Source organism: Catenuloplanes japonicus (assembly GCF_000717135.1).
In the GTDB taxonomy this organism is placed as follows: Bacteria; Actinomycetota; Actinomycetes; order Mycobacteriales; family Micromonosporaceae; genus Catenuloplanes; species Catenuloplanes japonicus.
The window spans coordinates 111,420-168,471 of record NZ_JNXY01000029.1 but is presented as its reverse complement, the minus strand read 5'-3'; the positions used below and the strand labels follow the sequence as shown (position 1 = coordinate 168,471).

The following is a 57,052-nucleotide window of genomic DNA, read 5'->3' as shown; positions in this document are numbered from 1 at the left end:
CCGAAAGCTCGGTGCCGGCCTTCGGTGTTGGTGCCGGGCCGCCACCGGCACCAGGTGCCCGATCGATCGAAGCGGGCACCGCGCCCCAACGCCGGGGCTCGCCAAAGGTGCGCGACCTGCCTGCCACGGCTTCGACCGTTCTTGCGCATCCGGATAGCGCGATTGCAATTTCCGGGTTCCAAGATCCTTGCATACGTCACTGCTGCTACTCGGCCGAGTAGCAGCAGTGACGTATGCAAGGATCTTGAGTCACTTCCGGGCTGGTCCTTTTGTTCTCTATTGACCTTTGGCGTCAGGGTGAGGGGGTGGCTCGGCTCGGCGTATCCCCTCGATGATCTCTGTGCGGCCGTGTGAAGACGTCGTCGGTGGTGAACCGCAGGGGCGTCTGGTCGGCATCCTGTAGTTGGTTGAACTGGATCTCTGGGCGCGACCGGCGTGAGCGGCCGGTGCCGGCCGTGTCCTGGTGCAGGAGGGGTCCGCACTGCTGCTGCCGGGTGGTCGGTCCGTTCACATGCGATAGGCCCGCCGCATCCCCGTCTGTGGATCATTGACGTCGACGAAATGGCGGTCAGCGAGCAGTCTTGACCGCCGTTTCGTCGACGTCAATGATCCACACGCGTGTGCGGGCAGTCTGTCCGGAGTGCTCGAGCCCACGCCGACCGCCTTCCCGCGGGCAAACCTCGGGGCGGGCAAAGACTTCGCTGGCGCTTCGCTTTGCCCGCCCCGTCGGAGCCGGTTCGCGCGGGTCGGCCCAAGGCCGCGATTCCCGTCGTTGCTCCCGTGTGGCGGCGCGGCTCACGTGCGGAACGCCGCGGCCTGCCTGACGGATGCACAGGTCTCCGTGCTTGAGCCGGAACCGACGCCCGCCGAGAAGCCGGCAGAGATCGTTGATCTTCGGCTGCGGCGTGGACACCTCCAGCGCCAGCGCGAGCAGCCGGGAGCCGGGACACTCCGCGCGCTCCCTGCTCTTTCCGGTGGTCTGAAAGAGCAGTGAGCGCAACAACGATCACCTCGATGACGTCTGCTGGTCCAGCCGGCGCCGCGCAGGGAAACGGCTACCGCCACAGGCTGGGGCCGGACGTTCAATGTCGCGGTGAGCTTTGGATGATCATCACGTCGTGAGCGGCAAGATGGATCGTCGCACCACGCGTGACCGGCGCGCCCGACAGCAGATCAGTGCCGTCCCGGTCCGCGATGATCTCCGCCGCGGAGTCGTGGTGGTTGAGGAGGAACAGCAGGGGTGTGCCGTCCGTGCCGAGCCGCACGGCCGTCTCCACGCCGGGAAGGTCCGCGTAGGGGCCGACCAGATCGTGCCGGCCCAGCGCCTGCCGCACCACCCACGAGACGCCGGCCGCGTCCAGGCCGGCGCCCACGTACCAGACCTCGCCGTCGCCGAAGGCGTTGCGGGTCACGGCTGCGGTTCCGGCGTAGAAGTCGGCACCATAGACACCCACCACGACCGCGGACAGCGGCGTGATCAGGTCGAAGTGCAGGCGTGCGTCCACTACGGGGCCGTCGGCGAGCGCTACCGGATTGGAGACGGACGGGTCGCGGGAGTCCCACTCGGACACCCGGATGCCGAGCAGCGCGGTCAGCGGCGGATCGCCGAGGAAAGCCTGGGCGTGCGTGTCGACCAGACCGGACAGGAAGGTCGTCACCACCGTGCCGCCGCGCGCGGCGAACGAGGACAGACGCGCGGCCAGGTCGTCCTTGAGCATGTGCAGGGCGGGGGCCAGCACGACGTCGTAACCGTCCAGGGAGGCGGTGACCGGTACGGCGTCGACATCGGCGCCGGATTCCCAGACGGCGCGGTGGTAGGCGAGGACGATGTCCTGGTAGCGGAGGTGGCGGTTGAGGCCGTCGGTCATCTCCAGCGTCCACCAGCTGTCCCAGTCGAACAGGACGGCTACCCGGGCGGGGGTGCGTGCGCCGACCGTCGCCGGGCCGAGCGCGGACAACTCCGCGCCGAGCGCGGCCACCTCGCGGAAGACCCGGGTGTCGTCGCGGCCGGAGTGGCCGATGACGGCGCCGTGGTACTTCTCGCAGGCGCCCCGGCCGGCGCGCATCTGGAAGAACAGCACCGCGTCGGCGCCGTGCGCGACGGCCTGCCAGGACCACAGGCGCATGACGCCGGGGCGTTTGAGCGGGTTGACCTGGCGGGAGGCGGTGATCGACGGGGTCTGTTCCATGAGCCAGAACGGGGTGCCGCCCTTGAGACCGCGCATCAGGTCGTGGGTGAACGCCATCCGGGCCTGCGAGGTGTCGTCGGGCGGGTAGTTGTCCCAGGAGACGAAGTCCAGGTGCGGCGCCCACCGGTGATAGTCGATCGGCTTATACATGCCCATGAGGTTCGTGGTGACCGGCGCGGGGGAGTGACGGCGCAGCGCGTCCTTCTCGGCGCGATAGCCGGCCAGCATCGCGTCGGACATGAAGCGCAGGTAGTCGAGCGTGATGCCCTGGAAGGCGGTGTGGTCGGGCCCGCGCCAGTGCTCGGTCAGCGCGTTGGGCGGCTCGATCTCGTCCCAGTCGCCGAACGTGTGCGACCAGAAACGGGTGTACCAGGCGTCGTTGAGTGCATCGAGGCTGTCGTAACGGTCACGGAGCCACGCGCGGAACCCGGCGGCGCACAGCGTGCAGTAGCACGCGCCGCCGTACTCGTTGCCGACGTGCCACGCGGTGACGGCGGAGGCATATCGGGCGGCAAGCTGATCGGCGACGGCGACAGAGAAGCGACGGAACGCGGGCGAGGACGGGCACGAGTTGTGGCGCTGGCCGAAGCGGTGCCGGCGGCCCTCGAAGTCCACGCGGGTGACCTCGGGGTAGGCGCGGGCCATCCACGCGGGGTGTGCGCCGGTGCCGGTGGCCAGGCAGATCGTGCGGCCTTCCGCGACGGCGCGTGCGACCACGGCGTCCAGCACGGTGAAGTCGTAGACGTCCTCGGCGGGCTGGGTCAGGCCCCAGGTGAAGACGCCCAGTGTGACCGTGTCGATCGAGGCCGTGTCGAAGAGCCGGTAGTCCTCCTTCCATGTTGATTCCGGCCACTGCTCCGGGTTGTAGTCGCCACCGAAGTGGATCTTCACGCGGTTTCCCCCAGGAAAGAGACGGACCGGAGCAGCGCCAGCAGCAGCACCGGCGACGCGATCAGCAGCGCGGCCTCGGACCAGGCGAGCGTGAGACCGGCCGCCACGATCAACAGCACGGCGGTGACGAGCGACAGACCAGGGCGACACATCAGCTGGTACGCCGCCCGCCGCGCCACCACCGAGGCCGGCGCGTCCGGCGACAGCGCGGTCAGCGTGAGCGCGACCGCCGCCCACAGGCACGCGGCCACCGCGATCAGTGTCAGCGGCACCGCCCACCAGCCGGGCACCCCGGCCACGTCCAGGTGCGTCAGGTTGATCGCCAGCACCGTGAGCAGCGCCAGGAACGGCGCCCACAGCCGCAGGGACACCGACGCGAGCGCACGCCATGCGCGCAGATAGTCCGCGGACGGGTGCAGGTCGGCCAGGTCCGGCCGGTGCGCGTGGAGGCAGGACAGCGCGGCCGCGACGCCCGGCCCGACCGGGAGCGCGGCCACGGCGAGCAGCGGCAGGTTGGACACGTCGCCGCCGAGCGCGAGCCCGGCGGCGACCGTGGGGGAGCAGGCCGTCAGCGTCCACAGCCCGGTGGTCAGGAGGCGGTGCAGCATCGCGGCGGCGCGGGCCACCCGGCTGTCGAGGATGCGCGGCTCCGGCCGTACCCCCATGTGCTTATTTGTTCTTGTCCGCGAAGCGGGTTCTTGCCTTGTTGACCAGCTCGATGTAGGCGGGTCCGTTCTTGGCGTTCAGCTCCGCGACGTAGGCGTCCCATTCGGCGAGGTCGCGCTGGCCGAGGATGAAGCGCAGCGACTGCTGGGTGACGTAGTCCTTGAGCGGCGTCTCCCAGAGCGTGGCCTGCTCGCGTTCTTCGTCGGTCAGCGGTGCGGGCGGCGGGACCGGGATCGACGTCTTCGTGGACATGCCCTGCTGGAACGCCTGTTCCTCGGTGGAGAACGTGGAGTTGAGCAGCTCGGTGGTGCCGCCGTAGGCGAAGTTGCCGCCGGAGAAGCCGAAGTCCTTCTGCAGGTGCTTGGTGCCGCTCGGGTTGAGGCCGACGAAGTCGACGTCCGGGTTGAGGATGCGTGTGCCGGTGGCGTCCTTGCTGTAGGTGACGCCCTCGACGCCCCACTTCGCGAACTCCTGGCCCGCGTCGGAGTAGAACAGCCAGTCGACGAACTGCATGAGCGCCACGAAGTTCTTGGACTCGCGGGCCTTGGCGGAGATCATGATGCCGCTCTCCAGCCGGGTGTAACCCTTGACCTCACCGGCGGGGCCCGCGAGGAACGGGATCTTCGCGATGGTGGCGCCGTCCTTGAGCAGCGGGCGGTAGTCGTTGACCAGGTTCTGCGCGTTCGTGCTGATCACCAGCGTCTTGCCGGCGGCGAGCTTGGCCTTGGCCTGATCATCGGTCTGGGTGAAGCTCTCCGGGTCGAGCAGGCCCTCCGCGACCAGCGTGTGCAGGAAGGTGAGCATGGCCTTGTACTGCGGCATCGCGCCGGTGAGCACGAAGTTCTGCCCGTCCCAGGTCTCGTTGTGGTAGCCCCAGCCGCCGGTGGTGCCGTAGGCCAGCGCGATCATGTTGAGCAGGTTGCCGCCCGGGTCCGGGATCGCGAACCGGTCGGAGAACGGGTACGAGTCCGGATATTTCGCCTTCATCGCCTTCAGCGTGGTGTGCAGCTCGTCCCAGGTGCGCGGCGCGGCCAGGCCCAGCTCCTGCAGCACGTCCGTGCGGACGGCCAGCGAATAGTCCTGCCAGACCTCCTCGTGCAGGCCGGGCAGCACGTAGAACTTGCCGTCCTCCTGGCGCAGGGTGTCGATCTGCGCCCCCAGCTTCCACTTCTCGATCTTGTCCTTGAAGTGCGGCATCAGGTCCAGGTAGTCGCTGACCGGCAGCACCGCGCCGGACGCCACGAACGGCGTCTCCTGCGGCGGGTAGACCTTCGGGATGATGAACGGCGCGTCCCCGGCGCTGACCACGAGGCTGCGCTTCTGGTTGTAGTCGCTGGCCGGCACCACGGACGGTGTGATCGTGATGTTGGTGCGCTTGGTCAGCTCCTGCCAGAACAGCCAGTCGTTCTTGATCGCGTAGTTCGGGTGGTCGCTGTAGAGCATGTCGAACGTGATCGGTGCGGTGGCCTTGAACTGCGCGCCGATCGTGTAGGACTCCATCGCGCCGGCGCGGTTCTCCTCCAGGTCCGTGCTCTCCGGCGACGACCCGCAGGCGGTGAGCAGGGATAATGCGACTATCGAAGCGGCGATACGTTTCATGACGTGACCTTTCAGCCCTTGACGGCGCCGAGCATGACCCCGGAGACGAAGTAGCGCTGGACGAAGGGGTAGACCGTCAGGATCGGCACGACCGTCAGCACCATGGTCACGGCCTTGATGTTGGCCGCGACCTGGGCGACGTCCGTGTCGGCGCTGCCGGTGGAGGTGGCGTCCGTCGCGCCCGCGATCAGGTTCCGCAGGTAGACGGTGACCGGGAACAGCTCGGCCCGGTCCAGGTAGAGGAACGCGGTGAACCACGAGTTCCAGTAGGCGACCGCGTAGAACAGCACCATGGTGGCGACGACGGCCTTGGACAGCGGCAGCACGATCCGCAGCAGCGTGCCGTACGTGCCGAGCCCGTCGACCGCGGCCTGCTCCTCCAGCTCGGCCGGCAGGCTCTCGAAGAACGCCTTCATCACCAGCAGGTTGAACACGTTGATCGCGTTCGGCAGGACCACGGCCCAGATCGTGTTCCGCAGGCCCAGTCCGGAGACGAGCACGTAGTTCGGGATGAGGCCGCCGGAGAAGAACATGGTGAAGACCGCGATGCCGATCAGCAGGCCGCGCCCGCGCAGGTGCTTCTTGGACAGCACATACGCGTAGCAGGTGGTCAGCACGATCGAGATGATCGTGGCGGTGACCGTGTAGACGACCGTGTTCCGGTAGTTGGTCCAGAACAGATCATCGGACATGACCAGGCGGTACGTGGTGAGGTCGAAACCGCGCGGGACGATGTTCACCCGCCCGGCCAGGATCTCCTCCTCCGTGGAGAAGGACCGCGCCACGATGTTGAGGAACGGGTACAGCGTGACCACTACGACCGCGGTCAAGATGACCCCGTTGACGACGTGAAAAATGCGTCGGCTCACCACAGGCTCGTCCCGACCGTGCGGCGGCTGATCGCGTTGGCGCTGAACACCAGGATCAGCCCGATCAACGCCTCGAACAGCCCGATCGCGGCGCCGTAGCTGAAGTTCCCGCTGACCACGCCGAGCCGGTAGAGGTAGGTGGGGATCACGTCCGCGGTCGGGTAGGTGAGCGGGTTGTAGAGCAGCAGCACCTTCTCGAACCCGACCGCCATGAACGTGCCGATGTTCAGGATCAGCAGCGTCACCATGGTCGGCCGGATGCCGGGCAGCGTGACGTGCCAGGTCTGCCGCCACCGCCCGGCGCCGTCGATCTTCGCGGCGTCGTAGAGCTCCTCGTCCAGCGTGGTCAGCGCCGCCAGGTAGAGGATCGTGCCCCAGCCGACGGTCTGCCAGACCTCGGAGCTTACGTAAATTGTCCGGAACCACTCCGGTCGCTGCAGGAACGGGATCTCCGTGCCGGCCAGCGCGTTGACCACGCCGTCCACGGACAGCAGTTGACCGATCATGCCCGCCACGATCACGACGGACAGGAAATGCGGCAGGTAGGACACGGACTGCACGAAGCGCTTGAGGCTCCTGATGCGCACCTCGTTGAGCAGCAGCGCCAGCACGATCGGCAGCGGGAAGCAGATCACCAGCGTGAGCGCGCCGATGATCAGCGTGTTCGTGAAGACCTGCCAGAAGCCCGGGTCGGCCAGGAACATCGTGACGTAGCGCAGGCCCACCCAATATTCGCCGAACACGCTGCCGCCGGGCCGGAACCGGCGGAACGCGATCACGTTGCCGAGCATCGGCGCGTAGCGGAAGACCAGGAAGAACAGCAGCGGGAGCACGGCGAGCGAGTAGAGCTGCCAGTCCCGGCGCCAGGGCCGTCGCGTGGTGGTCACGGGTGCCCCCTTCCGAAACTTTCGGTCCGACAACCGGTATATCTGCCGGGAACTTAAGCTGCATATTTACACATGTCAAGGTCTCGATATAGAAAGAGCGAGGGTGTAGACAGGCTTTACCCGTACCCTCGACGGATCTTGGGGTTGATCATGGTTGTTGATCGTGACCGAAACTTCCGATGACGCAGCCCACCATCGCGCTCATCGCGTCGGAGGTCGGCGTGTCCGTCACCACCGTCTCCAAGGTCCTCAACGGTCACGCCGACGTCGCCGCGGCCACGCGTGAGCGCGTCGAGGCCAGCCTGCGACGGCACCAGTACCAGCGGCGCACCACCCGCCGCGCGGCGGGCCACATCGACCTGGTCTTCCACGAACTCGACTCGGTGTGGGCCATGGAGATCCTGCGCGGCGTCAGCGCGGTCGCGGAGCCGGACGGCACGCCGGTCGTCGTCTCACACCTCGACGGCAGCCACCGACCGGACCGCGCCCGCATCGACCGCCTGATGTCCCGCCGCCCGCTCGGCGTGCTCATGGTGCTCTGCGCGCTCGCCGAGGCCCAGCGCATCCAGCTCGACCGGCGTGGCATCCCGCTGGTCATCGTGGACACGGACAGCGCCACGTCCGCGCGCGTGCCCACGGTCGGCGCCAACAACTGGAACGGCGGCCTGCTCGCCACCCGCCACCTGCTCGACCTCGGCCACCGACGGATCGCGGTCGTCTCCGGCCCGCGTGACGTGCTGTGCAGCCAGGCACGGGTGGCCGGCTACCGGTTCGCGCACGAGTCCGCGGACCTCCCGGTCGACCCGGACCTGGTGCGATACGGCGACTTCACGGCCGAGGCCGGCCTGTCGTTCGGACTGGCGTTACTGGACCGCCCCGACCGGCCCACCGCCATCTTCGCCGGATCGGACATGCAGGCCATGGGCGTGCTCCGCGCCGCCGCCCGCCTCGGCCTGTCCGTGCCACGGGACCTGTCCGTGATCGGCTACGACGACCTGCCCACCGCGGCCTGGATCGGGCCCGCGCTCACCACCGTCAACCAGCCGCTGCGCGAGATGGCCGGCGCCGCCACCCGCATGCTGCTCGACCTGGCCAGGGGCGTGCCGGTGCAGGCCAGCCGCATCGACTTCGTCACCTCGCTGGTGGTGCGGGAGACGACGGCGCCGCCGTCATGATCAAAGACCTCGAGGGGTACGCCCCGGACGTGCTCGTCCCGCCCGACTTCGACGCGTTCTGGGCCTCCACGCTGCACCGCCCCGGCCCGGTCCTGCTCTCCGCCACCCGCGTCCCGACCCGGCTGCGCCTCATCTCCACCTGGGACGTCGCGTTCGCCGGCTTCGGCGGCCACCCGATCCGCGCCTGGTACTCCCGCCCGTCGTTCATCGAGGACGTGACGATCCCGGCGATCGTCGAATTCCCCGGCTACGGCCGCGGGCGCGGCTTCCCGCACGAGCGGCTGGCCTGGGTGACGGCCGGGTACGCACACCTGCTGATGGACGTGCGCGGGCAGGGCGGCCGCTACGGCAACGGCGGTGACACGCCCGACCCGGGCGCGGCGCCGGACGCGCCCTGGCCGGTCACCTGGGGGATCGGCTCGCCGGACACCTACTACTACCGGCGGCTGATCACGGACGCGGTACGGGCCGTGCTCGCGGTGCGGGCGCTGCCCGGCGTCGACCCGTCGCGGGTCGCCGCGCTCGGGAACAGCCAGGGCGGGGGAGTGGCGCTGGCCGTCGCCGGGCTGGTGCCGGACCTGGCCGCGCTGCTGGTCACGTCGCCGTTCCTGTGCGACATCCACAACGCCTTGTCACACGTCGACACGTCGCCGTACGGGGAGATCGCGTCGTACCTGGCGGTGCGGCGGGACCTGACCCCGGCCGCGTTCGACACGCTGTCGTACGTGGAAGGGGTCACGTTCGCGGGGCGGTCGTCCGCGCCGGCCTGCTTCGGCACCGGACTGCGGGACACGGTGTGCCCGCCGACCGGGGCGTACGCGGCGTTCAACGCGTACGGCGGGCCCCGGACCGACAAGGAGATCCACGCGTACCCGTTCAACGGCCACGAGGCAGGCGACGCGTTCCACGTCGCCCACCAACTGGAATGGCTGGCGGCCCACCTGCCGCCGGACCCGCGGTGACGGCACGATCTTTGCGAAAGATGTCGATCGTGTCGTTGTGGCCGCCCGGGTGATCCGCGAGGCTTGGAGGCATGAACACCACGATGCGTGCGGTCAGCCAGGACTCCTTCGGCGGGCCGGAGGTGCTGCAGGTCGTCGCGCTGCCTAAGCCGGTCGCCGGGATCAGCGAGATCGTCGTCCGGGTCCACGCGGCCGGCGTGAACCCGACCGACTGGAAGCACCGCGCCGGGCCGCTGCGTCTCCGCGAACCGGCGCGCATCCTCGGCTGGGACGTGTCCGGCGTGGTCGAGGAGGTCGGCGTCGGGGTGACGCTGTTCACGCCCGGCGACGAGGTCTTCGGCATGCTGCCGTACCCGTACGGCGTGGGCGCCTACGCCGAGTACGCCAAGGCCACGGCCCGGTCGTTCGCGCACAAGCCGGCCTCGGTGGGCCACGTGGAGGCCGCCGCGCTGCCGCTGGCCGGGCTCACCGCCTACCAGATGCTGGTCGACACCGCGCAGGTGCAGCCCGGACAGCGCGTGCTCGTCCACGCCGCGGCCGGCGGCGTCGGGCACCTGGCCGTGCAGATCGCGAAGGCGCGCGGTGCCTATGTGATCGGCACCGCCAGCGCGCCCAAGCACGACCTGCTGCGCTCGCTCGGCGCGGACGAGCTGATCGACTACCGCACCACGGACTTCACCGAGGCGGCCAAGGACATCGACGTGGTCGTGGACACGCTCGGCGACGACGTGCGCACCCGCTCGCTCGACGTGCTGCGCCCCGGCGGCACGCTGGTCTCGATCGTGCTGAACGGCGACTGGGCGGGCGACGTGGCGACGGGCGCGGCGCGGGGCGTGCGCGTGGCGGGCCTGATCGTCGAGGCGGACCATGCGGGCATGCGCGCGATCGCCGCGCTCGCGTCCTCGGGCGCACTGCGGCCGCAGGTCGAGGCCACGTTCCCGCTGGCTGAGGCCGCCGCCGCGCATACGCTCGGTGAGCGTGGCCGGACGACCGGCAAGCTCGTCCTGGTGGTGTAATGGCCTGATGCCGGTGGTGGAGGCGAGCGCGACCGTACCCGTACCCCCTGATGTGGCCTTTGCGGTGTCACAGACGGTGGCCCCGGTGCGGTACCGCTGGGATCCGTTCGTCCGCAGCCAGCACCTCCTCGACGGGGCGGCGCGGCCGGGGAAGGGCGTGCGCACGTTCACCCGGTCGCGCCACGGCCTCGCGATGATCAGCGAATACGTGTCCTACGCGCCGCCGACGAACGTCGGCATGAAGATGGTGCGCGGCCCGTGGTTCTTCGAGATGTTCGCCGGCGGCTGGCGCTTCGCTCCCGCCGCCGTCCCCGGCCACACGGTCGCGACCTGGCGCTACAGCTTCCGATGCCGCCCCGCCTGGCTGCGGCCGCTCGCCGACCCGATCGGCGTCTGGCTGCTGACCAGAGACATCCACAAACGCATCCAGGGGTACGCCCGGGGCTGCGTCGATCCGGTGGTGCTGGACTCGCTGTGAGGTCGCGGTGCGGGCGCGGGGGCGCCTGAAATTTCGTGTTATCGGTGGTGTTGGGGTTCTGGGTCGCGTTCGAGCCCCGACGGGCCGCCCGCCATGTCATGAAATTTCGGGCGTGGGGCGTCGGCTGCCGAGGGTGCTCGCTCGCGGCGGGACGCGGGTGGTGGCGGCTCTCGCTGAGGCGGGGGTCAGGAAGGGCTGAGGGGCGGGGGGAGTTCGCCGGAGCCGCGGGGGATGGTGGTGGTGGGGAGGACGGTACGGCGTGGGGGGCCGATGAAGCCGTCGAGGCGGGTGAAGAGGAGGTCGGCGGCGACGCGGCCCATGCGGGGCGGGTCCTGGGCGATGACGGTGACGGCCGGGCGGAGCAGGTCGGCGGTGGGGATGTCGTCGAAGCCGACCAGCGCGATGGTGGACTGCAGGCCGAGTCGCTGGAGGGCGGTGATCGCGCCGAGCGTGACCAGGTTCTGGCTGGTGAACAGCGCGGTCGGCGGGTCGGCGGAGCGAAGCAGGCGGACCGTGGCGTCGTCGGCCGCCGCGGCGGTGTGCAGGTCGTGGATGTGATGGGCGGGGGTCCAGGGGAGGGTGAGTTCGAGGCTGGCGCGCTGGAAGCCGGCGAAACGCTCGCGGGCGGTGGGGATGGCGCGCAGGTCTCCGAGGTAGGCGATGCGGCGGTGGCCGACGGCGGCCAGGTGGTGGATGGCGTCGGCCGCGCCGGACTCGTTGCCGGAGAGGACGCAGTCGGCGAGCAGGCCCTGGGGCTCGCGGTCGACGAAGACCAGGGGGGTGCCGGCCTCGGTCTCGGCGCGGAGGTGGCTCTGGTCCTCGCCGACGGGCGCGATGATCAGTCCGTCGACGCGGCGTTCACTGAACGCGCGGACCAGGGTGCGTTCGCGGTCCTGCCGTTCGTCGGCGCTGCCGGCGATGATCAGGACCTGGCGGCGGTTTGCCTCGTCCTCGACGGCGCGTAGCAGGGCGCCGGAGAACGGGTTGGCCAGATCTTCCAGGACCATGCCGATCGCGGCGGTACGGCCGCCGTTGCGGCGCAGCGTGGAGGCGGACAGGTTGGGGCGGTAGTCGAGCTGCCGGACGGCCCGCAGCACGGCCTCGGTCTTGAGCGGACGGACGCCGTCCTCGCCGTTGACCACGCGGGAGGCGGTCTTGATGCTGACGCCCGCCATGGCGGCGACGTCGCGCAGCGTCGCCCGGGGGCGGTGCTCCAACGGGTCCTCCCGGAAGCCGGTGGCCTGACAAGCATGTCAGCCTAGCATCGGAAATATCGAGGAAATCAAGTATTGACATGCGTTTAATTAATGCCGAGACTGCCTGACAAGGTTGTCAAAACGAGCACACGCACCGGCGCCGACGACGAGAGCTGGGATGACGTATGCACAAAATGCTTGTGGTCATGGCCGCGCTGCTGATGCTCGGCGGGTCGGCGACGACAGCGGCGGAGGCCGCACAAGGGACCCCGCAGGACTACCCCGAGTTCCCCTACCCGGCCACCAACTACCAGGAGGACAACCGCGGGCAGTTCCACTTCAGCTCGCGCGGCGGGTGGCTCAACGACACGAACGCCCCGCTGTTCCACAACGGCGTCTACCACGTCTACTACCAGCACAACCCGCACGGCCTGCAGTGGGACACCATGCACTGGGGCCACGCGACCAGCACCGACCTCGTGCACTGGAAGCAGCAGCCGATCGCGCTGGAGCCGGGCGTGCACCCGGGCGACCTGTGGTCCGGCGGCGGCGTGGTCGACACCCGCAACGCCAGTGGCCTCGGCGCGGGCACGATCGTGGTCTACTCCGGCACGAACGGCGTCACGGCGTTCTACTCCACCGACGGCGGCTACACGTTCCGCACCTACGACAACGGGCGCAAGCTCGTCACGCCGGCCGGCACCAGCCGCGACCCCAAGGTCTTCTGGGATCCCGCGACCCAGCGCTGGGGCATGGTCGTCTGGTCGGACAACGGCGGCAACGGCGTCGACTTCTACACCTCCACCAACCTGCTGAGCTGGACGTTCGCGTCCCGGTACCGGGCCGGTTGGCTGTTCGAGTGCCCGGACATGGTGCGCATGCCGCTGGACGGCGACACCGGGAGACAGCGCTGGGTGCTCAGTGACGGCAGCGGCGAGCACGTGGTCGGCGCGTTCGACGGCACCACGTTCAGCACGGACCGGCCGCAGCCGCAGCGGATCAACCACGGCGAGGGCGGCGCGGGCGGGCACTGGTACGCCGGCCTCACGTTCGCGAACATGCCGGACAACCGGGTCGTCTCCATGGCCTGGCAGGGGCGCAACGCGGGCACGGTGTGGACGGGCAACCTCTCGTTCCCGGTCGAGATGCGACTGCAGACCGTGGACGGCACACCGCGCATCGTCAGCACCCCGGTCGCGGAGATCGCCCGCCTGCGCACCGGCACCCAGACCTGGAACGCCCGCACCCTCGACGCCCGCTCCGCGGCCGCACTGCTCCAGGGGGTACGGGCGGACACCTACGAGGTCGAGGCCGAGTTCAGCCCGGCGGACGCGAAACGGTTCGGGTTCCGCCTCGGCCTCGGCCCGGACGGCTGGACAGACCGCGAGGTCGTCTACGACCCGGCCACCCGCACGCTCGACGGCGTGCCGATGGCCCCGATCGGGGACCGGGTGACGATCCGGCTGCTGGTCGACCGCGGCCAGCTGGAGATCTTCGGTAACAACGGCCGCGTCTACAAGAGCCTGAACGTCAACTTCGACAGCCTTCCCGGCGACGACACGCTGGCCCTGTTCACCGACGGCCGGGTCCGGCTGGAGCGGCTCGCGGTCCACCAGCTCGGCGCGATCTGGGGCGGCGAGTCCACACTGAAGGACAACCTGGGCGGGAAGTGGTACGCGGACTCCGGCGCCTGGTCCGACGTCAGCGGCGGCAAACTCGGAAAGAGCAACGGCGACGCGTTCTACCTGAACACGCGCTCCGGCACCGACTTCACCTACGAGGCGGACGTCCGGCTGGAGTCCGGCGTCGCGGCCGCGCTCACGTTCCGCGCCGACCGGGAGGCGGACCGGCACTACACCGCGAACATCGACGCCCACGCCAAGGTCGTCAAGCTGTGGCGGCCGGGCCGGGACATCGCCACGTACCCCCTCGATGTGGTTCTGGGTCGCACCTATCACCTCAAGGTGGTCACGGCCGGCGCGCGGATCCAGGTCTATCTCGACGGCGGCGCCACGCCGGTGATCGACGCGGCCGACGACACCATTCCCGGCGGCCAGTTCGGCCTGAACGTCTTCAACGGCACCGGAATCTTCCAGAACGTGGAGGTAAAGCCATGAAACGCCTGGCGATCGCGCTGATCGCGGCCACCCTGCTGGCCGGATGCGGAGAGAGTGGCGGGGACGGCGACACGGTCGCGGTCACGCTGATCACCAAGGACTCCAGCAACCCGTTCTTCGTCACCATGCAGAACGGCGCGAAGGAGGCCGCCACCAAGGAGAACGTGGACCTGACCGTCGCGGCCGGACGGCAGGACGGCGACGAGGACGGCCAGATCCAGGCGATCGAGAACGCGATCGCGGCCGGCCAGGACGGCATCCTGATCACACCGAACGGCCCCGGCGTGAACCCCGCGATCGAGCGCGCCCGCGAGGCCGGCCTCTACGTGATCGCGCTGGACACGCCGCCGGACCCGGCGAGCACGGTGGACATCACGTTCGCCACGGACAACTTCGAGGCCGGCAAGCTCATCGGCGCCTGGACCGCGAAGTCGCTTGGCGGAAAGCCCGCGGTGATCGCGATGCTGGACCTGTTCAACGACAAGATCGTGTCCGTGGACTACAACCGGGACCAGGGCTTCCTGACCGGCCTGGGCATCGCGGTGGGCGACCCCAAACGCAACGGCGACGAGGCTCCGACCGGCTCGTACAGCGGCGGGACGTACACCATCGTCTGCAACGAGCCGACGAACGGCGCGGAGGACGGCGGGCGTACCGCGATGGAGAACTGCCTGACCAAGAACCCGGCCGTCAACGTGGTCTACACGATCAACGAGCCGGCCGCGGCCGGTGCCCACGGCGCGCTGCAGGCGGCCGGCAACACGGACGCGCTCATCCTCTCCATCGACGGCGGCTGCGACGGTGTGAACGCGGTCAAGGAGGGCCGGATCGACGCCACCTCCCAGCAATATCCGCTGGTCATGGCCGCGGACGGGCTGAAGGCGATCGCGGCCATCGCGCGCGGCGGCGAGAAGCCGAAGCCGAGCGACGGCCTGGACTTCTTCAACACGGGCGTCGCGCTGGTCACGGACACGCCGGCCGACGGCGTGCAGAGCATCGACACGACCCAGGGCGCGGCCAAGTGCTGGGGGTGAGACGCGTCCACGACCTGCTGCACCGGCATCCGTCGATCAGCCCGGCCGTCATCCTGCTGCTCACCTGCGTGGTCTTCACGGTGCTGAACCAGCGGTTCGCGGCGCCGGCCGCGCTGTCGCTGCTGGTCCAGCAGACCGCGATCGTGGCGGCGCTCGCGATCGGCCAGACGCTGATCATCCTGACCGCCGGGATCGACCTCTCCGTGGGCGCGATCGCGGTGCTCTCGTCGATGCTGGCCGCGATGCTCTCCGTACCCCCATCTGTGGCGTTGCTTGTGGGGATCATGGCCGGGTTCGCTGCCGGATGCCTGAACGGCCTGCTGGTGACCAGGATCGGGTTGCCGCCGTTCATCGTCACGCTCGGCACGCTGAGCATCGTCACCGCGGCCGTGCTGATCTACACGGGCGGGCGCAGCGTCCCCGGCGCACGCCTTCCCGACCTGCTCACCTGGACCGGGGAAGTGATCAACATCGGTGGTTTCCGGATCACCACCGGCGTGCTGATGGTCGCCGCGATGTACCTGGTGGTGGGCTTCGCGCTCGGCCAGACCGCCTGGGGCCGGCACGTCTACGCGGTCGGCGACGACCCGGACGCGGCCCGGCTGGCCGGCATCAGGGTCAACCGCGTGCTCTTCAGCGTGTACGCCGTCGCCGGCCTCCTCTACGGCCTGGCCGCGTGGGTGCTGATCGGGCGTGCGGGCGCCGCCAGCCCGAACGCGATCGCGAACGCGAACCTGGAGTCGATCACCGCGGTCGTCATCGGCGGCACCAGCCTGTTCGGCGGCCGCGGCGGCCTGACCGGCACGCTGCTCGGCTCGCTGATCGTCCAGTCGTTCGCGGTCGGCCTGTCGCTGGCCGGCGTCGACAACCAGTACCGGCTGCTCGCGGTCGGCGTCCTGGTCATCGGCGCGGTCTCGGTCGACCAGTGGATCAGGAGGGTGAGGTCGTGAGCGTCGCTTTGGAAGGCCGTGACCTGGTCAAACGCTTCGGCCGGGTGGTCGGGCTGGACGGCGTCGACATCGACGTCCGGGCCGGCGAGGTGCTCGCCGTGATCGGCGACAACGGCGCCGGCAAGTCCACCCTGATCAAGTGCCTGACCGGCGCGCTGGTCCCGGACTCCGGCACGATCGCGGTCGCCGGCAAACCGGTGACCTTCCGCCGCCCCTCGGACGCGCAGGCCGCCGGCATCGAGACCGTCTACCAGACGCTCGCGGTCGCACCCGCGCTGGACATCGCCGCCAACCTCTACCTGGGCCGCGAGCAGCGACGCCCCGGCCTCCTCGGCTCCGCACTGCGCATGCTGGACAAGCGTGGCATGCGCGCCCGCGCCGAGGAGGCCGTCCGCAACCTGGGCATCGACACGATCCAGAACCTCGGCCAGGCCGTCGAGTCGCTGTCCGGCGGCCAGCGGCAGGCGGTCGCGGTCGCGCGGGCCGCCGCGTTCGGCAGCCGCGTCGTGGTGCTGGACGAGCCGACCGCCGCGCTCGGCGTGAAGGAGTCCAACCAGGTGCTCGCGCTGGTCGAACGGCTCCGCGAGCGCGGCCTGGCCGTCATCCTGATCAGCCACAACATGCCGCACGTCTGGCAGGTCGCCGACCGCATCCACATCCAGCGCCTGGCCCGCCGCGCCGCCGTCATCACCCCCGCCACCCACACCATGTCCGACGGCGTCGCCATCATGACGGGAGCGGCCGCTGCCTAACGCCTCATGTCGATCACGAAGCGGTACTTCACGTCGTTCGCCTCGAGGCGCTTCAGCGCGGTGTTGATCTCACCGCTGCCGAGCACCTCGATGTCCGCCGTGATGCCGTGCGCGGCGGCGAACTCCAGCATCGCCCGGGTGTCCCGCGTGCCGCCCGCTCCCGCGCCCGCGATCGACCGCCGCCCGACCGCGAGCGCGAACGGCGCCACGTCGAACGTGGGCGGCAACCCGACGCTGACCAGCGTCCCGTCCGTGGCCAGCGCCTGGGCCAGCGGCGTCATCGGGTGCACGGCCGGCACGGTGTCGACGATCAGATCGAGCCGCCGGACCGGCATCTCCCCGGACCCGGTGACCACCACCTCGTGCGCGCCCAGCGCCGGCGCGTCCTCCGCCTTCGACGCGGACGTGGTGAACGCGACCACGTGCGCGCCCATCGCCCGCGCGAACTTGACGCCCAGGTGCCCGAGACCCCCGAGGCCCACGATCCCGACGGTACGGCCCGGCCCCGCGTTCCAGTGCCGCAACGGCGCGAACACGGTGCTGCCCGCGCAGAGCAGCGGCGCCGTGCAGGCCGGGTCGAGCCCGTCCGGGACCGCGTAGACGAACCGCTCGTCCACGATGACCTGCTCGGCCCAGCTGCCGCGGGTGAGGCCGTCGCCGTGCCGGTCCGGCGCGCCGTACGCGGCGGTCGCCATGGTCACGCACAGCGTCTCGTCGCCGGCCAGGCAGGCCGCGCACTCGCGGCAGGAGTCGACGATCGGGCCGACCGCGACCAGGTCGCCGACCGCGTGCGTGGTGACCGCGCCGCCGGCCTCGACGACCCGGCCGACCGTCTCGTGCCCCGGCACGACCGGATATTCGCGTCCCCACGGCCCGACGTAGTGCAGGTCCGTGTGGCAGACGCCGCAGAACTGCACCTCGATGCGCACGTCGTGCGGCCGCGCGTCGCGCTGCTCGTAGGTCCAGGGCCGGATCGGGCCGCCGCGCTCGAGGGCGGCGAAGGCGTTGATGGTGCGTGGCATGTCAGCATCTCCCTCAGGTAACCAACTGGTTGGCTACCCTAGGGCGAAGGTGGCCACGTAGGCAACCAACTAGTTACCTACTACACTCGTGATCATGCCCGGAGACGCCGCCGCCACCCGCCGCCGCATCCTCGACGCCGCCATCGCCGAGTTCGCCGCCTTCGGCATCGCGGGCGCACGCGTCGACCGCATCGCCGCCGCCTCCGGCGCGAACAAGGCCATGATCTACAAGTACTTCGGCAACAAGGACCAGCTCTTCGACGCCGTCTTCGACACCATCGTGGTCCAGACCACCAACGACGTCCCGGTCGACGCGGACGACCTCCCCGGCTACATCGCCCGCCTCTGGGACGAGTTCCGCGCCCACCCCGAACTGCTGCGCCTCCAGCGCTGGGACGCGCTCGAACGCGACGGCCACGGCATGTCCGCCGACGTCGTCCGCAAGGCCGACGCCGAGAAGACCGAGGCCATCGCGGACGCCCAGCGCCGCGGCCTCGTCGACGCCACGCTCCCGCCCCGGACCCTGCTCACCCTGATCCTCGACCTCAGCCGCAGCGCCCTCGACACCCCCGACCCCGCGGCCCACCGCCGCGCGATCAAAACCGCGGTACAGAGAATCATCAACCCCGATTGACCTTCCTGTGTCGAGGTCCGGATCCTTGCGGTCAACCGGGCGCTCCGCGCCCGAAATTTCGGGAAATAGCGGCCCGAGGATCCGGCACAGCCTCACCCTGACGGCCACCGGACGCGACGGCGTCTACCACGGCGGGAGGCGAACCCGCGCCTGCGGCTGCTGCGAAAGCAGTAAAAGCGGATTTCCCGCTCCCGGCGTGATCACCTTCCGCGCGCTCCCGCGGCCGGCGGATCCGTGGCCGGTCACCGAAAACCCGCGGCGCTGCCACCTGCCCTATCTGCTCCGACCCGTTCTGGGCGTCGGGGGCGCGGAGAGTGGTGGCTGCTGATCCTGCGGAGTGGTGTGGCTGTGCGGCTCGGCTGCTGATCCAGCGGAGTTGTCTGGCTGTGCGGCTCGGCTGCTGATCTTGCCGAGTGGTGTGGCTGCGTGGCTCGGCTGCTGATCCAGCCGAGTTGTCTGGCTGTGCGGCCCGGCTACATTCGCCCGCCCGGTTCCTGCGGGCGACGGCCCGGCGCTGCTCGATTACCGTGTCGGCATGATCAGCGGTGAGCGGTGGGGCACGGTCGAGGAGATCGGGGTGGCGCGGCGGCGCTTCGAGGACGCGATCCCCGGTTATGAGCCCCCGATCGCGCACGCGATCCTGCTGCCCGGCGGCGACTTCGCCCGGATCAACGTCGGCGACGGCCTGCTCCCCGCCGTCATCCTGGCGACCGTGACCGGCCACGTGCGCGGCAACGCGTCCTACCCGCTCTCCGCCGCCGACCTGGACCGCGCGATCGCGCTGCTGGAGCCCGCCGAGGCCTGCACCGACGTGCCGCACCCGAACCTGGGCGTGTGGCGCTGGCTGAGCGGCACGGAAGGCATCGTCGCGGTCTTCGTCTCGTCGCTGGCGAAGCCGGTCGGCGCTTCACCTGACGCTGACCCGGCGGTCGATTTGTCGCCCGACGCTGACTCGCTGCTCAGCTCTTCACCCGATGCTGGCTCGGCGGTCGGTTCCTCGCCCGACGCTGACTCGCTGCTCGATTCCCCGCCCGACGCTGACTCGGCGGTCGGTTCCTCGCCCGATGCTCACTCGCTGCTCGATTTCCCGCCCGATGCTGACTCGGCGCGCAGTCAGTCGACTGATCCCTCACTCCGTGCGGCGACCGACGCCACGACTGACCGGGCGGTCGGCGCGCTGATCACCCGCCTTCTGGACGGCCGCACGGAGAACACGGACGGCACCACCACGCTCTGGCGTCCGGTCGGCCCGGCCGAGCTCGAACTGATCGCTCAGTCGGGCTTCGCCGCGTTCCCGCCGCGGCTGCCGGACCAGCCGATCTTCTATCCGGTGCTGAACGAGGCCTACGCGGCCCGGATCGCCGCGGAGTGGAACGTGCCGAAGTCCGGGGCCGGGCACGTCACCAGGTTTGCGGTCGCCACCGAGGCCGCCCGTCGCTATCCGAGCCGGCAGGCCGGGGGAGCGGGCATCGTCGAGCTGTGGGTCCCGGCGGAGGAGTTGGCCGAGTTCAACGCGCACATCGTCGGGCCGATCGAGGTCGTCTCGTCGTTCACCGCTCCAGACGAGGCATGACACTCACCGGCCCGGACGCGCCGACGCGCCGACCGGTCCGGACGCGCCGACGCGTCGACCGGCCCGGGTGCGCCGGGGCGCAGGCCGGCTCGGATGCGCCGGGGCCGTCGACCGGCCCGGACGCTCCGAGGTGTGCCGCCCCCGGACGCGCCGAGGCGTGGATCGGCCCGGACGCGCCGTAGGGGGCGCGTCCGGGCCTCAGCGGGTCAGGCGAACGTGACGTCGCTGCACCACATGTAGGTCTGGTCCTGGTGGGAGGCCTGCCAGATCACGAACACGACGTGCCGGCCGGTGTAGCCGGAGGTCGAGACGCTGAACGTGATGTCCTTGGCGGGCGGGTAGCTGTTCGTCTGGGTGATGAAGTCGAGGTTGCTCCAGCCGAGGCGCTGGGTGGCCGGGTCGAACCCGTTCTTGCTCACGTAGACGCGCAGGAAGTCGGCGCCGTGGCTCGCCTGGTCGTACAGGTGGACGGTGAAGTTGCGCGACAGCGTGGTGGTCTTCCAGGCGCCGGGCGTGTTCAGGCTTTCGTTGCGGTCGAGCGCGTTGCTGCAGAGCTTGCCGTCCGGCGTGCGCGTCTGGAAGTTGCCGGCGAGGCCGTCGCGGAGCGCGCTCATCCAGTTCCACATGGTGTCGGCGTTGGCCTGGAATGCCTGCCAGCACATCGGGTCCTCGGTGGCCATGGCCGGGCTGGTGTGGTTCGTGCCCCAGGCCTGCCAGCAGTGGTAGGCGCGGGAGGCAGGGTCGACGATGGTGCCGTGCGCCTGCGCGGGCGTGGCCCAGGGCAGCACGCCGGCCATCAGGGCGAGCAGCAGGACGAGCGCACGCCGGCCGAGCCTGCCGGGTTGTCCGGGCTTGGGTGCATGCATGGTGCATCCTCCGTTCTTCGGCGCAGAGATCCGCTTTGGGAGCGCTTCCAGCAGTATTACATCGCCATTAACAAATATTCAAATTGATCTATTTATTGGGAATCGACGCCCTCGACGGTGGACCGCAGTGCGGAACACGTTTTCCGGCACTCGTCACCGGCGCCCCGTGGCAGGGCGCACTCCTCGAGGAACGGGCGCCCCAGGTCGGGCCGCAGCCGGCGACCGCGCACGCGTTCCGGCTCGCGACCGCGTCCCCGGCGATCGACGCGGGCGTGCCGATCGTGGACAACGGCGGCCGCGACCACACGGGCGCGCCGCTGCACGACGGCATGGGCGCGTTCGAGTACGGCAGCATCCACATCGACGATGTCCGGGTGGTGCAGGGCGTCAACTACTCCAGCGTGAACCGGATCCAGCAGCAGTCGTGGTCGCGCGGGCCGGTGTCGTCCGGGTTCGCGTACCGTCCGTCCACGCCCTTGTGCCACCCGACCGTGACCGCGTAGGAGCCGGGCGTCGTGCGCAGGACCGTCCCCACCCCGAGGAGGTGCTCCAGGTGGAGCGACACCGGAGGGTGGAGGGCGGCCAGTGCGTGCAGCGCCGCGCGGGCCCGCTCCGGCGTCCGGAAGTCGCCGACCTCGCCCACCGGCACCGGCGCCCACACCACCACGAGGTCACCGTCGCCGGTGGTGACATTCAGGACATGCTGCTCCTCCGCGGCGGCATGCTCCGAGGCGACGTGGTCGCGGTGCCCGGTCCGCCCCGACCAGGACCGCGCGATCACGAAGCCGTCCTCGGTCGTACCCACGTCGGCAGTGCCCTCGCCGTCCATGTTCCAGACGATGCCGGTGCGGCCGTCGCCGAACGGGACCACCGCCGCGTCCAGCTCGTCGTCGTCCGGGAACAGCGCCGCCTGCGCGCGGGCCAGGTCGCAGCCCGGCTCCAGCTCCAGCGCGTCCGTGAACGTGGCGCCGGTCCACTCCGCGTAGGCGTCCGCCTCGCAGACAAGGAGCGGCCCGCCCTGACTCGACGCCCTGCCCACCCAGATCATCGGCCCAACGTATACATATCCTGGGCTGTCCGGCTCGTCAGGGGGTTGTGGTGCCGCATCCGGCTCGTCCCACCGTCACGCTCCGCGATGTGGCCGCCGCCGCGGGCGTCTCCGTGGCGACCGCATCCCGCGTGCTCGGCGGCAGCGACCGCACGGTCGCCCCGGACAACGCCCGCCGCGTCCTCGAGGCCGCCGCCGCGCTCCACTACACCGCCGACGCGGCCGCCCGCGCCATGCGCCGCCGCAGCGACGCCATCGCACTCATCGCCGACGACCTGACCACCTCCTCGATCGCGGTCACGGTCGCCGCCATGGAACGCCGCGCCCGCCTCGCCGACGCGTTCGTCACCGTTTCCCAGACGCGTGGAGACCCCGAAAAACAGCTCTCCACGGTACGGGCGGTGCGCGCGTTCCGCCCGCGCGCGCTCGTGCTGACGTCCAGCCGCATCTCACCGGCCACGGCCGGCGGACGGCTCCTGGACGAGCTGCTCGCCTACGAGTCGCAGGGCGGCCGGGTCGTGCTCTTCGGCGGGATCGACATGCCGTTCGACTCCATCGGCGTTGACGACGAGGGCTCGGCCGCGCTGCTCGGGGCACACGTGCGGGCACTCGGCCACCGTCACGTCGCCATCCTGGCCGGCCCGGCGTCGGTCGCGTTCGCCGCGTCGCGTACCGCCGGCTTCGTCTCCGGTCTGGGATCTTCCGTCACCGTGGAGCGGGTGCCGTGCGAGGTCACCCGCGACGGCGGCTACGCGGCCGCCGCAGGATTGGTGGCCGCGGGACTGACCGGAATCGAGGCCGTGATGGCGGTGAACGACGCGGTGGCCGTCGGCGCCTTGGCCGCATTCCTGGACGCCGGCGTGCCGGTCCCGTCCCGCATCTCCCTGACCGGCTTCGACGACGTCCCCCTGTCCAGCGACGTCTTCCCCCGCCTGACCACGGTCGCCCTCCCGTTCGCCGCCATCGGCGAACGCCTGACCGACCTGGCTCTCCTCACCGGCCCCCCTTCCCCCGGCCGCGAATCAGTCCACGGCACCCTCATCCCCCGCGAAAGCACCCGCGCCGCCCCGGCTCCCTCGAATTGATCCTCCGCGCGTTGTGGCCCCACCTGTTCGGGCGCATATTTCTCCTGCTTGCCACCCTGCTAGCAATCGCTGCTTGCGCGGATCAAGGCGACCTGGCCGCGGCCGGCCTCGCCGTCGCCACGCTGCTGGCGATCGCTCCATCTGCGGCTCGCCGCATCCAATATCCGAAATTTCGGCATATAAGGCTTTCGGTGCCAAGCCCTGGCCGACCGCACGCTTTGGTCGCGCCACGTCCGAGATCTCGGTAAATAGCCGCCCGCGGCCTCACCTGACGTTGAAACGCTCGGTAGAGCGTCGCGACATCTCGCCCGCAGCAAGATCAGCTACAGCTTTGAAGCCGAGCCCGCCTGAAAGGATCATTGACGTCGGCAAAAAGGCGCTCAAGCGGCGCCCGCGACCGCCTTTTTGCCGACGTCAATGATCTTTTGGCTCCGGGGCCATCTCTGACGGTGGCGGTTCCAGGTCAGCCGCGGGGCGACGGTTCCTTGCTGAGTCCTCGTGAAGCCCCGGGCGACACCTCGCAGCCATGAAGATCCTTCGGCTCCGGTCCGCAGCGGGGCTGATTCCCGGTCAGCTTCCGGCGTCGAGGTCCGGACACCCCGCGATCAACCAGGCACTCCACACCCGAAATCTCACGAAATAGCGACCCGCATGCCCATCGCGCCCTCGCGCCGCCCCCGAGAGCTCAGCAAACGCCGCCCGCCCGATCGGTCGCCACCGGCCTCGCTTCCACATCCCGAGAGCCCACTTCCGCCATCCGGGATCCAAGATCCTTGCGTCTCTGGTGGCCCTTTCCCCGGCCGAATAAGGGCCACCAGAGCCGCAAGGATCTTGAGCAGCCTTGACGCCCGCCGCCGGTCGAGTCTTTTGTCCTTTATGTAAGCGCAAGCACCCACAGTGGTGACCGCCTGGCTGCCCCGTTTGCCATCGATCCGCCCGCAGGGGTGCAGATCATCGGCAGGGCCGCCACCAACGCACCGGCGGCAAGCCGCGTGACGCAAGCCTGAACCCGACCACGACGCCGACCGGCGCCGGCGACGTCACGCAACTCTCAAAACGGCACCACCCACGGACCCACAGCCGACCAGCGGAAAGCGCCCGCCCAAACGTGAGGACCGCGCTACCGCCGTGCGACAGATCAAAGCTGGCGGCCCTGCCGATGATCTGCTCGGCTTGTCCCGGGTCGATGGCAAACGGGGCAGGCAGGCCGCACGAAACCCAGCCACCCACCGGAATCGGCAGCGCAGCTGCAAGGTCTTGGACCCTGCCCCGGAGCCGGAGCGCTCCCGCCGGAGGCCCGCCGGAGGCAAAAACAGCACCCATCCCACCCAACGCAACCAATAACACGAAATTTCTCCCGTGCCGGGGCCTGAAGTGAGCCTCCCGTGCCGGGGCCTGAAGTGAGCCTCCCGTGCCGGGGCCTGAAGTGAGCCTCCCGTGCCGGCGCCCGAAGCGAGCCTCCCGTGCCGCCGCCCGAAACGGGCCTCCCGCGCAAGACGTGGCTACTGAGTTTCGGCGATGAGGATGCCGTAGCCGCCAGGCTGCTATTTCACGAAATATCGGCACGAGTGCCGTCGACGAGGCGGCTCTGGACCTCGACGCCGAGAGGTCAGTAAGTCGAAGTCTCGGGCATGGAGTGCCGGGTTGGTCGCGGTGGGTCGAGATCCCAACGCCGGAGGCTCGTGACCCCGGCGCCTTCTGCGAGTTCGAGCGGTATTGATGCGGTTTTGCGGCCTCGGCGACCGTGGTGTGCGGGTCCGTGGGCGTGGCAGGCTCGGGTGGCCGGGGTGCCGCGCGGTGATCTGCCGGAAACGAAGGTATTGACGGACCGGGCGCCCCTGAGGAGACTGCGGAATACGTTTTCCGGGAGGACCGCGACCCGGACACCCCGCCGGGATGTGCCGACAGGAGCAGGGGGGGGCGAGGCACGGATGGGCAGAAGTCCGAAATGTTCGAACCAGAGAAGCGCTTTCCCGCTGCTGGGCGCCTGCCCGGCGCCCCTGGAACAGCATAGAGAAAGACGTCGATAGCTAGGCGGGTTGCTGCGGCCGCGCACCACTGAAACGATCCATTGTCATCCCGCCGAAACACTTGACGTGCGTCACAGCATCGATGCAGACTTCGGAAAGCGCTTTCCCCCCTTCGATGCTTTTACGACTAAAAAGCCGGAGGCACCCCGGTTCGGGGGGTTTGCGCGCATATCGAGACTGCCCATGTGACTGTGAAGGAGGGTCGTGTGAGTGCTCTGGGCGAGCTCCAACGGCTCGGCACCTCCAAGGGCGGCCCGCCGCGCAAGCGGGACAACAAGGCCGCCTTCCTGTTCCTGCTGCCCTGGTTCGCGGGACTGCTGCTGATCACTGCCGGTCCGATCGTGGCCTCGCTGGCGCTCAGCTTCACCGATTACAACCTGATCCAGCCGCCGGAGTTCAACGGGCTGGACAACATCAACCGCATGTTCAGTGACGAGCGCCTGCACCGGTCGCTCGGTGTCACCTTCATCTACGTGTTCGTCTCCGTGCCGCTGCAGTTGATCGCGGCGCTCGGGCTGGCGATTCTGCTGGACCGGGGGCTGCGCGGGCTGGCGTTCTACCGCTCCGCGTTCTACCTGCCGTCGCTGCTCGGCTCCAGCGTGGCGATCGCGGTGCTGTGGCGGCAGATCTTCGGCGCGGAGGGGCTGCTCAACCAGATTCTCGGCATCTTCGGGATCGCGGGCAAGGGCTGGATCTCCGACCCGGACACCGCGCTGTCCACGCTGATCGTGCTGAACGTGTGGACGTTCGGCGCGCCGATGGTGATCTTCCTGGCCGGCCTGCGGCAGATCCCGGTGATGTACTACGAGGCCGCGTCCGTGGACGGCGCGTCCAGGTGGACCCAGTTCCGCAAGATCACCGTGCCGCTGCTGTCGCCGATCATCTTCTTCAACCTGGTCCTGCAGATCATCCACGCGTTCCAGTCGTTCACCCAGGCGTTCGTCGTCTCGGGCGGCACCGGCGGACCGTCGGACTCGACGCTGTTCTACACGCTCTACCTCTACGAGCGCGGATTCAGCAGATTCGACATGGGGTACGCCTCCGCGCTCGCCTGGCTGCTGCTGATCATCATCGCCGGGTTCACCGCGATCAACTTCTGGGCCGCCAAGCGATGGGTCTTCTACGATGACTGATCTGAAGGAACGCGCCGTGCCGATCGACACCACGGGCGACCCGGCCCCGCCGCGATTCGTGCTCCCGGGCTGGATCACGTCCACGGTGAAGCACGCGGCCCTGATCCTGTTCGCGCTGGTGATGCTCTATCCGGTGATCTGGATGGTGGTCAGCTCGCTGCGGCCGAACAACGAGATCTTCCGCTCGCCCGGCCTGGTGCTGGACAGCCTGCAGGTGTCGAACTACAGCACGGGGTGGAACGCGCTCGCGGAGCCGTTCGGCCACTACATGCTGAACTCGGCGCTGGTGGTGCTCGGCTGCATCGTCGGCAACCTGGTCTCCTGCTCGATGGCGGCGTACGCGTTCGCCCGGCTGGAGTTCAGCGGCAAGAAGTGGTGGTTCGCCATCATGCTGATGACGATCATGCTGCCGATCCACGTGCTGATCGTGCCGCAGTACATCATCTTCTCGAACCTCGGCTGGGTGAACACGTTCCTGCCGCTGATCGTGCCGAAACTGCTGGCCACGGACGCGTTCTTCGTGTTCCTGATGGTGCAGTTCATCCGCGGGCTGCCGCGCGAGCTGGACGAGGCGGCCCGCATCGACGGTGCCGGCCACCCGCGCATCTTCCTGCAGGTCATCCTGCCGCTGATGCTGCCGGCGCTGGCCACCACCACGATCTTCACGTTCATCTGGACGTGGAACGACTTCTTCTCGCAGCTGATCTACCTGACCGACCCGCAGATGTATACGGTGCCGGTCGCGCTGCGCTCGTTCGTGGACGCCACGGTGGCCACGTCCTGGGGCTCCATGTTCGCGATGAGCGTGGTCTCCCTGCTGCCGATCTTCCTGGCCTTCCTGGTCGGCCAGCGATACCTGATCAAGGGCATCGCCACCACCGGAATCAAGTAACCGCTCAGCCGCCCCTCGGGCGGAATGAATCCTCACGACCTCTTATCGAAAGGGCACATTCGATGAGTAACGGCATATCCCGGCGCAACGTCCTGTCCATCGCCGCCGGTGTTGGTGCGGCGAGCGCGCTCGCGGCCTGTGGCGGCAGCGGGGGCGACGCGGCCGCGGCCGTCAACACCGAGACACCGGTAACGCTGCGTTTCACCTGGTGGGGCTCTGACGCGCGGCACAAGCGCACCGCGCAGGTGATCGAGCTGTTCAAGTCCAAGTACCCGAACTTCACGATCAACGGTGAGTTCAAGGACTGGAACGGCTACTGGGACAGCCTGGCCACCACGGTCGCGGCGAACGACGCGCCGGACATCATTCAGATGGACGAGATGTACCTGGCGTCGTACGCGGAGCGCGGCGCGCTGCTGGACCTCGGCACCGCGTCGAACCACCTGAAGACCGCGGACATCGAGTCGACCGCGCTGGACACCGGCAAGGTGGACGGCAAGCAGTACGCGATCCCGACCGGCCTCACCGCCTACTCGTTCGTGGTGAACGAGGACCTGATCAAGCAGTACAACGTCACGCTGCCGGACACCGAGACCTGGTCGTGGGAGGATCTGCGCGCGGTCGGCGACCAGATCTCCAAGGCCAGCGGCGGCAAGGTCATCGGCGTGCAGTCCTGGGGCTTCGACACCGGCTCGGTCAACGTCTGGCTCCGGCAGCAGGGCGCGTCGCTCTACTCCCCGGACGGCAAGGTCGCCGCGCCCCCGGCCCTGCTGGCCGGCTACTGGCAGTACCTGCTCGACCTGGCGAAGGCAGGCGTGTCGCCGCAGCCGTCGATCACCATCGAGCGGGCCGCGGCCGCGCTGGACCAGTCCGGCATGGCGACCAACACCACCGCGATCGGCACCGCGTGGAACACCCAGCTGACCTCCTACCAGGCGGCCAGCGGTCAGAACCTCAGGCTGATCAAGATCCCGGGCGAGAGCAAGGTGGGTACGCCCGGCGCGTACTACAAGCCGTCCATGTACTGGTCGATCTCGTCCCGGTCGAAGCACCCGGCCGAGGCCGCCGTCTTCGTCGACTTCCTGCTCAACAGCCAGGAGGCCGGTGACGTGCTGCTCACCGACCGCGGTGTGCCGGGCAACAAGACGATCCGCGCCGCGCTCGCGCCGAAGCTGACCGCCACGGACAAGGCCGCGGCCGACTACCTCGACGCGATCAAGGTCGGCCCGGCGCCGCGCGTCACGCCGAACGGCGCCAGCGGCATCGAGGCGATCCTGAAGCGGCACTCCGAGGAGGTGCTCTTCGAGCGCAAGACGCCGCAGGCCGCCGCGGAGTCGTTCATCAAGGAACTCCAGACCGAGATCGACGCCGCCTGACGGACGACCACACGGTGGGCCGGGCCCGATCCCGGCCCACCGCTAGCACGGGAGCGACATGACCCAGACCCCGTACCGCGCGGCGATCGTCGGCACCGGCGCGATCGCGGCCGCCCACGCCCAGGCGCTGCGCGCGCACCCGGACCGCGTCACGCTGGCCGCGGTCGTCGACCTCGACGTGGACCGCGCCCGCACGTTCGCCCAGGCGTGGGACGTTCCCGCCACCTATCCCGGCCTGACCGAGCTGCTGGCCGCGGAGAACCCGGACCTGGTCCACCTGTGCACGCCGCCGTCCACGCACACGCCGCTCGCGGTGGAGGCGCTGCGCGGCGGGGCGCACGTGCTGGTGGAGAAGCCGCCGACGCTGTCGCTGGCCGAGCTGGACGAGATCGCGGCCGTCAGCACCACGACCGGCAGGCACGTCGCCACCGTGTTCCAGCACCGCTTCGGCACCGGCGCGGTCCGGCTGCGGGAGCTGGCCGCGGCCGGGCACCTCGGCCGGTCGCTGCTGGCCACCTGCGAGACGCTCTGGTACCGCGACGACGACTACTACGCCATGCCGTGGCGCGGGAAGTGGGCGACCGAGGGCGGCGGCCCGACCATGGGCCACGGCATCCACCAGTTCGACCTGCTGCTGTCGATCCTCGGGCCGTGGGAGCAGGTCACCGCGGTGGCCGGGCGCCGGGCGCGGCACCAGGTGCAGACCGAGGACGTGTCGATGGCGCTGGTGACGTTCGCGGACGGCACGCTCGCGTCCGTGGTCAACTCCGTGGTCTCGCCGCGGCAGGTGTCCGCGCTGCGCTTCGACTACGAGCGCGCGACCGTGGAGCTGGACCACCTCTACGGCTACACGGACGACAACTGGACCGTCACACCCGCGGCCGGCGCCGACGAGGTGAAGACGCTGTGGGAGGCCGACCCGAGCACGGTCGAGAGCAGCCACGCGGGCCAGCTCGAGAACCTGCTGGACGCGCTCGACGCCGGCACACCACTGCCGGTCACGCTCGCGGACACCCGCCGGACCATGGAGTTCGTGGCGGCGCTCTACAAGTCCGCGTTCACCGGCGCGCCCGTGACGGCCGGCGACATCGGCCCCGACGACCCCTTCGCCCTCCGCATGAACGGTGTCCCCGCTCCTTGGGAAGGAATCCGTACCGCATGAGTCTGAAGGTCGACCACCAGCTCGGCAGGGAAGTCACGATCACCGCGGGCGACGTCCCGATCGTCACCTACGTCTACGTGCCGGACACGGTGCAGCTGGAGTCCCCGAAGCCGTACCTGCACCCGATCCGCACGCTCGACGGTGATCTGGTCTCGCTGTTCCGCCCGCACGACCACGTCTGGCACAAGGGGATCGCCTGGTCACTGCCGCACCTGGGGGAGCACAACTTCTGGGGCGGACCGACCTATGTGCACGGACGGTTCTACGTGCAGCAGGAGAACAACGGCACGGCCGCGCACCGGGACATGACCCGGCTGACCGTCGACGGCGACACGGCCGCGCTCACCCACCGGCTGGACTGGACGTCGCAGCAGGGCGCGCCGGTCGTGGACGAGACCCGCTCGCTGACCGTCTCGCTGCTCGACGACGTGAGCTGGTCGCTGGTCTTCGAGACCGCGATGACGAACGTCTCCGGTGCCACGCTCCACATCGGATCGCCGACCACCAAGGGCCGGGAGAACGCGGGCTACGGCGGCCTGTTCTGGCGCGGGCCGCGCAGCTTCACCAACGGCACCGCGCAGTCGCCGGACGGCGTCGGCGCGGACAACCTGCGCGGCACGCGCGCGGAGTGGTTCGCCTACCGCGGCAAGCACGACGAGACCGGCCGCGCCTCCACGATCGTGATGGTCGACGACGTCCGGAACCCGCAGCACCCGCCGCAGTGGTTCACCCGCAGCGAGGAGTTCGCCTGCCTCTGCCCGGCGCCGTTCTTCAGCGAGGAGTTGCCGTTCGAGGCGGGAGCGACGCTCACGTTCCGCTACGCGGTGGTCATCGCCGCCGGCGACCACGGCGACGAGGGTACGCACAAGCTGGCCGACCAGGGCCGGTCCGTGCTGGCGGGCTCATGACCTTCCCCGGTGGCACCTCACTCAGCAGGCTGACCGTCTACACAGGATCCTGTGCGGACGGTCTGTCCGGCGGCACGCCGCACCTGCACACGGCCTCGACCGAGGCGTACGTCGTGACCGGCGGCACCGGCGCGTTGCACACGCTGGACACGTCCGGCTTCCGGGAGACGCCGTTGAAGACCGGTGACACGGTCTGGTTCACGCCCGGCGTCATCCACCGTGCCGTCAACCACGGCGACCTCCAGGTGCTGGTCATCATGTCCAACGCGGGCCTGCCCGAGGCCGGCGACGCGGTGATGACGTTCCCGCCGGAGATCCTGGAGTCGGTCGAGTCCTACAAAAAGGCCGCCGTGCTGCAGGATCCAGGCGAGGACGCGGTGGCGCGCCGGCGGGACCTCGCCGTCGAGGGCTTCGCCACGCTCACCAAGGCGGCGCGGGACGGCGACTTCGCACCGCTGGAGGCGTTCTACGCCGCCGCCGTGCAGCTGGTCCGCGCGAACGTCCCCGCCTGGCGCGAGATCTGGCAGACCACGGTCGCGGCGCAGACCACCCGTACCGCCGAGATTCTGAAAGCCCTTGATTCCGGCGACCCCGCGCATCTGCGGGACGGCGGCGTGCTGTCCGCGCCGCAGAGCGACACCGCCGGCTGGGGCATGTGCGGCCGGCTGCGCACCCACGACACCAGGAACCCCGAGCAACCCGGAGGACCGCTGTGACCCGCCGCTACGCCATCGCCGGACTCGGGCATCGTGCCCAGATGTACGTGGACGCGCTGCTCGGGGACTGGTCCGACACCGGTGAGCTGGTCGCGTTCATCGACACGAACCAGACCCGGATGGACTACCACAACGCGAGGCTGCCCTCGCCCGTACCCACGTATGGTCCTGAGGGTCTGACCGAGGTGCTGCAGCAGGCGGACGTGCTGATCGTGACCAGCGTGGACTCCACCCACGCGCGGTACGTCGTCTCCGCGCTCAACGCCGGCCTGGACGTGGTCTCCGAGAAGCCGCTGACCGTGGACGAGGAGAGCTGCGCGCGCATCGCGGAAGCGGCCGAGAAGTCCCGCGGCAAGCTGATCGTCACGTTCAACTACCGCTACTCGCCGCGGAACTCGGCCGTGCGCGAGCTGATCGCGTCCGGGCGGATCGGCGACATCACGGCCGTGCACTTCGAGTGGGCGCTGGACACCGCGCACGGCGCCGACTACTTCCGGCGCTGGCACCGCGACCGGGACAGCTCCGGCGGCCTGCTGGTGCACAAGTCCACGCACCACTTCGACCTGGTCAACTGGTGGCTGGCCAGCCACCCGGAGCTGGTCTTCGCCCAGACCGCGCTCCGCTTCTACGGTGCGGCCGGCGCCGGGGCTTCGGACGAACGGCCGCCACGCGCGAAGGGCGCGCCGGGCCTCGGCACCGACCCGTTCCTGCTGGACGCCTCCGCTGACCCACGGCTCAAGGCGCTCTACCTGGACGCGGAGCACGAGGACGGCTACGTGCGCGACCAGGACGTGTTCGCACCCGGCGTGACCATCGACGACACCATGTCCGTGCTGGTCCGGTACGCGAACCGGGCCGTGCTCACCTACTCGCTCACCGCGTACAGCCCGTTCGAGGGCTACCGGGTGGCGTTCACCGGCACGCGCGGCCGGATCGAGTTGGAGGTCGGCGAGCGCGCCTGGACGCCGCTCAACGCGGCCATCGACCCGAGCGCGGGCCTGCACGCCGGCGACTCCTCGTGGGAGAAGCTCACCGTGCAGGAGCAGTGGGGCAAGATCGAAGAAGTGCCGATCATCAGGGGTTCGGGCGGGCACGGCGGCGGCGACAAGCTGCTGCTGGACGACGTGTTCCGCGGGCCGTCCGGCGACCCGCTCGCGCGGCAGGCCGGATATCGAGACGGCATCCGCAGCGTGCTCACCGGCGTGGCCGCGAACCGGTCCGCCACGTCCGGACAGCCGGTCACGCTGATCAACGAAGGCACTAGCCTGTCCGCGTGAATGGTGTGCAGATCCTGCTGATCGCCGGCGCCGGAATCGCGGTCGCGGCCATCGCCCGCCGCCGGGGTCTCGAACCCGGCATGTTCATCGTGGCGCTGGCCGCGGCCGCCTCGTTCCTCCCCGGCATGCCGCGGCTGGAGCTGGACAGCGAGGTCATCCTCGCGATCGTGGTGCCGCCGCTGCTCTACTCCGCGACGCGCGGCACCTCGTTCTCCAGCTTCGGCCGCAACCTGCGGCCGATCATCATGCTCGGCGTGGTGCTGGTCGTGCTGACCGCCGGCGCGCTCGGCGTGATCGCGACCTGGCTGCTGCCGTCGATCGGCGTGGCCGCGTTCGTGCTCGGCGCGGTGCTGGCGCCACCGGACACGATCACCACGGTCTCGCACGGCGAGGAGATCGGCCTGCCGGCGCGGGCCACCTCCGTGCTGACCGGCGAGAGCCTGGTCAACGACGCCACCGCGCTCACGCTGTTCAGCATCGCGATCGCGGCCGTGGACGGCGAGCACACCACGTTCGGCGGCGGCGTGCAGGAGTTCATCCGATCGGCCGGGCTGGGCCTCGGCATCGGTGCACTGCTCGCGATCATGACCTTGTGGGTACGCAAGCGCCTGCACCACCCCACGCTGGAGACCGCGCTGGTCCTGCTGCTGCCGTTCACCGCGTTCCTCGCGGCGGAACAGGTGCACGCGTCCGGGATCCTCGCGGTGGTCATGGCCGCGTTCTCGGTCAGCACGAACCTGACGTTCGACCCGAAGCACCAGTACCCGGGCGCTTCCCGGACCCGCGTGCAGGAGAACGAGGTCTGGCCGGTGCTGGACTTCCTGCTGGAGACGTTCGTCTTCGCGTACATCGGGCTCCAGCTGCGGTTCGTGCTGGAGGATCTCGCGTCCTCCGAGGAGCCGGGCCTGACCCGCGTGCTGGTCGCGGCCGGGGTGCTGCTGCTCGCCGCGATCGTGGTCCGGATCGTCGGCGTGTACGGGCTGTTCGGCCGCTGGATGCTCCGCCACCGCCGGCGGGCGGCACGGCGCGAGCGCGACCCTCGCTACCGCGCCGCGATGGACCGGCGGGCGCAGCGCTTCGGCGGCCTGCCGGTCGACCCGCCGACCCACCGGGAGACGCTGCTGGCCGGGTGGACCGGCATGCGCGGCATCCTCACGCTCGCCGCCGCGGCCGCGATCCCGGAGGTGACGTCGTCCGGCGAGCCGTTCCCCGGGCGGGACGCGATCCAGGCGATCGCGCTGATCGTCACGCTCGGCACGCTGCTCATCCAGGGGACGACGATCGGGTGGCTGGCACGGGCGCTGAAGTTCGACGTGGCGGGGGAGCGGGCCGCGCGCGAGGAGATGCGCACGACGGCCCTGCGGGAGCTTTCGGGGCTCGGCTTCGAGGAGCAGCGGGCGGCCGTGCTGGTGCAGATGAGCGAGCGGCGGCTGTCCGAGGAGGTCGCCCGCGAGCTGATCGAGGAGATCGACCTGCGGCAGGCCAGCGCGAGCCCGAGGTAGGACGTCGCTGCCGGCCGTGATCGGGGCGTCCTGGGGCGCCCCGATCACCGGGCCTCAGCTGCGGGCGACCACGCTGCCGCCCTTGACCGCGACGTAGCCGGTCGGGCGGATCGTGAAGATGACGCGCACGTTCGCGTCCGGGATCGGGTAGTCCATGCCGTACCGCGTCTGCAGGCCCTTGTAGAACGACGCGACCTCGTCGTCGTCCTCGATCTTCTCCACCACGCCGCGGACCTCGAGGAACCGGTACTGGTCCTCCGGGTCGGCGAGCGACAGCGCGATGCGCGGGTCCTTCTCGATGTTGCGGAACTTCTGCCGGGTCTTGGTGTGCGTCATCCGGATGACCTCACCGTCCCAGTCGAACCACATGACGCTCGACTGCGGCGACCCGTCCGGCCGGACGGTGGCGAGGTGCGCGAAGACCGGGCGCTCCAGCAGATCAGCGTGACTCTCGGGAACAACACTCATGCCGACGATCCTGCCACAGATTATTTGCACGAGCATCATATCCGCGCACGCGCCCATCGTCCGTTCACGGCGGGTCACGCCATGCGACGCCATGCGACGCCATGCGACGCCATGCGACGCCATGCGACGCCACGCTGTGCCCGAAATTTCGCCATTTCTTGGGCGGCGTGCCGGGTGCCGATCATTGACTGTCGCGAAACCGGGTCGCGGCGCCCTCGCTGACCTGGTTCTCGCGACAGTCAGTGATCCACGGGCGGTGCGGTGCTCGCGCCGGATCAAGATCGATACTCTGGTGGGCTGCGATGGCGTGAAATATCGGGCGTGCGGTGCCGACGGGGGAACTGGCGGCCTGCGGGGTACCCGCTTCGGGTCTGCCGGACCACGGCGTGACCGGCTCCTCGCGTCGTGCGGAGCGCCGGCGGAGCCCGACGCGAGGTTTGCCCGCGGGAGCAACGCTGCCGGACCACGCCGGAAGCGGGAAGATGAACTAAATCTTGATCTTGAAGTGCACTTGGCGAGATCGCCCGTCGTATGTACGTTTTCCACGCTTCGACACGCTCGAAGCGTGGAAAACGTACATACCGTCATGATCACGACCGGAGACCGCGACCGGCCCGCGGCACGAAAGTCACAGGGTGGGCGGCGCGCCGAGACTCCGGAACCCCGCTTGCGCGTTGGTGCCGGTTCCGGGTCGCGTGAGCCAGAGTCTGTGCGGCCGAATGCCGTTCCCCGGCGGTGGCGCCGGGTCGGCTGGCCAATGAGGCTAGCCTCCTAGGATGCCATAAGCGGTGTGCGGGCTGCCCGGCTGCGAACGCGTCACCGGTCGGTTCGATGCGTCGAAATCGCGGCGGCGGTGTGAGGCGCGCGGGCGGTATCGCGCGGGCGGTATGAGGCGTGTGCTTGGCGGTGCGATTCGTACTCGGCGGTGCGAGGTATGTGTGGTGCTGCGAAACTCGCGCGTCGCGCCGCCGAGCGCGCGCTGGCGGTATGAGGCACGTGCCGGCGGTGCGAAACGCGTGCTGGTGGTGCACGAGCGCGGCACGTGGGTCGCACGGAAGGGGGAGATTGCGGCGATTCCGCGGAATGTGCGCCACGACAGCGATGTGATGGTGCGACACGGGCGCCGCAGCGCGGCGATCGTCACGGAACTGACATATATTGGCCGGTGCACCGTCAAACGGTCCCGGCAGCCTGAGTGGAGTGGAGTCGTGGCGAACGGGAGGCCGGGATGCAGGTCGGGCAGGCCGCCCTCATCGAGTTGACGATCACTCACGAGCTGGTGCGCCACCGCCTTCCCGCCGTGCAGATGCTGCTGGAGCAGGCGCTCGCGCAACGGCCCGTACGGCTGGTGCTCGACCTCGCACAATGCCCGGCCATCGACGCGGCCGGAATCGAACTGCTGCTCAGCACGCACCGTCGCCTCTGGGGCAGCGAAGGACGGCTGGCGTTACGCCGGCCCACGGCGCGGGTGCTGCGCCTGTTGGAGATCGCGCACGCGACGAAGGTACTGCAGATCGACGCGAGCTGACGATCGACGCACGGCCGACGATGGGTGGATTGCCATGACCGCGGTGCCGGGGCAGGTCGCCAACATGATCGACCTGATCTGCGATCGTTGCGGGGACGTGCTCAGCTGTCGCGCCGACCATCTGCGCGATCTTGAGGTGGTCTGGCCGTTGCTGACGGATCAGGGCTGGGCCGGATCGCCGTTCGCCACCGGGCAGCACACCTGTCCGGGCTGTGTGGTGGGTCAGCTGCGGGAGCCGTCGGCGGGCGCGACCTGGCCGGTGCGCAAGCACATTCCGCGCGACGTCGTGCTGCGGCAGGACCGGCACGCCGCGATCGTGGAGGTGACCGGCGACATCGACCGGCTGCTGGTGTCCACGATGCAGGCCGCGCTGGGCCGGGCCGCCGCGCTGCACCGCAACACCGTGCTGGACCTGGCCGCGGTGCAGCTGGTCGACCCGATCGGGCTCGGTGTGCTGGTCCGCGGGCATGTGCGGGCCCGGAAGCGCGGCGGGCACCTGTGCCTGGCCGCGCCGAGCCGGTTCGTGCTGACCGTGCTGCACACGATGCACCTGGACGACGCGCTGCCCGTGTTCGGCGACCTCCCGTCCACGCTGACCTGGCTCGCGGCCCACCCTCCGGCGTCGGCCCAGACGCCGGGCCGGCCGAAGCCGCCGCCGGCCGCACCGGGCCGGCCGCACGAGACGCCCGGCGGGCCGGGTCAGGCGGCACAGTCGCCGTTTCAGGCGCCCGGCCAGCCGAAGCAGACGCCGAAACAACGGTCGTCATGAAACCGTCACACGTCCGGGAAGCCAATGCCATGAAGCATCCGAAAGATGATCACCCCGCCGGTGCCGTGGCTCGACTCCTCCCCCCAGACGGGAGCCACGGTGCCGGCGGGCCGGCCGCACCCGCGTGCGGGAGTCCTGGTTCAGGCCCCGCACGCGGGTGTCTCCACAGCGGCCCCGGAACGGTCCGGGCATGATGGGGAGCATGTCGGGAGTCCTGGTGATCGAGGATGACGACCGGATCCGGTTGTCACTGGTGATGGCGTTGGAGGACGAGGGCTACACGGCCCGCGGAGCCGCGACCGCGGAGGAGGGGCTGGCGGCCCAGCGCGCGGAGGCCGCGGACACCGTCCTGGTCGACCTGATGCTCCCGGGGATCGACGGCTTCGAGTGCATCCGGCAGCTGCGCCGCGTCGACGACGTGCCGATCGTGGTGGTCAGCGCGCGGGACGACACGCACGACATCGTGGCCGCGCTGGAGGCGGGCGCGGACGACTACGTGGTGAAGCCGGTCGCGATCAAGGAGTTGTCCGCGCGGCTGCGGGCGCTGCGGCGCCGGGCACGGCCGGTGACGCTCGATCCCGTACCCGTGCTGGCTTTCGGTGATCTTCATATCCTGCCGGAGGCGGGGGAGGTGCGGGTCGGGGGCGAGCCGGTCTCCGTGACGCGCACCGAGTTCCAACTGCTGTGCGAGCTGGCCGAGCACGCGGGGCGGGTGCTGTCGAGGCAGCAGCTGTTGCAGCGGGTGTGGGGCTACGACGGCGGCGACGAGCGGCTGGTCGACGTGCACATCGGCCGGCTGCGCGCCAAAATCGAGAAGGATTCCGGGACGCCTCGGCACCTGGTCACCGTGCGCGGACTCGGTTACAAGCTGCTGCCCTCGTGAGCTGGGTCGGGCGCGCGGGGCTGCGGGCGCGGGTCACGACCGGGTTCGCGGCGGGCGCGCTCGTGCTGTCGATGGCGATGGCCGTGGTGTCGTATCAGCTGGTGCGCCAGTCGCTGATCGCGGAACGGGAGGCCACGGCGGTGCGCGCGGCCTACTACGACGCCGCGATCGTGGAGGCGGGCGTCAACAACAACCCCGCACCCGACATCGGTACGGTCCTGCGCTCCCTCGACACCGGCGAGAGCCGCCGCGCCGTCCTGCAGCTGGACAAGCACTGGCATGCCCGCAGCGCGGACACCGGGCTGACCGACGCGATCCCGGCCGCACTGCAGGAACACGCGGCGGACGGCAGGGTCGGCGTGCAGATGGTCCGTGCGGACGGCGGCCCCGCGCTGGTGGTGGCCGTGCCGCTGGCCGGTGGCGACGTGTTCTACGAGATCGACTCGATGAACGAGCTGGAGCGCACGCTGCAGGTCCTGGCGCTGGTGCTGACGCTGGTCGCGCTCGGCACCGCGGGCGCGGGCGCGTTCGTCGGCTGGAACGCCACCCGGTACGTGCTGCGCCCGCTCATCCGGGTGGCCGACGCGGCCCAGCAGATCACGGCCGGACGGCACTTCGCCCGCCTCGACCCGGCCACCGAGCCGGACCTGGCGCGGCTGACCGACTCGTTCAACCACATGGTCGACCAGCTCTCCGCGCGGATGGAGCGGGACCGCCGGTTCGCCGCGGACGTCAGCCACGAGCTGCGGTCCCCGCTGCAGACGCTCGCGGCCGCGGCCAGTGTGCTGGACCGCCGCCGGGACGCGCTGGACGAGCGGTCCGCGCTCGCGTCCGGGCTGGTCGTGGCCGAGGTGGACCGGTTCCAGCGGCTGGTCAACGACCTGCTGGAGCTGGCCCGCACGGACCAGCCGGCCGACCGCCAGGACGTGGACGTGGCGGAGCTGGCCCGGCAGGCCTGCCGGGATCACGGGCTGGACCCGGCGATCGTGGCGGTGCTGCACGGCCCGGTCGTCTGGTCGGTGGACCGGCGGCGGATCCGGCAGCTGTTCGACAACCTGCTGGACAACGCGGCCTCGTACGGCGGAGGCGCCACCGCGGTGCGGCTGACCGGCGGTACGGACCGGTGCCGCATCGAGGTCGACGACGAGGGGCCGGGCGTGAGCCCGGAGGACAAGCCGTTGATCTGGACCCGGTTCGTGCGCGGCCGGTCGCAGAGCTCGTCGCGGGCGGACGGCGGCGGGACCGGGCTCGGCCTGGCGCTGGTTGCCCAGCACGCGTCCGCGCACGACGGGACCGCGAGCGTGCACGACCGTCCCGGCGGCGGCGCCCGCTTCCGGATCGACCTGCCGGGGTGCCTATGAAGAAGATGCTGGCCGCGGCGTCCGTGTTACTGCTGGCCGGGTGCGGGATCCCGCTGGACGATGCGCCGCGGGAGCCGGACAACCCGCGGCCGTACCGGTCCGGGACCGCGACCGCGCCCGGCGTGGGTTCCGCGCTGGAGCGGCTGTGCCTGGTCAAGGACGACAAGATCGCGCGTACGCTGCGGCGGGTCGCCACCGCCCGTACCCCTGCGGAACAGCTTCTGGATCTTTTCGGCGGGCCGAACGCGGGGGAGCAGGCCGACGGTTACACCAGCGCGTTGGCCGGCACCGGGATCACGCCGCGGCTGTCGCTGGAGGGCGCGGCCGCGACCGTGGAGATCGGCGACTGGGCCGAGCACGGCAACCGCAGCGACGAGGTGCTGGCGTTCGGGCAGATCGTGTGCACGCTGACGACGCGGCCGGAGATCGGCACGGTGCGGTTCACCAGCGGTGGCGAGCCGCTCAGTGTGCCGCGCGCGGACCTGTCGCTGTCGGACGGCCCGCTGACCATCGTCGACTACGACGACCTGATCGCGTCATGAGTGAGCGTGCGAGCGAATCATCGACACAGCGCCTGAACTCAGGTCGGCGGGGAAGCGAGGCGGAGGCGACGTCATGAGCGGCTCGAGATCTGTTGTACGGCCCAGCCGTTGCCGTCCGGGTCGCTGAAGAAGACGAAGCCGACGTTGTCCAGCGGGTCCGGGACCGGGTGCGGGTTCTGTCCGAGCACCTGGACGTCGCTGCACTCCACGCCGCGCGCGACCAGCTCGGCGTGGGCCGCGCGGAGGTCCGGGACCACCAGCTGCAACCCCTTGAGCGAGCCGGGCGGCATCTCCGGCACCGCGCCCCGGCCGATCACCACCGAGCAGCCGGAGCCGGGCGGCGTCAGCTGCACGATCCGCGCGTTCTCGCCGAACGTGCTGTCGTGGTCGACGTGGAAGCCGAGCTTCTCCGCGTAGAACTCCTTGGCCCGGTCCAGGTCGGACACCGGCACGACGACGACCTCAAGCGTCCAGTTCATGATCTTCTCCTTCGTCGGCCCACGCGTCGAGCCTAGGCACACCCGTCGCGCCGCGCCGACGATCGCTCAGCCCCGGCCGGCCCGGGTGTCGCCGCCCGGCAGATCCTTGCCGTTCTCGTCGAGCGCGCGCAGGTCCGCGACCGGCTCCGGGCCGGTCACGGCGGGGTCGAACCAGAAGAGCACGATCATGGTGCCGGCGACCTTGGCGACGGCCGTGCCGGCCTCGACGGTGCCGGCACCGGGCACGACGCCGGTGATCCGCTCCGCCGGGCCGGCGTAGTAGCCGAACTCGGGGACCAGGGTGTCCTTGACGTTCATCGGGGCCTCGATCGCGTGGAAGCCGGGCGCGACGTCCGAGACGTCGGTCTCGTTCGTGACGATCAAGACCTGAGTGGCGCCGCCGCTGTCGAGCCGGCAGGCCGCGATCCCGAACCGGGTCTGCGGCAGTTGCGGGTGCTCGACCGCGTGCACGCGCATCACCAGCTCGCCGCCACCGTCCAGTTGCAGGCCGGTCCGGAAGTTCTGCTCCGGGATCGGCGCCGCCGTCGCCCGTGTGGGTTCCGGCGTCGGCGGTGGACTCTCCGGTGTCGTCGTGACGACCGAGGGAGCGTCCGCGACCGGCGTCACCGTGCCGTTGCCCGCAGTGGGCCGGTCGATCGTGAGCGCCACGCCGGTCACGGTCACCAGCACCAGCGCGGCGGCGGAGACGGCCGTGGCCGTGCGCCGGCGGCGGAGGCCCCGGCCGGTCCTCATGATCGCGTCCAGGTCGGGCGCGCCGTAGGGCAGGTCGGCGTCGGCCTGCAGGTCGTGACGGATCAGGTCGTGCTCGTTCATCCGGTGGCTCCTGGAGAGACGCGATCGGTGTGCAGGCGGAGCCGGGCCAGCCCGCGGGCGCCCATGCTCTTCACGGAGCCGACCGATATGCCGAGCTCGGTGGCGACATCGGCCTCGGAGAGGTCGAAGTAGTAGCGCAGCACGACCACCGCGCGTTCCCGGGGCGCGAGCGTGCGCAGCGCGCTGACCAGCCAGTCACGCCGGGTGATGTGGTCGGCCAGGTCGCCCGGAGCCGGCCGATCCGGCACGTCACTGTGCGGCTGTTCCCGAATGGGCCGCCGCCAGCCGTCCGTCAGATGATTGACCAAGATCCGCCGGGTGTACGCATACGCGTCCTGACGCCGCACCCGTGACCACGACGCGTAGGTGCGTGCCAGCGCCGTCTGCGCCGCGTCCTCGGCCCGATGGTGGTCGCTGGTCAGCAGGTACGCGGCATGGACCAGCCGTTTCCAGGCCACCTGTGCGAACTCCACGAACTCGTCGTCACCTCTGGGCACGATCACCGTCCGTGTTGCGGGGGGTGTTCACATGCCTGATACGGCTGAGCATCCGGAAAGGTTGCCGGAGACCCCCGGCAACTTTCGCGGCCACCCACCCGTCATGGACTGCGGCAGCATCCCGCTGTCCAAGAATCCTCAGGAGCACGCATGTCAGTCACCGGATCGCCCGTCCGCCGGGCGGGCCGATTCGCCGCCGTCACCGCCGCCGCGGGCGCGGTCGTCGTGGTGGTAGTCGGCGGCACGGTCGCGGCCAACGCGGCGATGACGTCGTCGCAGCAGGCCGCCGCCCAGCCGGTCGCCCAGGTGCGACAGGACGCGTCATCGGTCACCCTCCCGCACACCGTCACGACCGGCCTGACCGCCCCCGCCGGCGAGCTGGTGCTGACCGTCCAGGAGGTCACCGAGGCGCAGCTGCCGCAGACGCGCTTCGGCGTCATGCTCGGCGTGCGGTCACCCTCCGGCCAGGTCGAGGACCTGATCATGGCCAACGAGGCCGGCCTCCCCGACGTGGAGGCGGGCTTCCACGCCGTCCAGGCACCGGCCACCATCAACGGCACCCCCACGCCCGAGTTCGGCTACTACGCCGGCCCCGCCGCGAGAGTCACCGGCAAGACCCCCGCCGGCACCACGATCGAGGCCACCCCGCTTGCCCCGATCGAGCTCTTCGGCACCCCCGTCGTCCTGTTCTGGTTCGACCCCGCCGTCACCGGCCCGTGCGGCGACGACCAGCCCGGCGTGTCCCTCAAGTCCAACAGCGACAACCCGGCCCCGGCCCAGTGCGACATCACCGACCTGGCCGCCTTCGACGCCGCCGGCGTCGGCCTCCCGATCGGCTCCCGCCCCGGCGTCGGCCACGGCTGACCCCATCACCTGACCCACCCCGGCCCGGCCCTGCTGATCCGCCGGTGCCGGGCCGGAGCGGGACCCCGGCCCGGCACCGGACGGACGCAGCGCCCAACGCCTCACTCCCAACACCTGGGACCCAGGATGCTTGCGTCTCTGGTGGCCGTTTCCCGGCCCGGGGCGACGCTCGACCTGCCTCACAACAGTGACCCACAAGCCGGCTCGCAGCCTGCAAACCCCCACCCCACCCGCCTCACCGAGACGGACAAAACCCTCCCTACGGGACGTCTCTCAAGCATTCGCGCCCCCACCCGTACCCCCGAACCGCCTTTGCTTGGTTTTCTCCTTCATGCCGATAAATCGGCATTTAGCCTGAATCAGTGCCCGACCTCTCGCTGATCTTCCGCGCGGGCACCATGCTGTGCGCCCTCCCCCTCCACGTCATCGTCGAGATCATGCGGCCGCTCCCGATCCAGCCCCTCGCCGGCAGCCCCCACTACGTGCGTGGTGTCAGCGTCGTCCGCGGCCTCGCCATCCCCGTCCTCGACCTGGGCCGTCTCCTCGGCGACTTCGACACCGCCGCGGAACGCTTCATCACCACCAAGTCCGGCGGCGTGCTCGCGATCGGCGCCGTTCTCGGCGTCCGCGACGTCCGCCCCGAGGCAGGCCGGGAAGCGCCGTCCGTCGGCGGTGTCGTCACCGCCGTCGGCGTTCTCGACGCCGAACCGCTGATGTTCCTCGACCCCGACGGCGTCTCCCGCATGGTGGCGGCATATGCCTCCTGACCTCCACCGTCTCCGGGCCCTGCTGGCCGACCGCCTGGGCATGACGTTCGACGAGAAGCGCGACGACCTGCTCAGCGAGGTTCTCCGCACGCGCGCCGAACGCCACCGCATGACCGAGCGTGACTACCTGGACCGGCTGACCGCCGATCCCGACCGCGCCGAGCTGCGCGCGCTCGCCGAGGCCGTCACGATCAACGAGACCTACTTCTTCCGCAACATCGAGCAGTTCCATGCGCTCGGCGAGGTCGTGCTCCCGGACCGGATCCGCGCCCGCGCCTCCGTCAAGGCGTTACGCCTGCTCAGCGTCGGGTGCTCCTCGGGCGAGGAGCCCTACACGCTCGCCGCCGTCACCGCGGAGCGTGTGCCGCCGGACTGGCACGTGTCCATCGTCGGCCTGGACATCAACCGGGCCGTGCTGCGCCGCGCCGCCGCCGGCCGTTACGGCACGTGGTCGCTGCGCGAGACGCCGGCCAGCATCCGGCAGCGCTGGTTCCACCCGCGCGACGGCGGCGTGGAGGTCGACGAGCGGCTGCGGGCACGCGTGCAGTTCGTCGAGCACAACGTCGTCAACGACGACCCGGTGCTGTGGGCGCACCGCAGCTACGACGTGATCTTCTGCCGGAACATGCTGATGTACCTCACGGACGAGGTCCGGCGCGGCACGATCGCGCGCATCACCCGCGCGCTCGCGCCCGGCGGCTATCTGTTCCTCGGCCACACCGACTCGCTCGGGCCACGACCGGAAGGGTTGCAGGTCCGGCACACGCACGGCACGTTCTACTACCACCGCGAGGACCAGGCGGCGCCGGCGCGCCCGATCGTCCCGCCCACGGTCAAGACGCCCGCCGCGACGCCACAGATCAAGATCAAGCCCATGCAGGGGTACGACCGGGCGCTCGCACTTCTCCGGGTCGAGCGCTTCCAGGAGGCCCTCGCGGCGGTGGAGTCGATGACCGAGCCCGAGTCCCGCCTGCCCCGGGTCCGGGTGCTGCGCGGCGCGCTGCTGGCCCACGCCGGCGACACGGGCAGGGCCGCGGAGCTGTGCGAACGGCTGGTCGAGGACGACGGGCTCAACGCGGACGCGCACTACGTGATCGGCGTCTGCCACGAGGGCGACGCGTCCCCGGCCACCGCGACCCGGCATCACCAGCTGGCCGCGTACCTCGACCCGGGCTTCGCCATGCCCCGCATGCGGCTCGGACTGCTGGCCAAGCAGGCCGGCGACCGCCAGACCGCGGCCCGCGAGCTGGACCGCGCCGTCACGCTGCTGCGCGGCGAGACCGACGAGCGCATCCTGCTGTTCGGCGGCGGGTTCGGCCGGCAACCGTTGATCGCGCTCTGCCGCAGCGAACTCCAGGCGGTCGGAGCGGTGACATGACCGGGCCGGCCGGGGGTCACGCCGTGACGTGGACCCCGCCCGCCGACACCTGGGGCAGCACGCTGGCCGACGAGATGATCGACCTCGCGGACCGCAACCGGGCGATCGAGGACGCGCACGACACCCCGGAGCCGGTCGGCAACACCGCGCAGCGGGAGATGTGGGAGCGGCTCGGCGCGTTGCGGGCCTCGTTCGACCGGTCGTTCGCGGACCCGCCGCGCGACCAGGTGGTGCAGTTCCACGACCTGCTGGCCATCGCGGTCGCCGGCCGGCGCTACGCGCTGCGCCTTTCCCAGTCCGCCGGCCTGTTCCCGAACCGGCAGGTCACGCCGCTGCCCGGCCCGATTTCGGCGCTGCTCGGCGTGGCCGGGTTCCGCGGCTCGATCGTGCCGGTCTACAGCCTGGCGGCCGTGCTCGGGCAGCCGCCCCAGCCGGATTCCCGCTGGCTGGTGCTGGCCTCGGGCGCGCCGGCGATCGCGCTCGCGTTCGACGAGCTCGACGGGCACCTGCGCATCCCGGGCGACGAGATCATCGAGGAGCCGGTCGGGCACGGGCCGCGCGGCTGCCTGCGCGGCATCGTGCAACGGCCGGAGGGCGCCCGCCCGATCGTCGACGTCGCCGCGGTCCGCGCCGCCGTCCAAGCACTGACGCACAGCTGAGGAGATGCCGATGAGACGAGAGTGGACGTTCGGCCAGAAGCTCGGGCTCGGGTTCGCGGTCACGATCGTGCTGACGCTGCTCACCGGCGCGGTCGGCATCGGCGCGCTGAACACGGTGACCACGGAGAAGGACGCGGTCATCGAGCTGAGCCAGCGCGGCCTGGTGCAGGCGGAGGCGTTGCGGGCCGCGGCCGAGGCCAAGGGCAGCTCGTCCCGCGGCTACCTGCTGATCGGCGACGAGAAGTTCCTGACCTCGCTGGCCACCGACCGGGCCGAGTTCCTCGACGGCATCTCCCAGCTGCGCGCCGAGGTCACCGGCACGCAGCAACGCACGCTGATCGACGCGGCCGCGGCGGCGGAGCAGGAGCACCAGACCGCGCTGGAGACCGTGATCGCGGCCCGGAAGGCCGGCTCGCCGATCGCGACCGTCGTCGAGGACTGGGACAGGACCGTCTCGCCGAAGCGGGAGGCGCTGGACACCGACATCGCGGCGCTGATCACTCAGCTCAGCGCGGACGTGGAACGGGAGCAGCTCGCCGCGACGAGCCAGGCCACGATCGCGGTGGTCGTGGTCGTCGTGATCGCGTTCGCCGCCATGGTCTTCGGCCTGGTCACCGCGCTGGTGCTGAACCGGGCGCTGAAGCGGCAGGTGGCCGGCGCGGTCGGGCACATCCAGAGCTCGTCCGCGGAGCTGGAGGCCGCGGCCGCGCAGCAGGCGTCCGGCAGCCGCGACCAGGCCACCGCGATGAACGAGATCACCACCACGATCGAGGAGCTGCTGATCACGTCGCGGCAGATCTCCGAGGGCGCGCAGCGGGTCGCGAAGATCGCCGACGACACCGCGAACGCGGCCGCGTCCGGCGACTCCACCATCGAGCTGGCCCGCACCTCGATCACCGCGATCCGGCAGCAGGTCGACCTGATCGTGCAGCACATGCTGGAGCTGGGCCAGCGCTCGCAGCAGATCGGCGGCGTCGTCGACCTGGTCTCCGAGCTGGCCGAGCAGACGAACATCCTGGCGATCAACGCGACCATCGAGGCGTCCGGCGCGGGGGAGTGGGGGCGGCGGTTCGCGGTGGTCGCGGACGAGATCCGCAAGCTGGCCGACCGGACGGCCGCGTCCGCGAAGGAGATCCGCGCGCTGATCGACGACGTGCGCGGCGCGGTCAACACCACCGTGATGGCGACCGAGACCGGCGCGAAGGCGGTGGACGCGGGGACCCGGCAGTTCAGCGAGGTCACCGCGTCGTTCCAGCAGATCGCGTCGCTGGTCGGGAACACCACCGAGTCCGCGCGCGAGATCGAGCTGTCCACCAAGCAGCAGACCACCGCCGTGGAGCAGGTCAACGCCGCGATCTCGGACACGGCCCGGGTCACCCGCGAGACCGAGACCAGCGCGTCGCAGACCCGGCAGACCGCGGCGCACCTGTCCACGCTGTCCGGATCGCTGCTGAAGATGGTCACCGCGGGAGCGGCCAAGTGATCGCGCGGTCGCGGTGAGCGGGAAGGACCCGCTGCGGTACTTCCGGATCGAGGCGCGGGAGCTGGTGGACGCGCTCAGCCAGGGCGTGCTCGACCTGACGCAGCGGGGCGGCGCGGAGCCGGTGGCCCGGCTGCTGCGGGCGGCGCACACGCTCAAGGGTGCGGCGCGGGTCGTCAAGCAGACCGAGATCGCGGACGATGCGCACGCGCTGGAGGAGATCCTGATGCCGTACCGGGACGGCGCCACCACGGTGCCGCCCGGGGAGATCGCGCGGCTGCTGGAGCTGTCCGACTCGATGACGGACCGGGTGGAGAGCCTGACACCGGACGCGTCGCCGGCACCCGCCCCGGTTCCGGCGCCTCCGCCGACGGTCGCGGAGACCCCGGAACCACCACGGCCGGAACGGGCGCAGAGTGCGCCGGAGCAGCCCAGAGTCGTACCCTCGGATGCTGTTGAATCTCCGGCGCAGCCGGTGCGCAGCGAGACGTCGGACGTGGACGAGCTGCTGGAGGCCGTGGACGAGGCGCACGCGCGGTTCGGGCCGATCCGGCGGCAGCTGGCGACCGTGCAGCGGGCGCACCGGGCCGCGGCCGCGCTCGCGGATCAGCTGCGGGTGGGGCGGACCGGCGCCGTGACGCACATCGACCCGGTGACCGGGCTCGGGCAGGGCGGCGGCGAGGTGCGGTACACCGATCAGGCCGGCGCGATGGCGTCGCGCCTCACCGCGGAGCTGGGCGCGCTCGGCCGGCAGCTCACCGAGACCGTGGAGCAGGTCGAACGCGAGCTGGACGACGTGCGCGGCCGCGCCGAACGGCTGCGCCTGGTCCCGGTCGCGTCCGTGCTGACCACGCTGCACCGGGCCGTGCACGACGCCGCCACCGTCCACGGCCGGCGCGTCACGTTCGAGGGCAACGGCGGTGAGCTGCGCCTCGACCCGCACGTGCTGAGCCAGACCTCAGGAGCACTGCAGCACGTGGTACGCAACGCGGTGGCGCACGGCATCGAGCCGGAGGACGAGCGGCGCGCGGCCGGCAAGCCCGCGGACGGGCAGGTGACCGTCACCGTGACGCACCGCGGCCAGTTCGCCGCGTTCGAGTGCCGCGACGACGGGCGCGGGTTCGACCTCGCGGCCGTGCGGCGCACCGCGGAGGCGCAGGGCCTGCTACATCCGGGTGAGCACGCGGAGCCGCGGCAGCTGATGGCGATGCTGATGCGTGGCGGGATCAGCACGGCCGCGTCCGTCACCGGCGTGTCCGGGCGCGGCATCGGCCTGGACGCGGTCCGCGACGTGGCCGAGCAGCTCGGCGGCGACGTCAACATCGACACCACGCCCGGTCGCGGCACCCGCCTCGAGCTGGTCGTGCCGTTGTCGCTGGTCTCGCTGCACGGGCTGGTCGTGGAGGCGGCCGGCTCGCTGGCGTCGGTGCCGCTGGACGCGGTCGAGACGTGCCTGCGCCTGACCGCGGAGGAGGTGTCGGCTGCCGCCGCGGCGGAGGTGATCACGCACGACGGGCGGGTGATCCCGTTCCTGCCGCTGTCGCGGGCGCTCGGTGGTGCGCCTCCGGCCGGGAAGTCCGCGGCCGTGGCGGTGGTGGTGAAGGCCGGGACGGAGATCGTCGCGATCTGCGTGGACCGGTTGCTGGGCACGTCCGTGCTGGTGGTGCGGCCGCTGCCGGAGCTGGCCCCGGCCGGGCCGGTGATCAGCGGGCTGTCGATGGACGCGGAGGGCAATCCGCGGCTGGTGCTCGACCCGCACGGGCTGGTGGCGGCCGGTGGACGTTCCGCGGCCGGTCATCGTGCCGGTGAGCCGGCATCGTCGGCGTCCTCCCTGGAAGCGCCGCCGGAGGGGCGTCCGATCCTGGTCGTGGACGACTCGCTGACGACGCGGATGCTGGAGCAGTCGATCCTGGAGTCGGCCGGGTACCAGGTGGATCTGGCTGCCTCTGGTGAAGAGGGCCTAGAACGCGCGAAATATCGGTCCTATGCCCTTTTTCTCGTCGACGTGGATATGCCGGGCATCGACGGGTTCACCTTTGTCGAGCAGACCCGGGCGGATCCGGTGCTGCGCGAGACGCCGGCCATCCTGGTCACGTCCCGGGCCGCACCCGAGGACCGGCGGCGCGGGTTCGACGTCGGCGCCAGCGCCTACGTGGTGAAGAGCGAGTTCAACCAGGAGGAGCTGCTCGACTACATCCAGGGCCTGGTGGGCGCCGCATGATCCGGGTGCTGGTGGTGGAGGACTCGGCCACGGTCCGGGCCGCGCTGCGCGAGGCGCTGACCACGGACCCCGGCATGCAGATCGTCGGCGAGGCGGTCACCGGCGCGGAGGCGGTGGACCAGTGCCGCCGCCTGCGCCCCGACGTGATCACCATGGACGTGATGCTGCCGGTGATGAGCGGACTGCAGGCCACGGAGCAGATCATGCAGGTCTGCCCGACGCCGATCCTGGTGGTGTCGTCCGCGGCCCGGCGAGAGGCGCTGGGCACGTACGACGTGCTGGCCGCCGGGGCGGTCGACGTGCTGGAGAAACCTCGCGGTGACGACTCGGACGCGACGTGGGGGGCACGGCTGCGGACCGCGGTGAAGGTGGTGTCCCGGATCCGGGTGGTGACGCGGCGGCGGGTGGTGCCGTCCGAACCGGTGGTCTCGGCGCCCGTCGTCAGCCGGCCCAAAGGCACGCAGCTCGTCGTCATCGGCGCGTCCACCGGCGGGCCGGGCGCGATCACGCAGATCCTCAGCCGGCTGCCGGTGTCGTTCCCGCTGCCGATCCTCTACGTGCAGCACCTCTCCGCCAACGAGGTGTTCGCGACCGCGTTCACGGACTGGCTCGCCGGACAGGTCCACCGGCCGGTCTCCTACGCCACCGGCGGCGTGCCGGTCGCGGACGGCGCGGGCCGGGTGATCGTCGCGCCACCGGACCGGCACCTGCTCATCCGCGGCGGGATGCTGCACCTCAGCAACGGGCCGGAACGCCACTCCTGCCGGCCCAGCGTCGACACGCTGTTCGAGAGCGTCGCGGACGCGTACGGGCCGTCCGCGGTCGGCGCACTGCTCACCGGCATGGGACGCGACGGCGCGGCCGGACTGCTCGCCATGCGCCGCGCCGGTGCCCGCACCTACGCCCAGGACGAGGCCAGCAGCGTGGTCTACGGGATGCCGCGCGAGGCGGTGCTGCTCGGCGCGGCCTCGGAGTCGCTGTCCCTGGCCGCGATCGCGGAACGAGTGGCGGCGCTGGCATGAGCGAACCTACCGATGTCGTCCTGATCGTGGACGACAGCCTCACCGTCCGGATGGACCTCGACGAGGTCTTCGAGGAGGCCGGCTTCCGCACCGTGCTGGCCGCGACCGGCGCCGAGGCCCGCGACGCGTTCCTCCGCGAACGCTTCGACGTGATCATCCTGGACGTGCTGCTGCCGGACGCGGACGGCGTCGACCTGCTCCGCGACGCCGGCGAGATCCCGCTCCAGGCCGGCGCCGTCCGCATCCTGCTCTCCAGCGAGGCCGAGGTGAAGGACCGCGTCCGCGGGCTCGCCACCGGCGCGGACGAGTACGTCGGCAAGCCCTACGACGGCCACTTCGTGGTCGCGCGCAGCCGGGAGCTGCTGCGCGCCCGGGGATCCCCCGCCTCGCACGCCCGCACCGTGCTGGTCATCGACGACAGCCCCACGTTCCGGGCCGTGGTCACGGACGCGCTCGAGGACGCCGGCTACGCCGTGCTGACCGCCGGGACGGGGGAGGAAGGCCTGCGCGTCGCCGCGGACCGCACACCCAGCGCCGTCATCGTCGACGGCATGCTGCCCGGCATCGACGGCGCCACCGTCATCCGCCGCATCCGCCTGGACGCGGCGCTGCGCAACCTGCCCTGCCTGCTGCTCACCGCCTCCGACGACTACGCCACCGAGCTGCAGATCCTCGACGCGGGCGCGGACGCGTTCGTCCGCAAGCAGGACGACTTCGCGGTGCTGCTGGCCAAGCTCGCGGCCGTGCTCCGGCAGACCGCGCACGCGCTGCCGATCGACGTGCCGCGCGGCATGCACGGCCCGAAGAAGGTGCTGATGATCGGCGCCGACCCCGGCTACCTGCAGCTGGCCCAGGCCGCGCTGCGCGAGGACGGGTACGAGGTGGTCGTCGCCCGGCACGCGGACGACGCCATGGTCATGCTCGCCGCCCAGCCCGCCGACCTGATCGTGCTCGGCACCATGCCCGCGTTCGGCGCGGCCGCGCTCGACCAGACGATCGGCGAGGCCCGCCATACCTGCGAACGCATCAAGAGCGTGCCCGGCCTGCGCGACATCCCGCTCATCATGATCGGGCAGGAGGACGGCGACCTCATGCTCGGCTCGCTCTCCGCCGGCGCGGACGACTACGTGCGTACGGTCGACGGCCCCGGCACGCTCCGCGCCCACGTCCGTGCCCACCTGCGCCGCAAGCATCTGCAGGACGAGTCCCGCCGCATCCGCGAGGAGCTGCTCACCCGCGAGATCGAGGCCGCGGAGGAACGCGCGGCCCGGGACGCCGCCGAGGCCCGGGCCCGGATGGTCGACGAGCTCGAATGGCGCAACCGGGAGCTGGAGGCGTTCAGCGGGTCGGTCTCGCACGACCTGCGCGCGCCGCTGCAGACCATCCTGGGCTTCGCCGAACAGATCATGGAGGACCCGCAGACCACCGAACGTGCCCGGCAGGATCTCACCCGCATCCACGGCGCCGCCTGGCGGATGGCCTCGCTCATCGAGTCACTGCTGCTGCTCGCCCGCGCCAGCCGTGGCGACATCCGCCGGGCCACGGTCGACGTGTCCGCCGTGGCCGCGGAGGTGGTCGAGGACTTCCGGCAGCGCTTCCCGGACCGTACCGTGACCACGGTCGTCGCGCCCGGCATGACCGCGTCCGGCGACGTCGAGCTGATCCGCGTGGTGCTGGTCAACCTGTTCGGCAACGCCTGGAAGTTCACCGGCCGCACACCCGGCGCCCGCATCGACATCGGCTGCGACGACGGCGTCTTCCACATCCGCGACAACGGTGCCGGCTTCCCCGCCGACAAGGCCGACCAGCTCTTCCGCCCGTTCGGCCGCCTCCACACCAACGACGACTTCCCCGGCACCGGCATCGGCCTCACCACGGTCTGGCGCATCGTCGACCGCCACGGCGGCCGCATCTGGGCCTCCGGCAACCCCGGCCAGGGCGCCTCCTTCCACTTCACCCTGCCTCCGGCCGCACACCCTTGACCCCCGCCTCCGGCGTCACCGACCACCATAAGAGCCGATATTTCGGGCAGGGCTACCCGTTCGCCGAAGCGCGCCGCAGCGGCGGACGTGAGCAGCGGCGGAAATCGCGGCTCTTCCCGGACCACGGCGGAACCGGCTCCGATCGGGGGCCGGAAGCGGAGCGTCAGCGGAGTCTTCCGGCTCCCGGAGGTTTGCCCGCGGGAGCATGCGGGCTGCGCCACGCCGGAAGCGGGAAGATCGGCTTTTATCGCTTGTGAGCCTGGCCGGTCCGGGTCTTCGACGGAGCGGATTCGAAACGGTGGAAGAGGAACCAGAGGGCGGCGAGGGCGGCGGCGAGGACGGGGAGCCAGAGGAGGCGGGCGGCGATCCAGGTGGGGGCGTCGGGGAGGGTGTGCAGGCCGGGGAGTGGGCCGGCGGTGCGCAGCGTGAGCGCGGCGACGGCCATCATCGCGGTCTGGTGCCAGAGGAAGATCGTCATGGCGGCCAGGTTGACCAGCGCCACCCCGGCCCAGACGGCGGGACGGCGGTGCAGGAGACGGCCGAGCGGCGCGTGCAGGAGCATGGCGGCGCCGCACTGCGCCAGTCCGAACGTGACCGCGGCCAGCGTCGGCGGGTTCAGGTTGGACAGCGCGCCGGGGACGCCGACCATCGAGGCCGGATAGCCGGCCCAGCGGACCAGCATGATCGTGGCCAGGACCCCACCGGCCAGCAGCGGCCACGCGTGGCGCTTGTCGAAGCGGATACCCAGCGTGTACGGCACCAGCCAGCCCGCGGCGAGGTTGATCCAGCCGAGCCACGCCGGGCCGTCGAGGCCGAGCCGGACCAGGTCGACCACGGCCACGGTCAGCAACGGCCACGCGGGATGCAGGCGGCGGGCCAGCGGCGTGAGCGCGGTCAGCCCGGCGAACACCAGCAGGAACCACAGCGGCGACAGCACCAGCGTGAGCACCGTGCGCAGCGTGGTGGTGCCGGTGCCGGCGAGCAGCAGCGCGAGCGTGATCACCGTCCACACGGCCAGCAGCACCACGACCGGCCGGGTCAGCCGTCGCATCCGATCACAGAACCAGCGGGGGTACGACTCGGCGCGCGCATAACCGATCTCCGCGACCCTGCCGCCGACCAGGAAGAACACCGCCAGCGTCTGGAACAGCCAGGTGGCCGGCGTGAACGCGTCCAGCGTGGCCAGCGGGCTCGCCACCGTGATCCCGTCGCCGCCGGCCACCAGGGCCGTGACCAGCCAGTGCCCCAGCACCACGCCGCCGATCGCCACCGCCCGCAGCGCGTCCATCGCCCGGTCCCGCCCCACCGGCGTTCCCGCCTCGATCCGCCGCGCCAGCACCGAGTTCGTCATGCGCGCAGGCTAGGAACGTGCCCGGTGCGCCCGCGTCACTCTGCGGTGCTCACCCCGGCGTACCCCCGTGGTGCTAGTGGGTGCTGTTGTCGCACCCTGGCGTGATCCTTGCGGGCCGCGGCCGGGAAGCCACTGGACCACGACGGCAGGCCTGCGCGAGCCTGGCGTCATGGGGAAGACGTATGAGGAGATCACGCCGCGGCTGCGCGAGTTCATCGCGGCGCAGCCGATGTTCTTCACGGCGACCGCGCCGCTGAGCGGGGACGGGACGATCAACCTGTCGCCGAAGGGGCTGCGCGGGTCGTGGGTGGTGGTGGATCCGCTGACCGTGGCCTACCTGGACTTCGCGGGCAGCAACGCGGAGACGATCGCGCACCTGCGGGAGAACGGGCGGGTCACGCTCATGTGGTGCGCGTTCGAGGGGCCGCCGAACATCGTCCGGGTCCACGGGCACGGCGAGCCGGTCTTCCGGGACGATCCTCGCTGGCCAGGGCTGCTCGCGAGGTTCGACGGCGTGGACCCGTCGCCGCACGGGCTGCGGGCGATCATCGTGGTGCGTGCGGCGCTGGTCCGGGACACGTGCGGCTACGCGGTCCCGTTCATGACCTACGACGAGGACCGGGACCTGCACGCCCGGAGATTCGCCCGCGAGGACGACGAGTCGCTGAGCGCCTACTTCGCGAAGAAGGACCACATCGCGACCAGCCTGGACGGTCTTCCCGGCCTGCCGCTGCCGTTGCCGCCCACCCCGGCCGCCACCTGATCATCACGGCGGCGGCCGGGACGGCCCGGACTCAGCCGGTGATCGGGGTGAGGCCGAAGCCGGTGAAGCGGATCAGGTCCGGCATGGTGAAGTCGCCGGCGTCGGTGGACGGGAGGAACGGGCGCCAGCCCGGGTCGACCCGCAGGTAGGAGCTGGGGTCGTCGGCCAGCAGACCGAGCAGGACCTCGGCGACGATCCGGCCGCCGGTCGGGCCGAGGTGCCGGCCCTCGGCCAGCACGCGCGACTCGCGCAGCAGGTAGAACCAGAGCGGCGTGCCGCCCTCGGCCGGGATGCCGAGGTCGGACGGGGACAGCGGCGGCACGCCCATCGCGCGGGCCACGTCCTCGCCGGAGGGCAGGCCGAGGCGTACGCCACGGGTGAGGTTGCGCAGCGCGAGGTTCCGGGTGCCGGCCGCGACCTGCTCCGGCGGCATGTCCAGCAGCGGCGGCGCGAGCTGCGTGTCGATCCGGCGGGCGGGCTGCAGCAGTGCGGCGTCGCCGAGGCCGGGGAAGAACCGGGCCCACTCGATCTGCCAGAACGGCGGCAGCGTCCGGAAGCCGCCGAAGTGCGCGAGCGGGTTGTCGCGGGCCGGTTCGGGCGTGAAGATCGGCAGCGGCGGGACGATCGTGTTGAGCTTGTAGCCGGCCCGGATCATCGAATGCCCGAAGCGGTACGCGGCCACGGAGAACTCGACCGGCATGAAGATCTCGTGCTTCCACCGGAAGAACCGCAGCTTGACCTGCTCGACCTCGGTGCAGCCGGCCAGCAGCGGCTCGCGGCGCAGCACGTCGTCCAGCGTGTGCTCGCCCACGACCCGGCGCAGGAAGTCGTGCACGACCACCCACTGGTAGTGCCAGCGGACGATGCGCTGCGCGGCGTCGGCGAGCTCCTCACCCGCCTTGATCACGTCCGCGAACTCGCCGCGGCGCAACCGCCGCAGCACCTCGTTGTGGAACAGCAGCATGGTCAGCTGCAGGTGCATGACGAAGATGTTCTCGTCGTTGCGCGGGTCGCCGATCAGCGCGACCTGCTGCGAGTTGCGCGGCAGGTCCAGCTCGTCGTCGTGCCGGTCGACCAGCATCATGCCCGGATCGCGCGCGTCGTACAGGTACGGCTGGTCGCGCGGCCCGCGCCCGTACACGTTGTCCAGGTCGAAGCGCGGGGACCGGAAGTCGGTGAGCACGTCCGGATCACTGCGCCGGATCAGCGTGGACACCGGGTCGAACGTGACGTCATGGTCGATGAACTGGCCGAGATAGCTGTAGCCGGACGGGATCCGTTCGTTGTCGTCGGCCGGATCCCGCGGCGCGGTCTCGGCCATGGTCGCGGCGATCTTCTCCAGCCGCTCGTCGTCGGCCCGGAGCGCGGGCAGTCGCGGGAACATGCGGCCGAAGCGGCCCTGGCTGAGCCGGGACGCCGGCAGCTGCCGAAGCCCGCGCAGTTCGGTCCGGCCGTGCGTGGCCGGTGGATGCTGCGTCATACTTCCCCCTCCAAGTAGGACTCTTCATCCAGGTAAAGGTCAGTACGGCGCTGATCGCCAGCCTTCGTCCCAGATCCGCCAGTAGGTTCAGGCCTGGAAGCCGCGCAGCATCGTGGCTATGTAGCGGCGGGACGCGTCCACCGCCTGGGGGCCGGCGGCCGCGATCACGCCCGCGTTGCCGGTCACGAGCAGCAGCAGGTCGTGCATGCCGAAGTCGGCCCGCAGCCGGCCGGTCGCCTTGATCCGGGCGACCAGGTCGGTCAGGTGCAGTGACTCCCAGACCTCGGGGTTGCGGATCGCGTCCGCCAGGTGGGCGATCAGCACGGCGGAGAACGTGCGGTCGCGGACCTGGGCCTCGGAGAACGCCATGATCAGGGTGGTGAACGCGCGCCACGGGTCCGGGTCGGCGGCCGCGGCCTCCCAGGTGACCGTGCACCGGCTGAAGCGGTCCGCGAACACGTCGTCGATCAGCGCCTGCTTGGTGGGGAAGCGGCGGTAGAGCGTGGCGACGCTGACGCCGGCCCGGCGGGCGATCCGGTCGACGGACACGTCCAGCCCGGCCTCGCTGAACACGTCCTGGGCGGCGGCCATGATCCGTTCCCGGTTGAGCTCGGCGTCGCTGCGCAGGCCCCTCATCGTCACTCCGGAACTGTATCCGCGACCGGCCGGAACACGCGCCGGTTGCGAGAGCAAGGACTCAGTACCGGAAGTGCGACACCAGGTTCTCCAGCCGGTGCGCCATCGTCGACAGGTCGGTGACCGCGGACTGCGACTCGCCGACGCCGGACGTCGTCACCTCGGTCGCGTTCGCCAGGCCGGAGATGTTCGCCGCGATGCCGCTCGCGCCCTCGGCCGCGGCCGCGATGCTGCGGTTCATCTCCGTGGTGGTGGCGGTCTGCTCCTCGACCGCGCCCGCGATCGTGGTCTGGAACGCGCTGATCTGCGCGATCACGTGGCTGATCTCCTCGATCGCGTGCACGGCGCCGGCCGTGTCGGTCTGGATCGCCTCGACCTGCCGGGCGATGTCCTCGGTGGCCCGTGCGGTCTCCTGTGCCAGCTCCTTGACCTCGCCGGCGACGACCGCGAAGCCCTTGCCGGACTCGCCGGCCCGCGCGGCCTCGATCGTGGCGTTGAGCGCCAGCAGGTTCGTCTGGCCGGCGATCGCGGTGATCACCTTGATGACGCTGGCGATCTGGTCGGACGACTCGCCGAGCTTGCCGACCTGTGCGGTGGTGGTCTCCGCGACCTGCACGGCCTGGCCGGCGAACCGGGCGGCCTCGGTGGCGTTGTGCGCGATGTCGCGGATCGCGTTGCCCATCTCCTGCGTGCCGTTCGCGACCGCGTCGACGTTGCTGGACACGCGCGCGGCCGCCTCGGCGACGCTGTGCGCCTGGCCGGACGCGTCCGAGGCCGACTGAGACATGGTGCCGGCCGTGGTGGAGATCCGGTCCGCGGACGAGGCGACGGAGTGGGCGGCCTCGGTGACGGCCGCGACCACGCTGCGGATGTCCTTCTGCGCCTCCTCGAGCGCCTGCGCCATCTGGCCGACCTCGTCGCGGGAGCGCACGTTCGCGGCCACGGTCAGGTCGCCGGACGCCATCGCGGCGAGCGCGGTCCGCACCCGGGACAGCGGCGGCACCACGGACTGCACCACCAGGTAGGCGAACGCGGCCAGCACCACGGCCGCGACGACCACGGTCACCCACATGATGACCAGCG

At 70.8% G+C, this 57,052-nt stretch carries 52 protein-coding genes (1 of these 52 running past the window's edge); 34 read left to right on the top strand and 18 right to left on the bottom strand.

From position 1 onward, the window contains the following. Positions 1 to 568: 568 nt before the first annotated feature. The 6 genes from OP04_RS53895 to OP04_RS35125 form a co-directional block, all read right to left on the bottom strand. Positions 569 to 1,000: a hypothetical protein gene (locus OP04_RS53895; RefSeq protein WP_157240794.1), complete on the bottom strand. Its 432-nt coding sequence runs from the start codon at positions 998 to 1,000 to the stop codon at positions 569 to 571. An 82-nt stretch (positions 1,001 to 1,082) separates the two neighbouring features. Continuing rightward, the gene (locus OP04_RS35145; RefSeq protein ID WP_033344216.1) at positions 1,083 to 3,080 is read right to left on the bottom strand and encodes a beta-galactosidase; all 1,998 of its coding nucleotides are present in this window, start codon (positions 3,078 to 3,080) and stop codon (positions 1,083 to 1,085) included. Further along, positions 3,077 to 3,745 (bottom strand): hypothetical protein, encoded by a 669-nt coding sequence (locus OP04_RS55995; protein ID WP_051799566.1) that lies wholly within the window; start codon positions 3,743 to 3,745, stop codon positions 3,077 to 3,079. Before OP04_RS55995 ends, OP04_RS35145 begins: the two co-directional genes overlap by 4 nt. Before the next feature lie 4 nt (positions 3,746 to 3,749). Beyond that, the gene (locus tag OP04_RS35135; protein WP_033344215.1) at positions 3,750 to 5,345 is read right to left on the bottom strand and encodes an ABC transporter substrate-binding protein; all 1,596 of its coding nucleotides are present in this window, start codon (positions 5,343 to 5,345) and stop codon (positions 3,750 to 3,752) included. An 11-nt stretch (positions 5,346 to 5,356) separates the two neighbouring features. After that, complete coding sequence (locus OP04_RS35130) at positions 5,357 to 6,175, bottom strand: carbohydrate ABC transporter permease (protein WP_232323852.1); 819 nt, start codon at positions 6,173 to 6,175, stop codon at positions 5,357 to 5,359. 35 nt (positions 6,176 to 6,210) lie between these two features. Further along, the gene (locus OP04_RS35125) at positions 6,211 to 7,101 is read right to left on the bottom strand and encodes an ABC transporter permease (RefSeq protein ID WP_198154084.1); all 891 of its coding nucleotides are present in this window, start codon (positions 7,099 to 7,101) and stop codon (positions 6,211 to 6,213) included. Between the two features lie 179 nt (positions 7,102 to 7,280). Between OP04_RS35125 and OP04_RS35120 the strand changes: the two genes are divergently transcribed. From OP04_RS35120 to OP04_RS35105, 4 genes are all read left to right on the top strand, one after another. After that, positions 7,281 to 8,276 (top strand): LacI family DNA-binding transcriptional regulator, encoded by a 996-nt coding sequence (locus OP04_RS35120; protein ID WP_033344212.1) that lies wholly within the window; start codon positions 7,281 to 7,283, stop codon positions 8,274 to 8,276. Then, a complete protein-coding gene (locus OP04_RS35115; RefSeq protein ID WP_033344211.1) occupies positions 8,273 to 9,238 on the top strand; it encodes an acetylxylan esterase in 966 nt (321 codons plus the stop codon). The genes OP04_RS35120 and OP04_RS35115 overlap by 4 nt, the downstream gene beginning before the upstream one ends. 71 nt (positions 9,239 to 9,309) lie before the next feature. Further along, a complete protein-coding gene (locus OP04_RS35110) occupies positions 9,310 to 10,254 on the top strand; it encodes an NADP-dependent oxidoreductase (RefSeq protein WP_033344210.1) in 945 nt (314 codons plus the stop codon). Positions 10,255 to 10,261: 7 nt separating this feature from the next. Then, complete coding sequence (locus tag OP04_RS35105; protein WP_033344209.1) at positions 10,262 to 10,732, top strand: SRPBCC family protein; 471 nt, start codon at positions 10,262 to 10,264, stop codon at positions 10,730 to 10,732. 185 nt (positions 10,733 to 10,917) lie between these two features. Here OP04_RS35105 and OP04_RS35100 read toward each other — a convergent pair whose 3' ends face one another. Then, entirely contained in the window at positions 10,918 to 11,949 is a 1,032-nt protein-coding gene (locus OP04_RS35100) for a LacI family DNA-binding transcriptional regulator (protein ID WP_033344208.1), read from the bottom strand. Positions 11,950 to 12,113: 164 nt separating this feature from the next. On the opposite strand from OP04_RS35100, the gene OP04_RS35095 reads away from it, so the two are divergent. The 4 genes from OP04_RS35095 to OP04_RS55985 are packed head-to-tail and all read left to right on the top strand — an operon-like array spanning position 12,114 to position 16,781. Further along, positions 12,114 to 14,045, top strand: coding sequence for a glycoside hydrolase family 32 protein (locus tag OP04_RS35095; protein WP_198154083.1), 1,932 nt, complete (start codon positions 12,114 to 12,116; stop codon positions 14,043 to 14,045). Next, positions 14,042 to 15,079 carry a substrate-binding domain-containing protein gene (locus OP04_RS35090; protein ID WP_033344207.1) on the top strand — a complete coding sequence of 346 codons (1,038 nt, stop codon included), beginning with the start codon at positions 14,042 to 14,044 and terminating at the stop codon, positions 15,077 to 15,079. The genes OP04_RS35095 and OP04_RS35090 overlap by 4 nt, the downstream gene beginning before the upstream one ends. Next, entirely contained in the window at positions 15,076 to 16,029 is a 954-nt protein-coding gene (locus tag OP04_RS55990; protein WP_232323851.1) for an ABC transporter permease, read from the top strand. Before OP04_RS35090 ends, OP04_RS55990 begins: the two co-directional genes overlap by 4 nt. Then, entirely contained in the window at positions 16,026 to 16,781 is a 756-nt protein-coding gene (locus tag OP04_RS55985) for an ATP-binding cassette domain-containing protein (RefSeq protein ID WP_232323850.1), read from the top strand. Before OP04_RS55990 ends, OP04_RS55985 begins: the two co-directional genes overlap by 4 nt. Here the strand turns inward: OP04_RS55985 and OP04_RS35075 are convergent. Then, on the bottom strand, positions 16,778 to 17,803 hold the full coding sequence (locus OP04_RS35075; RefSeq protein ID WP_033344205.1) for an NAD(P)-dependent alcohol dehydrogenase: 1,026 nt from the start codon (positions 17,801 to 17,803) through the stop codon (positions 16,778 to 16,780). The two genes, OP04_RS55985 and OP04_RS35075, sit on opposite strands and share 4 nt — an antisense overlap. Before the next feature lie 94 nt (positions 17,804 to 17,897). Between OP04_RS35075 and OP04_RS35070 the strand changes: the two genes are divergently transcribed. Next, entirely contained in the window at positions 17,898 to 18,437 is a 540-nt protein-coding gene (locus OP04_RS35070) for a TetR family transcriptional regulator (protein WP_033344287.1), read from the top strand. A 1,192-nt stretch (positions 18,438 to 19,629) separates the two neighbouring features. Beyond that, the gene (locus OP04_RS35065; RefSeq protein WP_033344286.1) at positions 19,630 to 20,010 is read left to right on the top strand and encodes a hypothetical protein; all 381 of its coding nucleotides are present in this window, start codon (positions 19,630 to 19,632) and stop codon (positions 20,008 to 20,010) included. 206 nt (positions 20,011 to 20,216) lie between these two features. Here OP04_RS35065 and OP04_RS35060 read toward each other — a convergent pair whose 3' ends face one another. Further along, positions 20,217 to 20,876 (bottom strand): lytic polysaccharide monooxygenase auxiliary activity family 9 protein, encoded by a 660-nt coding sequence (locus OP04_RS35060; protein WP_198154082.1) that lies wholly within the window; start codon positions 20,874 to 20,876, stop codon positions 20,217 to 20,219. A 95-nt stretch (positions 20,877 to 20,971) separates the two neighbouring features. Between OP04_RS35060 and OP04_RS52325 the strand changes: the two genes are divergently transcribed. Beyond that, positions 20,972 to 21,379, top strand: a complete 408-nt coding sequence (locus OP04_RS52325) for a hypothetical protein (RefSeq protein ID WP_085067012.1) — start codon at positions 20,972 to 20,974, stop codon at positions 21,377 to 21,379. Here OP04_RS52325 and OP04_RS53890 read toward each other — a convergent pair. Beyond that, positions 21,268 to 21,924, bottom strand: coding sequence for a hypothetical protein (locus OP04_RS53890; protein ID WP_051799562.1), 657 nt, complete (start codon positions 21,922 to 21,924; stop codon positions 21,268 to 21,270). The genes OP04_RS52325 and OP04_RS53890 overlap by 112 nt on opposite strands. An 89-nt stretch (positions 21,925 to 22,013) precedes the next feature. On the opposite strand from OP04_RS53890, the gene OP04_RS35050 reads away from it, so the two are divergent. The 9 genes from OP04_RS35050 (at position 22,014) to OP04_RS35010 (ending at position 34,005) form a co-directional block, all read left to right on the top strand. Then, complete coding sequence (locus OP04_RS35050) at positions 22,014 to 23,009, top strand: LacI family DNA-binding transcriptional regulator (RefSeq protein WP_051799561.1); 996 nt, start codon at positions 22,014 to 22,016, stop codon at positions 23,007 to 23,009. Between the two features lie 2,236 nt (positions 23,010 to 25,245). Further along, entirely contained in the window at positions 25,246 to 26,172 is a 927-nt protein-coding gene (locus tag OP04_RS35045; RefSeq protein WP_033344204.1) for a carbohydrate ABC transporter permease, read from the top strand. After that, on the top strand, positions 26,165 to 27,064 hold the full coding sequence (locus OP04_RS35040; protein WP_085067010.1) for a carbohydrate ABC transporter permease: 900 nt from the start codon (positions 26,165 to 26,167) through the stop codon (positions 27,062 to 27,064). Before OP04_RS35045 ends, OP04_RS35040 begins: the two co-directional genes overlap by 8 nt. Positions 27,065 to 27,126: 62 nt before the next feature. Then, a complete protein-coding gene (locus OP04_RS35035; protein WP_033344203.1) occupies positions 27,127 to 28,440 on the top strand; it encodes an ABC transporter substrate-binding protein in 1,314 nt (437 codons plus the stop codon). 58 nt (positions 28,441 to 28,498) lie between these two features. Next, complete coding sequence (locus OP04_RS35030) at positions 28,499 to 29,602, top strand: Gfo/Idh/MocA family protein (RefSeq protein WP_033344202.1); 1,104 nt, start codon at positions 28,499 to 28,501, stop codon at positions 29,600 to 29,602. Beyond that, positions 29,599 to 30,510, top strand: a complete 912-nt coding sequence (locus OP04_RS35025) for a DUF6807 domain-containing protein (RefSeq protein WP_033344201.1) — start codon at positions 29,599 to 29,601, stop codon at positions 30,508 to 30,510. Before OP04_RS35030 ends, OP04_RS35025 begins: the two co-directional genes overlap by 4 nt. Beyond that, positions 30,507 to 31,226 (top strand): cupin domain-containing protein, encoded by a 720-nt coding sequence (locus OP04_RS35020; RefSeq protein ID WP_033344200.1) that lies wholly within the window; start codon positions 30,507 to 30,509, stop codon positions 31,224 to 31,226. Before OP04_RS35025 ends, OP04_RS35020 begins: the two co-directional genes overlap by 4 nt. Next, positions 31,223 to 32,503 carry a Gfo/Idh/MocA family protein gene (locus OP04_RS35015; RefSeq protein WP_033344199.1) on the top strand — a complete coding sequence of 427 codons (1,281 nt, stop codon included), beginning with the start codon at positions 31,223 to 31,225 and terminating at the stop codon, positions 32,501 to 32,503. The genes OP04_RS35020 and OP04_RS35015 overlap by 4 nt, the downstream gene beginning before the upstream one ends. Then, positions 32,500 to 34,005, top strand: a complete 1,506-nt coding sequence (locus OP04_RS35010; protein ID WP_033344198.1) for a cation:proton antiporter — start codon at positions 32,500 to 32,502, stop codon at positions 34,003 to 34,005. The genes OP04_RS35015 and OP04_RS35010 overlap by 4 nt, the downstream gene beginning before the upstream one ends. A gap of 54 nt (positions 34,006 to 34,059) precedes the next feature. Here OP04_RS35010 and OP04_RS35005 read toward each other — a convergent pair whose 3' ends face one another. Then, positions 34,060 to 34,473: a PPOX class F420-dependent oxidoreductase gene (locus tag OP04_RS35005; RefSeq protein WP_033344197.1), complete on the bottom strand. Its 414-nt coding sequence runs from the start codon at positions 34,471 to 34,473 to the stop codon at positions 34,060 to 34,062. A gap of 1,228 nt (positions 34,474 to 35,701) precedes the next feature. On the opposite strand from OP04_RS35005, the gene OP04_RS35000 reads away from it, so the two are divergent. The 5 genes from OP04_RS35000 (at position 35,702) to OP04_RS34980 (ending at position 39,556) form a co-directional block, all read left to right on the top strand. Beyond that, entirely contained in the window at positions 35,702 to 36,001 is a 300-nt protein-coding gene (locus tag OP04_RS35000) for an STAS domain-containing protein (protein ID WP_051799560.1), read from the top strand. Between the two features lie 34 nt (positions 36,002 to 36,035). Beyond that, a complete protein-coding gene (locus tag OP04_RS34995) occupies positions 36,036 to 36,770 on the top strand; it encodes an STAS domain-containing protein (RefSeq protein ID WP_051799559.1) in 735 nt (244 codons plus the stop codon). A gap of 202 nt (positions 36,771 to 36,972) precedes the next feature. Further along, positions 36,973 to 37,653: a response regulator transcription factor gene (locus OP04_RS34990; RefSeq protein ID WP_033344196.1), complete on the top strand. Its 681-nt coding sequence runs from the start codon at positions 36,973 to 36,975 to the stop codon at positions 37,651 to 37,653. Positions 37,654 to 37,724: 71 nt separating this feature from the next. Then, complete coding sequence (locus tag OP04_RS34985) at positions 37,725 to 39,014, top strand: HAMP domain-containing sensor histidine kinase (RefSeq protein WP_085067026.1); 1,290 nt, start codon at positions 37,725 to 37,727, stop codon at positions 39,012 to 39,014. Continuing rightward, positions 39,011 to 39,556 carry a GerMN domain-containing protein gene (locus tag OP04_RS34980; RefSeq protein WP_033344195.1) on the top strand — a complete coding sequence of 182 codons (546 nt, stop codon included), beginning with the start codon at positions 39,011 to 39,013 and terminating at the stop codon, positions 39,554 to 39,556. The genes OP04_RS34985 and OP04_RS34980 overlap by 4 nt, the downstream gene beginning before the upstream one ends. Before the next feature lie 71 nt (positions 39,557 to 39,627). On the opposite strand, the gene OP04_RS34975 is transcribed toward OP04_RS34980, so the two are convergent. The 3 genes from OP04_RS34975 to OP04_RS34965 form a co-directional block, all read right to left on the bottom strand. Further along, on the bottom strand, positions 39,628 to 40,035 hold the full coding sequence (locus tag OP04_RS34975) for a VOC family protein (protein WP_033344194.1): 408 nt from the start codon (positions 40,033 to 40,035) through the stop codon (positions 39,628 to 39,630). A gap of 66 nt (positions 40,036 to 40,101) precedes the next feature. Continuing rightward, positions 40,102 to 40,869 carry a hypothetical protein gene (locus OP04_RS34970; protein ID WP_051799557.1) on the bottom strand — a complete coding sequence of 256 codons (768 nt, stop codon included), beginning with the start codon at positions 40,867 to 40,869 and terminating at the stop codon, positions 40,102 to 40,104. Beyond that, a complete protein-coding gene (locus OP04_RS34965; protein ID WP_033344278.1) occupies positions 40,866 to 41,366 on the bottom strand; it encodes a SigE family RNA polymerase sigma factor in 501 nt (166 codons plus the stop codon). Before OP04_RS34965 ends, OP04_RS34970 begins: the two co-directional genes overlap by 4 nt. 150 nt (positions 41,367 to 41,516) lie before the next feature. Between OP04_RS34965 and OP04_RS56585 the strand changes: the two genes are divergently transcribed. The 8 genes from OP04_RS56585 to OP04_RS34925 all read left to right on the top strand — a co-directional run bounded on the left by OP04_RS56585 (position 41,517) and on the right by OP04_RS34925 (position 51,739). Then, on the top strand, positions 41,517 to 42,230 hold the full coding sequence (locus OP04_RS56585) for a hypothetical protein (RefSeq protein WP_051799556.1): 714 nt from the start codon (positions 41,517 to 41,519) through the stop codon (positions 42,228 to 42,230). Between the two features lie 362 nt (positions 42,231 to 42,592). After that, a complete protein-coding gene (locus OP04_RS34955; protein ID WP_051799555.1) occupies positions 42,593 to 42,997 on the top strand; it encodes a chemotaxis protein CheW in 405 nt (134 codons plus the stop codon). Further along, positions 42,987 to 44,375, top strand: a complete 1,389-nt coding sequence (locus tag OP04_RS34950) for a CheR family methyltransferase (protein WP_033344193.1) — start codon at positions 42,987 to 42,989, stop codon at positions 44,373 to 44,375. The genes OP04_RS34955 and OP04_RS34950 overlap by 11 nt, the downstream gene beginning before the upstream one ends. Positions 44,376 to 44,398: 23 nt before the next feature. Then, positions 44,399 to 45,034 (top strand): chemotaxis protein CheW, encoded by a 636-nt coding sequence (locus tag OP04_RS34945; RefSeq protein ID WP_232323849.1) that lies wholly within the window; start codon positions 44,399 to 44,401, stop codon positions 45,032 to 45,034. Positions 45,035 to 45,044: 10 nt separating this feature from the next. Continuing rightward, entirely contained in the window at positions 45,045 to 46,517 is a 1,473-nt protein-coding gene (locus tag OP04_RS34940; RefSeq protein ID WP_033344192.1) for a methyl-accepting chemotaxis protein, read from the top strand. A 13-nt stretch (positions 46,518 to 46,530) separates the two neighbouring features. Then, positions 46,531 to 48,735: a hybrid sensor histidine kinase/response regulator gene (locus tag OP04_RS34935; RefSeq protein ID WP_033344191.1), complete on the top strand. Its 2,205-nt coding sequence runs from the start codon at positions 46,531 to 46,533 to the stop codon at positions 48,733 to 48,735. After that, on the top strand, positions 48,732 to 49,757 hold the full coding sequence (gene cheB / locus OP04_RS34930; RefSeq protein ID WP_033344190.1) for a chemotaxis-specific protein-glutamate methyltransferase CheB: 1,026 nt from the start codon (positions 48,732 to 48,734) through the stop codon (positions 49,755 to 49,757). The genes OP04_RS34935 and cheB overlap by 4 nt, the downstream gene beginning before the upstream one ends. Further along, a complete protein-coding gene (locus tag OP04_RS34925; RefSeq protein ID WP_033344189.1) occupies positions 49,754 to 51,739 on the top strand; it encodes a response regulator in 1,986 nt (661 codons plus the stop codon). Before cheB ends, OP04_RS34925 begins: the two co-directional genes overlap by 4 nt. Positions 51,740 to 51,983: 244 nt before the next feature. On the opposite strand, the gene OP04_RS34920 is transcribed toward OP04_RS34925, so the two are convergent. Next, positions 51,984 to 53,090 (bottom strand): acyltransferase family protein, encoded by a 1,107-nt coding sequence (locus tag OP04_RS34920; protein ID WP_051799554.1) that lies wholly within the window; start codon positions 53,088 to 53,090, stop codon positions 51,984 to 51,986. Between the two features lie 169 nt (positions 53,091 to 53,259). Here OP04_RS34920 and OP04_RS34915 point away from each other — a divergent pair, with 169 nt between their 5' ends. After that, positions 53,260 to 53,853: a pyridoxamine 5'-phosphate oxidase family protein gene (locus OP04_RS34915; RefSeq protein WP_033344188.1), complete on the top strand. Its 594-nt coding sequence runs from the start codon at positions 53,260 to 53,262 to the stop codon at positions 53,851 to 53,853. Between the two features lie 31 nt (positions 53,854 to 53,884). Here the strand turns inward: OP04_RS34915 and OP04_RS34910 are convergent, their stop codons facing one another. The 3 genes from OP04_RS34910 to OP04_RS34900 all read right to left on the bottom strand — a co-directional run. Then, the gene (locus tag OP04_RS34910) at positions 53,885 to 55,333 is read right to left on the bottom strand and encodes a peroxidase family protein (RefSeq protein WP_033344187.1); all 1,449 of its coding nucleotides are present in this window, start codon (positions 55,331 to 55,333) and stop codon (positions 53,885 to 53,887) included. Positions 55,334 to 55,420: 87 nt separating this feature from the next. After that, a complete protein-coding gene (locus OP04_RS34905) occupies positions 55,421 to 55,969 on the bottom strand; it encodes a TetR/AcrR family transcriptional regulator (protein WP_033344273.1) in 549 nt (182 codons plus the stop codon). A 61-nt stretch (positions 55,970 to 56,030) separates the two neighbouring features. Then, positions 56,031 to 57,052: the 3' portion of a methyl-accepting chemotaxis protein gene (locus OP04_RS34900; protein WP_033344186.1), read on the bottom strand. Its footprint extends 547 nt past the window's final position; 1,022 of the gene's 1,569 nt are visible here — the last part of the coding sequence; the start codon falls outside the window, past its right edge — the gene reads right to left on this strand; it ends in the stop codon at positions 56,031 to 56,033.

What these genes read in the sequence shown, in the direction of transcription:
- OP04_RS55995 (WP_051799566.1), bottom strand. Translation starts at nt 3,745, where the DNA reads ATGGGGGTACGGCCGGAGCCGCGCATCCTCGACAGCCGGGTGGCCCGC.
- OP04_RS35135 (WP_033344215.1), bottom strand. Translation starts at nt 5,345, where the DNA reads ATGAAACGTATCGCCGCTTCGATAGTCGCATTATCCCTGCTCACCGCC.
- OP04_RS35120 (WP_033344212.1), top strand. Translation starts at nt 7,281, where the DNA reads ATGACGCAGCCCACCATCGCGCTCATCGCGTCGGAGGTCGGCGTGTCC.
- OP04_RS35115 (WP_033344211.1), top strand. Translation starts at nt 8,273, where the DNA reads ATGATCAAAGACCTCGAGGGGTACGCCCCGGACGTGCTCGTCCCGCCC.
- OP04_RS35110 (WP_033344210.1), top strand. Translation starts at nt 9,310, where the DNA reads ATGAACACCACGATGCGTGCGGTCAGCCAGGACTCCTTCGGCGGGCCG.
- OP04_RS35105 (WP_033344209.1), top strand. Translation starts at nt 10,262, where the DNA reads ATGCCGGTGGTGGAGGCGAGCGCGACCGTACCCGTACCCCCTGATGTG.
- OP04_RS35095 (WP_198154083.1), top strand. Translation starts at nt 12,114, where the DNA reads ATGCACAAAATGCTTGTGGTCATGGCCGCGCTGCTGATGCTCGGCGGG.
- OP04_RS35090 (WP_033344207.1), top strand. Translation starts at nt 14,042, where the DNA reads ATGAAACGCCTGGCGATCGCGCTGATCGCGGCCACCCTGCTGGCCGGA.
- OP04_RS35075 (WP_033344205.1), bottom strand. Translation starts at nt 17,803, where the DNA reads ATGCCACGCACCATCAACGCCTTCGCCGCCCTCGAGCGCGGCGGCCCG.
- OP04_RS35070 (WP_033344287.1), top strand. Translation starts at nt 17,898, where the DNA reads ATGCCCGGAGACGCCGCCGCCACCCGCCGCCGCATCCTCGACGCCGCC.
- OP04_RS35060 (WP_198154082.1), bottom strand. Translation starts at nt 20,876, where the DNA reads ATGCATGCACCCAAGCCCGGACAACCCGGCAGGCTCGGCCGGCGTGCG.
- OP04_RS53890 (WP_051799562.1), bottom strand. Translation starts at nt 21,924, where the DNA reads ATGATCTGGGTGGGCAGGGCGTCGAGTCAGGGCGGGCCGCTCCTTGTC.
- OP04_RS35040 (WP_085067010.1), top strand. Translation starts at nt 26,165, where the DNA reads ATGACTGATCTGAAGGAACGCGCCGTGCCGATCGACACCACGGGCGAC.
- OP04_RS35035 (WP_033344203.1), top strand. Translation starts at nt 27,127, where the DNA reads ATGAGTAACGGCATATCCCGGCGCAACGTCCTGTCCATCGCCGCCGGT.
- OP04_RS35030 (WP_033344202.1), top strand. Translation starts at nt 28,499, where the DNA reads ATGACCCAGACCCCGTACCGCGCGGCGATCGTCGGCACCGGCGCGATC.
- OP04_RS35025 (WP_033344201.1), top strand. Translation starts at nt 29,599, where the DNA reads ATGAGTCTGAAGGTCGACCACCAGCTCGGCAGGGAAGTCACGATCACC.
- OP04_RS35020 (WP_033344200.1), top strand. Translation starts at nt 30,507, where the DNA reads ATGACCTTCCCCGGTGGCACCTCACTCAGCAGGCTGACCGTCTACACA.
- OP04_RS35005 (WP_033344197.1), bottom strand. Translation starts at nt 34,473, where the DNA reads ATGAGTGTTGTTCCCGAGAGTCACGCTGATCTGCTGGAGCGCCCGGTC.
- OP04_RS35000 (WP_051799560.1), top strand. Translation starts at nt 35,702, where the DNA reads ATGCAGGTCGGGCAGGCCGCCCTCATCGAGTTGACGATCACTCACGAG.
- OP04_RS34995 (WP_051799559.1), top strand. Translation starts at nt 36,036, where the DNA reads ATGACCGCGGTGCCGGGGCAGGTCGCCAACATGATCGACCTGATCTGC.
- OP04_RS34990 (WP_033344196.1), top strand. Translation starts at nt 36,973, where the DNA reads ATGTCGGGAGTCCTGGTGATCGAGGATGACGACCGGATCCGGTTGTCA.
- OP04_RS34985 (WP_085067026.1), top strand. Translation starts at nt 37,725, where the DNA reads ATGGCGATGGCCGTGGTGTCGTATCAGCTGGTGCGCCAGTCGCTGATC.
- OP04_RS34980 (WP_033344195.1), top strand. Translation starts at nt 39,011, where the DNA reads ATGAAGAAGATGCTGGCCGCGGCGTCCGTGTTACTGCTGGCCGGGTGC.
- OP04_RS34975 (WP_033344194.1), bottom strand. Translation starts at nt 40,035, where the DNA reads ATGAACTGGACGCTTGAGGTCGTCGTCGTGCCGGTGTCCGACCTGGAC.
- OP04_RS34970 (WP_051799557.1), bottom strand. Translation starts at nt 40,869, where the DNA reads ATGAACGAGCACGACCTGATCCGTCACGACCTGCAGGCCGACGCCGAC.
- OP04_RS56585 (WP_051799556.1), top strand. Translation starts at nt 41,517, where the DNA reads ATGTCAGTCACCGGATCGCCCGTCCGCCGGGCGGGCCGATTCGCCGCC.
- OP04_RS34950 (WP_033344193.1), top strand. Translation starts at nt 42,987, where the DNA reads ATGCCTCCTGACCTCCACCGTCTCCGGGCCCTGCTGGCCGACCGCCTG.
- OP04_RS34940 (WP_033344192.1), top strand. Translation starts at nt 45,045, where the DNA reads ATGAGACGAGAGTGGACGTTCGGCCAGAAGCTCGGGCTCGGGTTCGCG.
- cheB (WP_033344190.1), top strand. Translation starts at nt 48,732, where the DNA reads ATGATCCGGGTGCTGGTGGTGGAGGACTCGGCCACGGTCCGGGCCGCG.
- OP04_RS34925 (WP_033344189.1), top strand. Translation starts at nt 49,754, where the DNA reads ATGAGCGAACCTACCGATGTCGTCCTGATCGTGGACGACAGCCTCACC.
- OP04_RS34920 (WP_051799554.1), bottom strand. Translation starts at nt 53,090, where the DNA reads ATGACGAACTCGGTGCTGGCGCGGCGGATCGAGGCGGGAACGCCGGTG.
- OP04_RS34915 (WP_033344188.1), top strand. Translation starts at nt 53,260, where the DNA reads ATGGGGAAGACGTATGAGGAGATCACGCCGCGGCTGCGCGAGTTCATC.
- OP04_RS34910 (WP_033344187.1), bottom strand. Translation starts at nt 55,333, where the DNA reads ATGACGCAGCATCCACCGGCCACGCACGGCCGGACCGAACTGCGCGGG.
- OP04_RS34905 (WP_033344273.1), bottom strand. Translation starts at nt 55,969, where the DNA reads ATGAGGGGCCTGCGCAGCGACGCCGAGCTCAACCGGGAACGGATCATG.